General features: G+C 39.7%; 54 protein-coding genes (2 of these 54 only partly in view). 38 read left to right on the plus strand and 16 right to left on the minus strand.

What is annotated here, in order from left to right; translation table 11 throughout:
* Both ACX9YW_RS05225 and ACX9YW_RS05230 read left to right on the plus strand, forming a co-directional pair.
* On the plus strand, nucleotides 1-1043 hold the 3' portion of the coding sequence (locus ACX9YW_RS05225; RefSeq protein ID WP_460342852.1) for an MFS transporter. Its footprint begins 199 nt before the window's first position; only the last 1043 of its 1242 coding nucleotides appear in the window; its start codon lies off the left edge, out of view; its stop codon occupies nucleotides 1041-1043.
* Nucleotides 1044-1232: 189 nt separating this feature from the next.
* Nucleotides 1233-2441 carry an MFS transporter gene (locus ACX9YW_RS05230; RefSeq protein ID WP_460342855.1) on the plus strand — a complete coding sequence of 403 codons (1209 nt, stop codon included), beginning with the start codon at nucleotides 1233-1235 and terminating at the stop codon, nucleotides 2439-2441.
* 62 nt (nucleotides 2442-2503) lie between these two features.
* Here ACX9YW_RS05230 and ACX9YW_RS05235 read toward each other — a convergent pair whose 3' ends face one another.
* The 3 genes from ACX9YW_RS05235 to ACX9YW_RS05245 all read right to left on the minus strand — a co-directional run bounded on the left by ACX9YW_RS05235 (nucleotide 2504) and on the right by ACX9YW_RS05245 (nucleotide 5392).
* On the minus strand, nucleotides 2504-3742 hold the full coding sequence (locus ACX9YW_RS05235) for a histidine kinase dimerization/phospho-acceptor domain-containing protein (protein ID WP_460342858.1): 1239 nt from the start codon (nucleotides 3740-3742) through the stop codon (nucleotides 2504-2506).
* A gap of 241 nt (nucleotides 3743-3983) precedes the next feature.
* A complete protein-coding gene (locus ACX9YW_RS05240; protein WP_460342861.1) occupies nucleotides 3984-4703 on the minus strand; it encodes an ABC transporter ATP-binding protein in 720 nt (239 codons plus the stop codon).
* A complete protein-coding gene (locus ACX9YW_RS05245; RefSeq protein WP_460342864.1) occupies nucleotides 4700-5392 on the minus strand; it encodes an ABC transporter permease in 693 nt (230 codons plus the stop codon). The genes ACX9YW_RS05240 and ACX9YW_RS05245 overlap by 4 nt, the downstream gene beginning before the upstream one ends.
* A gap of 199 nt (nucleotides 5393-5591) precedes the next feature.
* Between ACX9YW_RS05245 and ACX9YW_RS05250 the strand changes: the two genes are divergently transcribed.
* From ACX9YW_RS05250 to ACX9YW_RS05345, 20 genes are all read left to right on the plus strand, one after another.
* On the plus strand, nucleotides 5592-6656 hold the full coding sequence (locus tag ACX9YW_RS05250) for a substrate-binding domain-containing protein (RefSeq protein ID WP_460342867.1): 1065 nt from the start codon (nucleotides 5592-5594) through the stop codon (nucleotides 6654-6656).
* 275 nt (nucleotides 6657-6931) lie between these two features.
* The gene (locus ACX9YW_RS05255; protein WP_460342870.1) at nucleotides 6932-8209 is read left to right on the plus strand and encodes a DUF5667 domain-containing protein; all 1278 of its coding nucleotides are present in this window, start codon (nucleotides 6932-6934) and stop codon (nucleotides 8207-8209) included.
* A gap of 136 nt (nucleotides 8210-8345) precedes the next feature.
* The gene (locus tag ACX9YW_RS05260; RefSeq protein WP_460342873.1) at nucleotides 8346-9053 is read left to right on the plus strand and encodes a glucosaminidase domain-containing protein; all 708 of its coding nucleotides are present in this window, start codon (nucleotides 8346-8348) and stop codon (nucleotides 9051-9053) included.
* A gap of 280 nt (nucleotides 9054-9333) precedes the next feature.
* Nucleotides 9334-10071: an NAD-dependent protein deacylase gene (locus tag ACX9YW_RS05265; RefSeq protein ID WP_460342876.1), complete on the plus strand. Its 738-nt coding sequence runs from the start codon at nucleotides 9334-9336 to the stop codon at nucleotides 10069-10071.
* Nucleotides 10061-10588: a DinB family protein gene (locus tag ACX9YW_RS05270; RefSeq protein WP_460342879.1), complete on the plus strand. Its 528-nt coding sequence runs from the start codon at nucleotides 10061-10063 to the stop codon at nucleotides 10586-10588. Before ACX9YW_RS05265 ends, ACX9YW_RS05270 begins: the two co-directional genes overlap by 11 nt.
* Nucleotides 10589-10949: 361 nt before the next feature.
* Entirely contained in the window at nucleotides 10950-12422 is a 1473-nt protein-coding gene (locus ACX9YW_RS05275) for a protein adenylyltransferase SelO (protein WP_460343234.1), read from the plus strand.
* 118 nt (nucleotides 12423-12540) lie between these two features.
* The gene (locus ACX9YW_RS05280; RefSeq protein ID WP_460342882.1) at nucleotides 12541-13389 is read left to right on the plus strand and encodes a D-alanyl-D-alanine carboxypeptidase family protein; all 849 of its coding nucleotides are present in this window, start codon (nucleotides 12541-12543) and stop codon (nucleotides 13387-13389) included.
* Nucleotides 13390-13526: 137 nt separating this feature from the next.
* On the plus strand, nucleotides 13527-14087 hold the full coding sequence (locus tag ACX9YW_RS05285) for a tyrosine-type recombinase/integrase (RefSeq protein WP_460342885.1): 561 nt from the start codon (nucleotides 13527-13529) through the stop codon (nucleotides 14085-14087).
* A gap of 84 nt (nucleotides 14088-14171) precedes the next feature.
* Nucleotides 14172-14669, plus strand: coding sequence for a cation:proton antiporter regulatory subunit (locus tag ACX9YW_RS05290; RefSeq protein ID WP_460342888.1), 498 nt, complete (start codon nucleotides 14172-14174; stop codon nucleotides 14667-14669).
* Between the two features lie 6 nt (nucleotides 14670-14675).
* Nucleotides 14676-15920 (plus strand): cation:proton antiporter, encoded by a 1245-nt coding sequence (locus ACX9YW_RS05295; RefSeq protein WP_460342892.1) that lies wholly within the window; start codon nucleotides 14676-14678, stop codon nucleotides 15918-15920.
* Between the two features lie 194 nt (nucleotides 15921-16114).
* Nucleotides 16115-16399, plus strand: a complete 285-nt coding sequence (locus ACX9YW_RS05300; protein ID WP_460342895.1) for a hypothetical protein — start codon at nucleotides 16115-16117, stop codon at nucleotides 16397-16399.
* A gap of 377 nt (nucleotides 16400-16776) precedes the next feature.
* Nucleotides 16777-17721 (plus strand): aldo/keto reductase family protein, encoded by a 945-nt coding sequence (locus ACX9YW_RS05305; RefSeq protein WP_460342898.1) that lies wholly within the window; start codon nucleotides 16777-16779, stop codon nucleotides 17719-17721.
* A 188-nt stretch (nucleotides 17722-17909) separates the two neighbouring features.
* On the plus strand, nucleotides 17910-18602 hold the full coding sequence (locus tag ACX9YW_RS05310; protein ID WP_460342901.1) for a response regulator transcription factor: 693 nt from the start codon (nucleotides 17910-17912) through the stop codon (nucleotides 18600-18602).
* Nucleotides 18603-18609: 7 nt separating this feature from the next.
* Nucleotides 18610-20778 (plus strand): histidine kinase dimerization/phospho-acceptor domain-containing protein, encoded by a 2169-nt coding sequence (locus ACX9YW_RS05315; RefSeq protein ID WP_460343237.1) that lies wholly within the window; start codon nucleotides 18610-18612, stop codon nucleotides 20776-20778.
* A 250-nt stretch (nucleotides 20779-21028) separates the two neighbouring features.
* Nucleotides 21029-22162: an MGDG synthase family glycosyltransferase gene (locus ACX9YW_RS05320; protein ID WP_460342904.1), complete on the plus strand. Its 1134-nt coding sequence runs from the start codon at nucleotides 21029-21031 to the stop codon at nucleotides 22160-22162.
* A 9-nt stretch (nucleotides 22163-22171) separates the two neighbouring features.
* On the plus strand, nucleotides 22172-22786 hold the full coding sequence (locus ACX9YW_RS05325) for a DedA family protein (RefSeq protein WP_460342907.1): 615 nt from the start codon (nucleotides 22172-22174) through the stop codon (nucleotides 22784-22786).
* Entirely contained in the window at nucleotides 22783-23586 is an 804-nt protein-coding gene (locus tag ACX9YW_RS05330; protein ID WP_460342910.1) for a patatin-like phospholipase family protein, read from the plus strand. The genes ACX9YW_RS05325 and ACX9YW_RS05330 overlap by 4 nt, the downstream gene beginning before the upstream one ends.
* A gap of 259 nt (nucleotides 23587-23845) precedes the next feature.
* Nucleotides 23846-25579, plus strand: a complete 1734-nt coding sequence (locus ACX9YW_RS05335; protein WP_460342913.1) for an S-layer homology domain-containing protein — start codon at nucleotides 23846-23848, stop codon at nucleotides 25577-25579.
* Complete coding sequence (locus tag ACX9YW_RS05340; protein WP_460342916.1) at nucleotides 25569-25835, plus strand: DUF3006 domain-containing protein; 267 nt, start codon at nucleotides 25569-25571, stop codon at nucleotides 25833-25835. The genes ACX9YW_RS05335 and ACX9YW_RS05340 overlap by 11 nt, the downstream gene beginning before the upstream one ends.
* Nucleotides 25836-25901: 66 nt before the next feature.
* The gene (locus tag ACX9YW_RS05345; RefSeq protein WP_460342919.1) at nucleotides 25902-26816 is read left to right on the plus strand and encodes a hypothetical protein; all 915 of its coding nucleotides are present in this window, start codon (nucleotides 25902-25904) and stop codon (nucleotides 26814-26816) included.
* A gap of 96 nt (nucleotides 26817-26912) precedes the next feature.
* Here ACX9YW_RS05345 and ACX9YW_RS05350 read toward each other — a convergent pair whose 3' ends face one another.
* On the minus strand, nucleotides 26913-27770 hold the full coding sequence (locus ACX9YW_RS05350) for an alpha/beta fold hydrolase (RefSeq protein WP_460342922.1): 858 nt from the start codon (nucleotides 27768-27770) through the stop codon (nucleotides 26913-26915).
* Between the two features lie 208 nt (nucleotides 27771-27978).
* Here ACX9YW_RS05350 and ACX9YW_RS05355 point away from each other — a divergent pair, with 208 nt between their 5' ends.
* A complete protein-coding gene (locus ACX9YW_RS05355; protein WP_460342925.1) occupies nucleotides 27979-28686 on the plus strand; it encodes a M48 family metallopeptidase in 708 nt (235 codons plus the stop codon).
* A gap of 197 nt (nucleotides 28687-28883) precedes the next feature.
* On the opposite strand, the gene ACX9YW_RS05360 is transcribed toward ACX9YW_RS05355, so the two are convergent.
* The gene (locus tag ACX9YW_RS05360; RefSeq protein WP_460342928.1) at nucleotides 28884-29780 is read right to left on the minus strand and encodes a PhzF family phenazine biosynthesis protein; all 897 of its coding nucleotides are present in this window, start codon (nucleotides 29778-29780) and stop codon (nucleotides 28884-28886) included.
* A 113-nt stretch (nucleotides 29781-29893) separates the two neighbouring features.
* On the opposite strand from ACX9YW_RS05360, the gene ACX9YW_RS05365 reads away from it, so the two are divergent.
* Nucleotides 29894-30808: an MBL fold metallo-hydrolase gene (locus ACX9YW_RS05365; RefSeq protein WP_460342931.1), complete on the plus strand. Its 915-nt coding sequence runs from the start codon at nucleotides 29894-29896 to the stop codon at nucleotides 30806-30808.
* A 45-nt stretch (nucleotides 30809-30853) separates the two neighbouring features.
* Here the strand turns inward: ACX9YW_RS05365 and ACX9YW_RS05370 are convergent, their stop codons facing one another.
* From ACX9YW_RS05370 to ACX9YW_RS05385, 4 genes are read right to left on the minus strand one after another with little or no spacing between them, the layout of a single operon-like run.
* A complete protein-coding gene (locus ACX9YW_RS05370) occupies nucleotides 30854-31927 on the minus strand; it encodes an ABC transporter substrate-binding protein (protein ID WP_460342934.1) in 1074 nt (357 codons plus the stop codon).
* A complete protein-coding gene (locus ACX9YW_RS05375; protein ID WP_460342937.1) occupies nucleotides 31924-32727 on the minus strand; it encodes an ABC transporter permease in 804 nt (267 codons plus the stop codon). The genes ACX9YW_RS05370 and ACX9YW_RS05375 overlap by 4 nt, the downstream gene beginning before the upstream one ends.
* Before the next feature lies 1 nt (nucleotide 32728).
* Complete coding sequence (locus tag ACX9YW_RS05380; RefSeq protein WP_460343240.1) at nucleotides 32729-33532, minus strand: ABC transporter permease; 804 nt, start codon at nucleotides 33530-33532, stop codon at nucleotides 32729-32731.
* Nucleotides 33522-34631, minus strand: coding sequence for an ABC transporter ATP-binding protein (locus ACX9YW_RS05385; protein ID WP_460342940.1), 1110 nt, complete (start codon nucleotides 34629-34631; stop codon nucleotides 33522-33524). The genes ACX9YW_RS05380 and ACX9YW_RS05385 overlap by 11 nt, the downstream gene beginning before the upstream one ends.
* Nucleotides 34632-34994: 363 nt before the next feature.
* Between ACX9YW_RS05385 and ACX9YW_RS05390 the strand changes: the two genes are divergently transcribed.
* From ACX9YW_RS05390 to ACX9YW_RS05415, 6 genes are all read left to right on the plus strand, one after another.
* Nucleotides 34995-35915, plus strand: a complete 921-nt coding sequence (locus ACX9YW_RS05390; RefSeq protein ID WP_460342943.1) for a c-type cytochrome — start codon at nucleotides 34995-34997, stop codon at nucleotides 35913-35915.
* A 123-nt stretch (nucleotides 35916-36038) separates the two neighbouring features.
* On the plus strand, nucleotides 36039-36743 hold the full coding sequence (locus tag ACX9YW_RS05395) for a response regulator transcription factor (protein WP_460342946.1): 705 nt from the start codon (nucleotides 36039-36041) through the stop codon (nucleotides 36741-36743).
* Between the two features lie 145 nt (nucleotides 36744-36888).
* On the plus strand, nucleotides 36889-37770 hold the full coding sequence (locus ACX9YW_RS05400) for a GNAT family N-acetyltransferase (RefSeq protein WP_460342949.1): 882 nt from the start codon (nucleotides 36889-36891) through the stop codon (nucleotides 37768-37770).
* Between the two features lie 43 nt (nucleotides 37771-37813).
* Complete coding sequence (locus ACX9YW_RS05405) at nucleotides 37814-38428, plus strand: TetR/AcrR family transcriptional regulator (RefSeq protein ID WP_460342952.1); 615 nt, start codon at nucleotides 37814-37816, stop codon at nucleotides 38426-38428.
* Nucleotides 38429-38442: 14 nt separating this feature from the next.
* A complete protein-coding gene (locus tag ACX9YW_RS05410; protein WP_460342955.1) occupies nucleotides 38443-39693 on the plus strand; it encodes a GNAT family N-acetyltransferase in 1251 nt (416 codons plus the stop codon).
* A gap of 297 nt (nucleotides 39694-39990) precedes the next feature.
* Nucleotides 39991-40698 (plus strand): Type 1 glutamine amidotransferase-like domain-containing protein, encoded by a 708-nt coding sequence (locus tag ACX9YW_RS05415; RefSeq protein ID WP_460342958.1) that lies wholly within the window; start codon nucleotides 39991-39993, stop codon nucleotides 40696-40698.
* Nucleotides 40699-40748: 50 nt separating this feature from the next.
* On the opposite strand, the gene ACX9YW_RS05420 is transcribed toward ACX9YW_RS05415, so the two are convergent.
* Entirely contained in the window at nucleotides 40749-41954 is a 1206-nt protein-coding gene (locus ACX9YW_RS05420) for a MalY/PatB family protein (RefSeq protein ID WP_460342961.1), read from the minus strand.
* A 227-nt stretch (nucleotides 41955-42181) separates the two neighbouring features.
* Here ACX9YW_RS05420 and ACX9YW_RS05425 point away from each other — a divergent pair, with 227 nt between their 5' ends.
* Nucleotides 42182-44209: a prolyl oligopeptidase family serine peptidase gene (locus tag ACX9YW_RS05425; protein WP_460342964.1), complete on the plus strand. Its 2028-nt coding sequence runs from the start codon at nucleotides 42182-42184 to the stop codon at nucleotides 44207-44209.
* Nucleotides 44210-44715: 506 nt separating this feature from the next.
* Complete coding sequence (gene abc-f / locus ACX9YW_RS05430; RefSeq protein ID WP_460342967.1) at nucleotides 44716-46638, plus strand: ribosomal protection-like ABC-F family protein; 1923 nt, start codon at nucleotides 44716-44718, stop codon at nucleotides 46636-46638.
* A gap of 47 nt (nucleotides 46639-46685) precedes the next feature.
* Here abc-f and ACX9YW_RS05435 read toward each other — a convergent pair whose 3' ends face one another.
* The 3 genes from ACX9YW_RS05435 to ACX9YW_RS05445 form a co-directional block, all read right to left on the minus strand.
* The gene (locus tag ACX9YW_RS05435) at nucleotides 46686-47636 is read right to left on the minus strand and encodes an acyltransferase family protein (protein ID WP_460342970.1); all 951 of its coding nucleotides are present in this window, start codon (nucleotides 47634-47636) and stop codon (nucleotides 46686-46688) included.
* A 178-nt stretch (nucleotides 47637-47814) separates the two neighbouring features.
* Nucleotides 47815-48159, minus strand: coding sequence for a lmo0954 family membrane protein (locus ACX9YW_RS05440; RefSeq protein WP_460342973.1), 345 nt, complete (start codon nucleotides 48157-48159; stop codon nucleotides 47815-47817).
* 132 nt (nucleotides 48160-48291) lie between these two features.
* The gene (locus ACX9YW_RS05445) at nucleotides 48292-48744 is read right to left on the minus strand and encodes an NUDIX hydrolase (RefSeq protein ID WP_460342976.1); all 453 of its coding nucleotides are present in this window, start codon (nucleotides 48742-48744) and stop codon (nucleotides 48292-48294) included.
* Nucleotides 48745-48882: 138 nt separating this feature from the next.
* On the opposite strand from ACX9YW_RS05445, the gene ACX9YW_RS05450 reads away from it, so the two are divergent.
* The gene (locus ACX9YW_RS05450; RefSeq protein ID WP_460342979.1) at nucleotides 48883-49329 is read left to right on the plus strand and encodes an SRPBCC family protein; all 447 of its coding nucleotides are present in this window, start codon (nucleotides 48883-48885) and stop codon (nucleotides 49327-49329) included.
* Nucleotides 49330-49581: 252 nt separating this feature from the next.
* Nucleotides 49582-50088 carry a hypothetical protein gene (locus ACX9YW_RS05455; RefSeq protein WP_460342982.1) on the plus strand — a complete coding sequence of 169 codons (507 nt, stop codon included), beginning with the start codon at nucleotides 49582-49584 and terminating at the stop codon, nucleotides 50086-50088.
* A gap of 192 nt (nucleotides 50089-50280) precedes the next feature.
* Here ACX9YW_RS05455 and ACX9YW_RS05460 read toward each other — a convergent pair whose 3' ends face one another.
* Nucleotides 50281-50964: a GGDEF domain-containing protein gene (locus ACX9YW_RS05460; RefSeq protein ID WP_460342985.1), complete on the minus strand. Its 684-nt coding sequence runs from the start codon at nucleotides 50962-50964 to the stop codon at nucleotides 50281-50283.
* A 20-nt stretch (nucleotides 50965-50984) separates the two neighbouring features.
* Nucleotides 50985-51959, minus strand: coding sequence for an HD-GYP domain-containing protein (locus ACX9YW_RS05465; RefSeq protein WP_460342988.1), 975 nt, complete (start codon nucleotides 51957-51959; stop codon nucleotides 50985-50987).
* A gap of 483 nt (nucleotides 51960-52442) precedes the next feature.
* Here ACX9YW_RS05465 and ACX9YW_RS05470 point away from each other — a divergent pair, with 483 nt between their 5' ends.
* The 3 genes from ACX9YW_RS05470 (at nucleotide 52443) to glsA (ending at nucleotide 55523) form a co-directional block, all read left to right on the plus strand.
* Nucleotides 52443-53201: a YiiX/YebB-like N1pC/P60 family cysteine hydrolase gene (locus ACX9YW_RS05470; RefSeq protein WP_460342991.1), complete on the plus strand. Its 759-nt coding sequence runs from the start codon at nucleotides 52443-52445 to the stop codon at nucleotides 53199-53201.
* Nucleotides 53202-53263: 62 nt separating this feature from the next.
* On the plus strand, nucleotides 53264-54460 hold the full coding sequence (locus ACX9YW_RS05475) for a YycP family beta-propeller protein (protein WP_460342994.1): 1197 nt from the start codon (nucleotides 53264-53266) through the stop codon (nucleotides 54458-54460).
* 133 nt (nucleotides 54461-54593) lie between these two features.
* Nucleotides 54594-55523, plus strand: coding sequence for a glutaminase A (glsA, locus tag ACX9YW_RS05480; protein ID WP_460342997.1), 930 nt, complete (start codon nucleotides 54594-54596; stop codon nucleotides 55521-55523).
* 126 nt (nucleotides 55524-55649) lie between these two features.
* Here the strand turns inward: glsA and ACX9YW_RS05485 are convergent, their stop codons facing one another.
* Entirely contained in the window at nucleotides 55650-56528 is an 879-nt protein-coding gene (locus ACX9YW_RS05485) for a LysR family transcriptional regulator (RefSeq protein ID WP_460343000.1), read from the minus strand.
* Between the two features lie 121 nt (nucleotides 56529-56649).
* Here ACX9YW_RS05485 and ACX9YW_RS05490 point away from each other — a divergent pair, with 121 nt between their 5' ends.
* Nucleotides 56650-57671, plus strand: partial view of a citrate synthase/methylcitrate synthase gene (locus ACX9YW_RS05490; protein WP_460343003.1) — the 5' portion only. 70 nt of this gene lie beyond the right edge of the window; 1022 of the gene's 1092 nt are visible here — the first part of the coding sequence; its start codon is at nucleotides 56650-56652; the stop codon falls past the right edge of the window.

Raw genomic sequence — 57671 nt, forward strand, 5'->3', positions numbered from 1 at the left:
ATAAAGTCAATAAGAAGAAGCTTGTCGTGGGAATGGACTTTTTAAGTGGAGTGCTGCTTGTGGCTGTTTATTTTCTTAGTCGGGAATATGGTCTATCGCTCTGGTTGATTTATTGTACGACATTTTTATTAACCTTATGTGCCACCTTTTTTGGAGTGGCGATGGAGTCCGCCAAACCTAATATTGTTTCAGCAAAACGGCTGATGAATTTGAATTCCATTAGTAAAATTATCGATTCCGTTTCATTGATTATGGGGCCAATGATTGGTGGCGTTGCCTTTGCGCTATTCGATATTCGGACCTTTATTGTTTGGAATGGTGTTGGGTTTATTTTATCAGGCTGCTCGCTGCTGTTTATTCAGATTAATCGCCTAGACCTACTAAAGGATGCGGCGAAAATTCATTTTTTCCAAGATATGAAGGAAGGGTTTCGCTATATTATGGAGCGTGACAGTCTGAAGAGTATATATTCAATCTTAATTTCACTTAATTTCTTTATTGGTTTTTCGGTGACAATCCCATTACCTTATATCGTTAATAATGTTTTGGAGTTAAGTACGAAGCAATACGGATTGATCCAAAGTTTTTTTCCGGCTGGCATGATTTTCGGGGCCTTAGTGGTTAAGAGAATGACGGAAAAGATGGCTTATTCAGTACTTTTGAAAAGAATTTCCTATATTTTGTCAATGTTGATGGTGGTATTCGGACTGCCTGTTTTGATAGGTGGATTTGAAAAAGCCTTTTATGTTGTTTTTTTCAGTGTCTTGATGCTGTGTTATGGCATCGTTATCGCGTTAATTGATATTCCCATCGCTTATTATTTGCAAAAGGAAATCCCCGAGGATTATCGTGGTCGTGTACTCAGCATTGGTATTAGTATCGGAAAAACGATGCTGCCGCTGGCAATGGTGTTTTCCGGCCTTTTGTTAAAATGGTTGCCAGCCTATATAATGCCGATTGCAGGAGGGGTGTTATTTTTTCTCATTCATATGTACTCCACTAAAAGGGCTAATATTGAAATTTCGGAAACAGCAGTCGTGTAGGTGCGGACTGAATCGGAGGAGTGGTTTTGAAACCACTCCTTTTTCCCATTTTGTTTTTCGGAAATCATTTATTTCATAAGTCGAATATTTCGGGAGTGAAAATATTTATTGTTTATGGTATGATGGCTTTATTAAATCATGAATATTTAAAAAATTAGTTAATTTCACTTGCTCAGGAGATGAATTCGTATGCCAAGATGGAAAATTAATTTGTGGGTGCTTTGGATTGGTGTGTTTTTCACGGCCGCAAGTTTTTCCATGGTGATTCCGTTTTTACCAATCTTTCTATTACAAATTGGTGTGCATGAACACACGGAAATGTGGTCAGGTTTGATTTTTAGTTCAGCGTTTTTTGCCGGGGCGATTGCGACACCGTTTTGGGGGAATCTTGCCGACAAATATGGTCGAAAGCCGATGATCGTCCGAGCTGGCTTTGCACTGTTTGTCATCTATACGTTAATGGCTTTCGTGACAAGTCCGGGACAAATCTTGGCGCTGCGGATTTTACAAGGCTTACTAAGTGGGTTTATTCCAGGGGCGATTGCTTTGATTGGGACGAATACGCCTAGCGAAAAAGTCGGCTATGCCCTTTCGTTGATCTCTTCGGCTTCCGCATCGGGTATGATTATTGGGCCACTAATCGGGGGAGCGATTGCTGAGTTAGCTGGAAACCGTTGGGCGTTTGGTACGGGAGGAATAATTGTAGGTTTAGCAACCTTCTTGATCATCTTCTGGGTAAAAGAGGAGAATTTTAAACCTAGTAAGGTTAAGGGCTCGATTATTAACGATTTTAAAGTGGCCATAAATAATCGCCCATTTATATTAGTTGTCGTTTTAACACTCGTAGCAAGTTGTGCAATAATGACAGTGGATCCACTGCTCCCATTGTATATAGCTGATTTAAGTAGTGGTTCAACTTATCAATCCATGTTAACGGGTGTCGTGATTTCACTTCCGGGGATTGCAAGTGTGATATTTGCACCAAGGTGGGGGAAATGGGCAGATAAGGTTGGATTTCAACGAGTATTATTTATTGGACTGCTTGGTGGAGGACTTGGAATGTTGGCGCAAATCCTCGTCTCACAAATTTGGGGATTCTCGTTGATCCGGTTCGTGTACGGAATCTTCTTTTGTGCGGTGTTCCCGGCGCTTAATGGTCTAGTAGTGAAGTCCACGCCTGAGGATTTCCGTGGTCGGGCGTTTAGCTTAAATCAAACGGCTAATCAAATTGGCGGAATGATTGGTCCAATAATTGGTGGATTCCTTGGTGGAATCTTCTCAATCCATGTCGTGTTTGCAGTAACGGGGGCCCTGTTGTTAGCTGCGATGACAACCGTTCGTTTGAATGCAAGGGAGTTTAAACATACATTGAAAAGGGAAGTGGCAACCGGAAAATAGAATATGACAGAAAAACGCCTCCCTGTTTGAGGGAGGCGTTTTTCTGTCATTTGGCATTAGGGTTATAGCGGAAAAAATATGATAATCTCAGTCTGGTTGCTTATATAGCGTATATCGATTTCACCTTTCATTCCTTCGATGATTCGATAGACAACCATTAATTCTAGCCCCGTGCCATCGGTGTTGTTAATAAAGAATGGTTCACCCATACCTAGTTGTTTTTCGTTATTCAGTTTAGTTCCTTCATTCATCAGATGAATTTGAATTTTATCCTTACCTATAAAGCTCGTAATAGAAATCATTCCACCTTCATTCATCGATTCGATACTGTTCCGTAGCATATTGACAAAGGCTTGAACTAACAGATTTTTGTCCCCCTGAAGAAAATGTTCCGGGATTTCATCTAATTGAATCAAAGTCTTTTTTTGATGGGCAAATGGACTAATGATGGAAACAGATTGATTGATGATATTGGCTAAATTAATTTTTTCAATTTTATTTGGATATGGTTTTGCAAAAGTAAGATAGTCCGTTATCACACTCTCAACTTTGTCTATTTCATTTAGAGCCAGTTGGTATAATTCCTGTTTATGCACATCTTGAGAATGGGAATCCTCTTTAAATAGTTGTACGAGTCCTCTTACAGTGGTGAGAGGATTTTTAATCTCGTGATTGACGGATGCTGCTAAGTGACTCATCACTTCGAGCTTGTCTGCATGGACAATTTTTTGGCGCAGCTGGTAATTCCTTCGAATCAGTTCAATAAAATAACTTACTAAAATCATTCCAAGTGCATTAATAACCGTATATTCAATCCAAGTTACGTGACGGAGATTGAGCCCTTTAATCTCCGAAAATGTGTATAGTACCATTAGGGAAAATAGAATATTGGTGCCCGTAGCTATAAATACCTTTATTAAGGTGGCTTGGCGAAAATAAAAGGATTTTATCGATAGAATAAATAGGAATAAAAAAACCAAGTTTAAACTTGAAGTAATGGCACCTTCCCCACCTTGCAGGAAACGTACCAAAATCGTAAACCCGGTTAAAATAAATCCAATCGATGTACTTCCATATATACAACCAAACCAGAACGGTATCCTTCTTAAATCAAAATGAATACCCCTTTGCTCATAAAAGGTAAAAGTCATACAAAAGAAAATAGCTATCGCTGAAGTAATCAATAGAGAGTATCTCTGTACAAAACGGTTTTGTGGCTTACTTTCAACCCAGAATTGATTCCCCATTAGAGAGATAAGAATAATTAATAGGTTTAGTAATAGGTTCGTGACAATCGTCATCTGAAAACGGCCCCTTCAATTCAAACCAACAAATAAGATAGTTATTTCTTCCTAGTAAATAATAATTCACCAAAAATCATAAAAATCCTTCAAACTACCTCGAACGCCGAAACAAAAAAATACTTTAGCACTTTAAAGCATGTGGGGACAGTCCCCGAGTTTTTTTAAAAACACTAAAGTACCAATTTGCTTTAGTGTTTTTAAAAAAATATACATGCTTTAAAGTGCTAAAGTGTATTTGTTAGGCCCATTCTAGGAAGTCTTGGAGTTGTTTGGTGGTTGGGTTGTTGATTAGTTCGGGTAATGGTCCGGATTCTGCTAGTTCTCCTTGTTGAATGAAGAGGCCATGTTGGCCGATTCGTTTGGCTTGGTTCATGTTGTGAGTGGCTAACATGAGCGTGGCGCCGTTTTGTTCACAGTAATGAATAATTGCCTTTTCTATCATTTGAACATTAAATGGGTCAAGGTTGGCGGTGGGTTCATCCAACAGCAACAAATCCGGCTCTAAAACAAGTCCTCTAGCTAGAGCTACGCGTTGGATCTCCCCACCTGATAAAGATTCAACATTTCTTTTTTCATAGTCTTCTAGACCTAGTAAGGCTAATATGCTGGATATTTTTGATTGCCGTTCTGCTTTTGGCATTTTGCGGAACTGTAATCCGAGGCCGACATTATATTCGACATCCCCTTGAAACAGCACCTCATGCTGAGCGACATAGACCATCCTTTTACGCAATGAGAGTAGATTTTTTTTCCTAATCTTCTCTTCGAATAATTTTACTTCGCCTGCACTAATTGCTTGAAGCGTGGCAATGGATTTTAACAACGTGCTTTTTCCTGCGCCACTTGGCCCAATTAGGACATATCGTTTACCTGATTCAATCGCCAATGAATCTAGCTTAAGTAGTGTTTTCGTTTTGGTTTTAACGAGCAAGTTGTCAATCACGACGGTATTTTTCATAGGGGTATAACCTCCTGGTTAGGAGTCTTCTTGAGCATAAATCGCCATAGAATAAAGAAGTTGATGATAAAACTGATCAATAATAAGACGAGCCCCAAGGCTAAAGCGATGTCGAAGTTGCCTTGTCTTGTTTCTAAAATAATCGCTGTTGTCATTACTCTAGTTTCTCCCTCAATATTACCGCCAACTAGCATGACCGCACCAACCTCAGAAATCGCCCGGCCGAACGCTGTCAAACAAGCTGTGATAATCCCGCGGCTAGATTGGCGCAACAGCACCTTCCATAATTGAAAGGAATTTGCTCCCAGTGTTAGTGCTGTAGTGGAAAATTTACTTACATTAGCGGAAATCGCCGAATAGGTTAACCCAATCACAATCGGTGTGACGAGAATAATTTGTGCCATAATCATCGCGGAAGGTGTAAATAACAGCTCAGCAAAGCCTAAAATTCCTTTTCTGGATAAAAGCATGTAAACGATGACTCCAATTAACACCGGAGGCACCCCCATTAATGTATAAACAACGGATAGAATCACATTTTTCCCTTTGAAGGAGTAAATCCCTAAGATTGTTCCGAACAAAATCCCGATGATTCCGCCGATAAGTAAAGCTGTAACAGAAACCTGTAGCGATAGGCCGATTATTTGGAGAATGACATCTTCCTTAAATAAAGAAATCCACTCTTTCATCCCATAGTCCTCCACATTCATAAACAGTACAGTAAAATAATCGTATAATTATTTATAGATTAACACAATAGAAATGATAAAAGGCCATAAAAACGACACAAAACAAACAAAACTTAACAAAACTTAACGAAACTAGATTTACAAAATATGTTTTATCCCTTACCTTTAAATTATCAAACTAAAAAAGCGAGGGATATCGGTGAAACTTAGAAAAATACTATTTACGATTCTAGCAGCTGTGCTTCTAATTTTTACATCGAGCATGTCATCTTTTACAGCTCAAGCTAGCGCAGCCACAAGCACCACATCTGTAAAGGTTATCAAAAAAGTCAACTCTACTATTAATTTAAATGTGCGAACAGGTCCAGGTTCTACCTATAAGGTAATGGGAGTTGCTAAAAAGGGCACGGAGTTATCGGTAGTAGGGACTAAAAATTCTTGGTTAAAAGTACAATGGGGTAGTAAATATGGTTATGTAAACCCAAAATACACGAAAAATGCACCTACTAAAACAGCAACAAAACCAAAACTAGAAAAATCGATTATTCTTGCAACAACGACAAGTACACAAGATTCCGGATTATTAGATACATTGATCCCCGTTTTTGAAGCCAAATACGATGTGGACGTTAAAGTTATTGCCGTTGGAACTGGCCAAGCCATTAAAATGGGTGAGCAAGGCGACGCTGATGTCATTCTTGTCCATGACCGTAAGAGTGAAGATAAGTTCGTCGAGGATAAATACGGAGATTTAGCACACAGTGTGATGTACAACCAATTTTTACTAGTTGGTCCAAAAGATGACCCAGCAGGCATCAAAAATGCCAAAACAGTTGAGGAAGCGCTTAAAAAGATTATTACTAAGGAAGCCACCTTCATCTCTCGTGGCGATGATTCCGGCACACATAAAAAAGAACTTAGCTTATGGAAAAATGCTAACCTTACTCCAGAAGGGAAATGGTATAAAAAAGCTGGACTTGGTATGGGTGACACGTTAAGAATGGCGGACGAACTAGGCGGCTATACCCTTACGGACGAAGCAACATTCTTAACAAATAAGACAGGATTAGTGAACCTAGTTTCCGGTCAAAAGGATTTATTAAATCCTTATGGTGTCATTCGCGTGAAGAGCACTAAAAAGCCAAATGCAAGTAAAGCATTTGTTGAATTCTTAGTAAGTAATGAAGGTCAAAAAATCATCGGTAAATTCGGTAAGCTAAAATACAGCAAGCCACTATTTGTGCCGAGCGCTGAGAAACGCTAATTAATTTTCTGTCTACCGAAAGAGATTGTAAGATATAGGATTACCCTGAGGGGCTGTTCAAAAAGTCATGTAACTGACTTTTGGCAGTCCCTTATTTTTATTTTGTTATGTGGAATAGTTGCTTTTCAATTCAGGCAATTTCTGAGTTGAAAAATATTCCCTTAGAGAAATTATCAAGCTACACCCTCAAAAAAAGCGGTATGGTACACGAACCTATTACTGAAAGCAGCGGCCGCTTAAATAATATTAATATACTATTCTAGAGGTGAATGGAATTGAAAAAATTTCTTAGTCAAAAAGAAATCAATAAAGTTACCAAAACAGTATTAGCGATGGTTCTAGCCGGAACATTTACCTTATCATCCACTCAAGCGTTTGCAAGTGAATCAAATGTAGAGAATAATGTTCAAACGATTGAATCGACAACAAATAATACTACAACAGTGGTTGTAGCACCAACTAACGACGTTGAAACGACAACAAGCAGTGAATCAAAGGACGAAGTCAAGGCACCGTCATTAGTACCTGGCGATTTCTTCTATTTTGCGAAAATCATGATCGAGAAAATTAAACTTTTCTTAACTGTTAATGATGTAAAAGAGGCAGAACTACTAGCGAAATTTGCTTCTGAGCGTTTAGCTGAAGCAGAAAGCTTGTTTGCTGAAGGAAAACAGGATCTAGCGATTGAAACAATTGGTAAAGCACTTGAGGGTATGAAGGCAGCTGATCAAGTCGTAGCTGATAAATCAGAAACAACAGAAGGACAAACTCCTGCCCAAGGTGACACAGCAACACCGACTGATACGACTGTTGGTACTGAGGTAAATGCAGGTGTACAAAATACTACTACAGTAGAAGGGACAACTGCTCAAGATACGACTACTACTAGTCAAGAAACGCCAACTCAAAGCGAAGTTCCTGTCGCACAAGCCCCTACTAATGGAGAAAATCAAAAAGATAAAGAAGCAATCGAGGAAGTTAAAGTAGTATTATCTCAAAATATTATTGCCTTAACGGCAGCGATGGAAAAGGTGAAAAATCCAGTTGCGAAAGCAGCTTTACAAAAAAATATCGAAAAAAGCTATGCGAAGCTTGAAAAGAAAATAGCGAAAATCGAAGCTAAAATGGCTAAAAAGGAAGCTTCTGAAAAAGTGGAAGAGGAACCAACAAAGGTTACAACTGAAACTAAGGTAGAGACTAATACAGAAGTAAAAGTAGAAGAAACGAAAACAACCGATTCAGTTAAAAAAACACAAACTGTGGAAGCTCCAGCTGTCGAAGAAGTGAACGGTCATAAAGCTGTCAAAGAAGAAATGAAGAAGCAAAAGCATGAAGCTAAAAAAGAACGTAAAGAAAGACATGAGCAAGCTAAACAAGAACGCAAAGAAAAGCATGAACAAGCAAAACAAGAACGCAAACAAAAGCATGAACAAGCAAAACAAGAGCGCAAAGAAAAGCATGAGCATGCTAAAAAAGAAATGAAAGAAGCTAAAAAAGCTTTTAAAGAAAACAAAGGTAAATCCGAGAACCATCAATCTGATGAAAATAATTAATTTGAAAAGGTCTAATCCGCAGGGATTGGACCTTTTTTAGTGTTTAGTTAATGAATCCGTAGTTGCATAATATTTAGATTGAACATAATTTACCTGTAGGAGATAAACTTTTGAAACAAGGAGGTCTTTAATAATTGTGATACCTAAAAATCCAATAATGGGTACAAATCAAGTAAGTTCCCAACAAATGATTCAATTTGTTAAACGGGTAAATCCCGAGTTTAATGCCGCGATTGCAGAGCAATTTTTAACCATTAGTCAAAGGTATGGTGTTCGTGGTGATGTAGCCTTTTGCCAATCCATCTTGGAGACCAATTGGTTCCGCTTCGGAGGTGATGTCCGCAGCGAGCAGAACAACTATGCAGGAATCGGCGCTTCAGGTGGTGGCAGACAAGGAGCTTTCTTTTCTACCATTGCTGAAGGAATAACCGCTCATATTCAACATTTGTATGCCTACGCTACAAAAGCGCCGCTACCTAGCGGAGAAAAAGTGGTCGACCCACGCTTTCATTTAGTTGTAAGGGGAAGTGCACCAAACTGGGAGGATTTGGCCGGAAAGTGGGCTTATCCTGGGTATAATACGAGTAAATATCAAAGTTTAGAAGAAGCTTTTCAGGTGAATGACACTTATGGTCAGAGAATTATCACGATGTATAATCAGTTAAAGGGGGCTACAGTCGAGCCTGTTGACCCTAATGCTTGGAAAATGGAAGGGATTAACTGGTTGTTTGAACAAGGGTTTCTAACAAATGAGCGTTGGAAAAATCAAATCAACGAACCGTTGCCACTGTGGGCTGAAGGGTTAGTCTTAATGAGGATGTTTAATAAACTGAATGGCAGGTAGTTGCGAACAGGACTTGGTGCTGTTCGCTTTTTTTTTTGGGAGGAGATAATGAGTGTTAATTTGGTGTTTCTGGAGTTTGACTTGATTAATTGATGAACTCGGTTGATAACTGAGAGAACCATTTCCAATTTTCCCAATCAATTTTTGAAGTTTGCACAAAGATTTGCAATACTAGGGGAAATTCGGCATTTAGCCTATGGGCTAGTTTTACACTAAAAAGTACTAATATAGGGCCGGGGTCCATTATAATGGAAAGGAATGGATAGGAGGAGATGACCTTTTGGAAAACAGCATTCAAACGCTAAAAAAGTGGTTGGCTGAATCTCAATATACGGTTATTTTTACGGGGGCAGGCATGTCGACTGAAAGTGGAATTCCAGATTTTCGCTCTGCTACAACTGGAATATGGAAGCATAAGGATCCAATGAAACTAGCTAGTACCAACGCGATGAAAAATCATCGTGAGGATTTTATTGAATTTTACAGGCATCGAATTGATAACCTCGGAAATCTTGAACCTAATACTGGGCATCATATTCTTGCTAAATGGGAGCAGGAGGGGAAGATTAAAGCCATCATAACCCAAAATGTAGACGGATTTCATCAAAAGGCTGGAAGTGAAAATGTTTCTGAACTGCATGGGACTCTTCGATCCTGCCATTGTGATGAGTGCGGTGAAGTTTACTCAATCTCCAGGTTTATGGAGGAGGATTTAACCTGCGCATGTGGTGGATTTATTCGCCCAGGTGTCGTTTTGTTTGGTGAATCACTGCCGGCTAATAGTTTCCATGAGGCTGGTGTTGAGACAAATCGGGCTGATCTATTTATCGTGCTTGGGTCATCGTTAAGTGTCGCGCCAGCCAATTACTTCCCGGTCGATGCGAAAAGAAATGGTGCGAAGCTAGTTATTATTAATATGGAACCGACGGATTTGGATAGTCTAGCTGATATTGTCATTAATGACCGGAAAATTGGTGGAGTTTTGCAAGAATTGGGGGGCGAGAGGGATGAATTTTGAGCTAATGGAAGCCATTGAAATCCTGGAGCGAACACCTTCTGTAGTTGAAAAATTATTGTCCGGACTATCAGAAGGCTGGACCACTTGTAATGAAGGTGACGGAACGTGGAATGCCATTGAAGTGGTCGGGCATTTGATTGAGGGGGAGAAGAACGACTGGATTCCTCGGCTAGAAATTATTTTAACAAAAGGAGAGGGTGAAACTTTTCCGCCGTTTGAGCGATTGGGGCATTTGAAAAACATTGCAGGTAAGACATTGGAACAGCTTATTGGTGAGTTTGCTGAGCTGAGAGCGGCAAATCTAGAGAAACTTAAAGGGCTTGTTGCCAGTAATCCTGACTTGGAACAAACTGGAGTTCACCCACATTTTGGTGTAGTTCGGTTGCGAGAATTGCTTGCTACTTGGGTCGTGCATGATTTTACCCATTTGGCTCAGGTGACTAGGGTGATGGCGGAGAGATATCGTACGGATGTTGGACCATGGGTGGAATATTTGGGTGTTTTGAAGAATGGTTGATAATCCCAGCATACAGAAAGAAAATCAGCCTGGTAGGTTCTTAAATTGCAGTATAATGGTAAAAGTCCTCTCTTTATTCCAGGAGATGGGTTTTTTTCTGAAAGGAGACACCTATGATTTTTACCGAAAATCTTAAATGGTGAACTCAATTTGGAGCATAAATTTACATATGAAAATGGAAATGTGATTCGGTATGAGGCAACTATTTTACAAGGATCTTCAAGAAATATGCAGGGCTTGGGAATGAAGTGATGGAGTCATGATCAATGAAATCACACAGGGTAATATGCTTTAAAGGGTTAAAGTGTTTTTTTGGTTTTTATTGTGTAGACTATTAGGAGGTTATGAAGTGAATGGAGGGATGGAGATGAAGAGGGATTTTGGTTGGAGTTTTGATAATAGTTATGCTAGTTTACCTGCAAAGTTTTTTACCTTGCAAAAACCAACTCCTGTTCGTTTGCCGAAGTTAGTTATTATTAATGAAACATTGGCTGCAGACCTAGGGTTAGATGTTCAGGCACTTAAAAGTGAAGAGGGGATAGCTGTTTTTGCGGGAAATCAAGTTCCGGATGGTGCCACTCCTCTTGCCCAAGCCTATGCTGGCCACCAATTTGGCCATTTTACGATGCTTGGCGACGGGCGTGCCATTCTGCTTGGTGAACAAATCACACCAAAGGACGAGCGCTTTGATATTCAGTTAAAGGGACCGGGAAGAACGCCATACTCTCGTGGCGGCGATGGCCGGGCAGCTTTGGGACCGATGCTCCGTGAATACATTATCAGTGAAGCGATGCATGCTTTAAATATCCCAACGACTCGCAGTTTAGCAGTGGTAAAGACCGGTGAAATTACCTACCGGGAAACAGAGCTACCGGGAGCCATCCTTACTCGAGTAGCTGCTAGTCATATTCGTGTAGGAACCTTTCAATATGCGGCAAGATCGGGCAATGACGAGGACCTGAGAGCCCTTGCCGATTATACTATTAATCGTCACTATCCTAAGTTAAAAACAGCTCAAAACGAAGAACGTTACCTAGCCTTTCTAAACGAAGTCATCAAGCGTCAAGCCCAGCTCATTGCCAAATGGCAGCTGGTTGGTTTTATCCACGGCGTCATGAACACTGACAATATGACCATTAGTGGGGAGACCATTGATTACGGCCCGTGCGCCTTTATGGATACGTACGATCCGGCAACTGTCTTCAGTTCGATTGATAGAGAAGGACGTTATGCCTATGGGAATCAGCCGTACATTGGGTTGTGGAATCTGACTCGATTTGCTGAGACTCTATTACCATTACTAAACGAAAATCAAGATGATGCGATTAAATTAGCTGAAGAGGCACTCGGAAATTTCGGTAAAATTTATCAAGCAAGCTGGACTAAGGGAATGCGCGCCAAACTAGGAATCTTTAGTGAAGAGGAAGAAGATAAATCACTAATTGAGAACCTTTTAAACTTAATGCAAGAGCATCAAGCGGATTACACCAACACGTTTCGTGCCTTAACTCTGGAACAATATGATGATATTGCGATGTATAATACACCGCAGTTTAAGGAATGGCTAAAACAGTGGCAGGATAGATTGACACGGCAATCAGAATCCAAAGATTCAGCGCAAACATTGATGAGAAAAAGCAACCCTGCGGTCATACCAAGAAATCATCGAGTTGAAGAGGCTCTGGAATCGGCTGTTAAGAACGGGGATTATCAAGTAATGGAACAACTCCTAGTGGCTCTATCCAATCCGTATGACTACACTATTGAACAAAATGAATACACGAAACTACCAGTGCCATCATCCCGTCCTTACAGAACTTTTTGTGGAACGTGAATAAATTGCCTAATTCTATCATCTTGATAGGGTTGGGCAATTTTTTATCCCTAAAAGGAAATATAATGGAAAAGTTGAATATGTATAACATGGAATAGTACATGCAAGGAGGTTCTCCATGTTTACTAGAAAGCTAGTTTGCTTCTTCATTATTCTCCTTCTATTAGTCGGTCATGTCCCTATAAGCGAAGCAGCTACACAGAAACTGCCGCAAGTTTATGGGAAATTTGCAACGGTGATTGATGCGAAAACAGGAAAAGTCGTCTATTCAAAGCAGGCCCGGGGTAAATGGTATCCAGCAAGTATGACAAAACTAGTCACTGCGATGCTGTTATTAGACTCAGTTGAAAAAGGGGCGGTCCTCACTGCTAGTCCACAAGCGGTTAAGCAGGATGTCAGCAATTCTATTTTTCTTTTAAAAGTGGGAGAAAGAATGAGTCGCGATGAAGCGCTGAAAGCATTGCTTGTGATGAGTAGCAATGATGTGGCAACGATGATTGCCGAGCATATTGCTGGAACTGAGGTTAAATTTAGTACCCTTATGAATAAGAAAGCAAAGGAGATTGGTGTAAGGGATACTAATTTTGTGACCGCCAGCGGTTTGCATCACCCTAAGCATTACACAACAACCTATGATATGGCCCTAATCGCAAGAGAAGTCCTCCACCATTATCCAGAAATCATTAAAGTAATGGGGTTAAAAAGCACGACTGTTAAAACTTCCACCAGAACCGTCCAACTTACAAATCGGGCGCAGTTCCATAAGAAACCGAATGTGATAGCCGGAAAAACTGGTTATACCGATGCTGCACGGAATTCTTTAGTTGAGATCGTCGAGAAGGATGGGGTCACCTTGATTGGGGTTGTCATGAAATCCTCTCGGGAAGAGCAGTATAAGGATCTCGCCGCGATGACAAATTACTCCTTTCATTTGTTAGAAAATAAAACAGTCGTTAGGGCCAGGTAAATTTCCTGGCTCATTTTTTTATGCAATCATTTAGCCGAAATTCTCAGGAAGCTTAGGTTTTTTTATTTTAAGTTTGAATGTTACATAATACTATGTAATAATATAATTATGTAACATCGATTAAGGAGCGTTTTGAAATGGAATACGTGGAGGCTCTTAGGGACATTAAGCAAATTAATGCGATCAAGAAGTATTTGAAAAAGCATTCGGAGCGGGATTTTATGCTGTTTGTTTTCGGCATTAACACTGGTTTAAAAATTACCGAAATGCTGGAAATCAAGGTTGGGGATGTCTTTGAAAAGGAAGGCTGTGTCAAAAGTTTTTTCCAGTACCCACATCATGAAGTGATGAAGGAGGTCTATTTGAACCATAAGGTCAAGCAGGCAATCCAACATTTTGTGGAAAATGAGCAGCTAACGAATGAGGAATATTTATTTAAATCCAGGAAGACCGAAAAACCGATTACTCGTCAGCAAGCTTACCGGATTATACATCAGGCAGCAGAAGCCGTAGGGATTGAAGGGAAAATTGGCACGAATTCATTGCGAAAGACATTTGGTTATCATGCCTACAAACGTGGAATAGCCATCTCGCTACTCCAAAAGCATTTTAACCACTCAACCCCTTCAGAAACGCTAAAGTACATAGGGGTCTCTAAAGAAGAAAAAATACGAACCGAAATCGATGTAAACCTATAAACACTTTAATGCTTTAAAGGATGTGGGGACAGTCCCCACACACTTTAAAGTGTTAAAGCGATATGAAGAGGAGGAGTTTGAACAATGATTATTCGCGAAATTGAACTACCGGGTATCGGGAAGAAATTTGAGGCTATTACGAAGAATAAGGAGAAATTCGTAGTTATCATCCATGATGATGGCAGAAGGGATCTTTATCATTTTGAGCAAGGGAATTACGAAGAAGCCATCTCAAGCGTGACACTTGATGATACCGAAGCAAGGCAAATGGCAGCCATTATTGGCGGGATGGCATATGCACCGAAAGCATTGGAAACGATTGAAATGGCGTTTGATGATTTAGTGATTGAATGGTTTAAGGTGGAGGAAGGTGCCACAGCTGCTAATCAATCGATTGGCCAATTAAATATCCGCAGATCTTATGAAGTAAACATTGTGGCAATTATTAAGAAGAACCTTAAAAAAATTCATACACCTGGTCCAGAAACATTATTAGAATCCGGTGACACAGTCATCGTATCTGGACAACGCAATCAAGTAAAATTGATTGTCAAAGAAATCTTTTCAAGAAAGGATGGGTGATGAAAATTGGGGAATCATTTAGTTTTTGAAGTTGGAACAGCGTTGGTCCTTATTGCCATTATTGCCCTGTTAGCAGATAAACTGAAATTTTCGATTATCCCGTTTCTTATTGTATTAGGAATGGTCCTTGGTCCACATGCCCCGAAAATTGGATTTATTGATCTAACTTTTATCCAAAGCTCAGAGATAATTGAGTTTTTTGGCCGAATTGGTGTGTTATTTTTATTATTTTACTTAGGGCTTGAATTTTCGGTCGGAAAACTCATTCGATCGGGACGATCGATTGTTATTGGTGGGACGATTTATGTTGCTCTAAATTTTATATTGGGTCTTGTTTACGGATTTTCAGTCGGATTTCCAGTGATGGAAACACTCATTATTGCGGGGCTTTTAAGCGTTTCTTCGACGGCTATTGTTGCCAAGGTTGTCGTTGATCTAAAAAGAACAGCCAACCCGGAAACAGAATTGATTTTAGGAATCATCCTTTTTGATGATATCTTTTTAGCGTTATTCCTCTCAGTCATGTCAGGTCTATTATTAGGTGGATCGACGACCATTTTAGGGACAATTATCTCCGTGCTCATTTCATTAGGTTATATGATTCTATTTTTCGTTATTGCTCGAAAGGGAGCCCCTATCCTCAATAAACTATTAAACATAAAGTCTAATGAAATATTCATTATTGTCATCTTTGCCTCGTTATTTTTAGTATCAGGCTTTTCTGAAAAGCTCCATGTAGCCGAACCAATTGGCGCTTTGTTATTAGGCTTAGTTTTCTCTGAGACGGAGCATCGGGCTCGGATTGAGCAATTAGTTATTCCGTTTAGAGATTTCTTCGGAGCCGTATTTTTCTTTAGCTTCGGATTAAGTATTGATCCATTTAGCCTTGGTGGAGCAGTTTGGCTTGCATTAGGGGCTGTCATTATCACGATTATTAGTAACTTTATAGCTGGAATGATTTCCGGGAGGCAGGCAGGTTTGTCACATAAAGCCTCTTCCAATATCGGATTAACGATCGTTTCAAGGGGAGAATTTTCGATTATTGTTGCTAATTTAGGCCTGATGGGTGGCCTAATGCCGATATTAAAACCATTTACTGCTGTGTATGTTTTAATATTAGCGATTATCGGTCCGTTACTAACAAGGGAATCCAAAAAAATCTATTTCTTATTTAATAAAATCTTCAAATGGGAAACACAAACAAAACGCAAACCTATATCAGTACCCATAAATGATAAATTAGAAGAATAATAACAGAACCAGTCTACGAAACTTTAGCGCTTTAACGCTTTAATTCATGTGGCATACATTTAAAGGAGCTTCGCCCTTTAAATTATGTAGGACTGTCCCCGACTTTTTTACAGCACTAAAGCGCTAAAGTGCTTTAGTGTTGTAAAGAGTACACATGCTTTAGAGCGGTAGAGAGAAGGGGGGATTGTTATAGGATGGGCATTGGTGTAGCAATTGGATTGTTAACTTATGTCATGGTTTTGGTGATGACTTATGTTGTGATTGTTTATCTTAAGCGCGGTGAAAATATTATTAATCGTGCCTATCGACATGCTTATGCGATTCTTTGTTTTGGCATGCTTATTGTGATTATCCTCATTAAATTACCACATGTTACCTTAGACCGGCATGTTACCGGCTATCTTCTTTTGTCCAGCAAATTCATATCAGTTTTAACACTTGGGATAAGCCTTTTTTTACTAAATAGAAAAAAGTGTTAGAATGATTTCTTCCGACTGCTAAAGTGTATATTTTTTCATAAAATGGTTAATACATCTAAGAAAGACCTCAATCAGAATGGAGAGGACCATTTTTATGAAAATTATCACCAGACTCAAAGGGCTTTGGTTTTTTAGCTTAGTGGTGTTTGGCATTGGCGTTCTTTTGGAAATATCGAACGGCGAATTGCATGGCTCTACGGTTATTGTTTTCTTCATTTATTGCAGCCTCTATTATATTGCTTCATGGAATAGCGACAGAAAATCGGATAAAAGCATGTAGATTTTGGGGCGGTTGAGCGGAATCATCCGCCCTATTTCCACCATTCCCATTTTATAGTATATTTAGGGTATCGAAATGAAAGGAGATGGTGAGAAGAATGCAATATCGTCGTTTAGGTAATACCGGATTAAAGGTAAGTGAAATTAGTCTTGGCAGTTGGCTTACATATGGAGGCTATGTTGAGGAACAGAACGCTGTGTCATCCATCGATTTAGCGTATGAGTTGGGGATTAATTTTTTCGATACAGCAAACGTATACATACGCGGGGAAGCCGAAAAGGTTGTTGGGAAGGCATTAAGTAAGTACCCAAGAAACTCTTATGTTTTAGCGACTAAAGTGTTTGGTAAAATGGGCGATGGCCCGAATGACCAGGGTTTATCACGAAAACATATCATCGAGCAATGTGACGCGAGCCTTAAAAGACTTGGCATGGATTATATCGATGTCTACTATTGCCATCGCTACCATCAGGAAACACCGTTAGAAGAAACGTTGCGCGCATTAGATGACCTAGTCCGCCAAGGCAAAGTCCTTTATTTGGGTGTCAGCGAATGGACTGCCGAACAAATGACAGAGGCCGTTCATTTAGCTGATAAAAAATTACTCGACCGCATTGTTGTCAATCAGCCAAACTACAGTATGCTACATCGCAATATTGAAAAAGAAATCATCCCTGTCTCCGAAAAACACGGCATCGGCCAAGTGGTCTTTTCACCATTGGCACAAGGCGTGTTAACAGGAAAATATAAAAAGGGCGAAGCTGCACCAGAAGATAGCCGCGCTGCGCAAAAGCATCTACAAATCTCGCAATTAACCGATCAAAACCTTGATAAAGTGGAGCAGTTAAAGGTAGTAGCAGCGGAGGAGAGCCTGACTTTAGGTCAGCTCGCATTAGCATGGATTTTAAGACAATCTAATGTTTCTAGCGCTATCGTAGGAGCTAGTCGACCTGAACAGTTAGCGGAAAATGTGAAGGCATCAGGAGTAAAACTTTCTAGTAGCACTCTTGAAAGAATTGACGGAATCTTGAATTTATATTAAACAGTGAAATTCTAATACTATTGAAAAAGGCGTCATGTCTCCCTCGAGTAACGAGAGGAGGCTGGCGCTTTTTTGGTGCCCGTCACCAATTAAAAATCTTAAGAAATTCTTCAGATTTTCCCTCCCTTTTAATTAAGAAGTTTTGTTTATCCTAAATTATGTTAAACTTCGAGAAGGAGGGTTGTTCGATGAATGATTACGTAGTATTAGTGGTGGATGACGATAAAGAGATTCGCGATGGAATTGAGATTTATTTGAAAAATGAAGGGATTAAGGTTTTAAAAGCGCAAGATGGTGTGGAGGCGCTCGAACTATTGACGGAAAATAATGTTCACTTGATTCTATTGGACGTTATGATGCCGAAAATGGACGGAATTACCGCTACCTTTAAAATCCGCGAACAAAAGAATATTCCGATTATCATATTGAGTGCAAAAAGTGAAGATACAGATAAGATACTGGGCTTGCAGGTCGGCGCCGATGATTATATCACCAAGCCATTTAATCCGTTAGAACTAATTGCCAGGGTAAAATCGCAGCTTAGAAGATTTTTGAAATTGGGGCAGTTTGAAGGGACTAACAAAGTCATCGATTTAAACGGACTAACCCTCGACCAGGCTGCAAAAGAGGTTGCAGTAAATGGTGAGCCTGTGAAGCTTACGCCAATCGAATATAAAATTGTTGAATTGTTAATGGTAAATGCCGGCAGAGTATTTTCCATTGCAGATATTTACGAACGTGTATGGAATGAGCCTTACTACAACGCGGAGAACATCGTCGCGGTTCATATTCGAAAAATCCGCGAGAAAATTGAAATCAATCCTAAAAATCCAAGGTATTTAAAGGTGGTGTGGGGAATTGGATACAAAATGGATAAATAGAATCAAGATGATTGCATGGCTTGTCTTGTTTGCCTATGGTTTAAGTGGTGTTTTATCTGTCCTTATAAATGATAAGGATTATACGGAAGCAAATTATTTTAAAACAAATCAATTTGAATATACACTCAGAACTTTTACCAATTATCTTTATACCTACGAAGTACAATCAAAAGAAGAAATGAAAAATGCCATTACCGTTTCCAAAGAGGAAATTGATGAGCATCGCTATCGATACGGTGGTTTAACCGAACAAATCGAGAATATAGAACAACAATATAATTCGAAAATTGATGAAGCGAAAACAAATGGACATGAGAACCTCGAGGATATTTATATCAAGGAGCGGGATACGAAAATTGAAGATATAACCAAGAACTTCGAGAGCGATGAATATGTGGAGCAAAAAGTCAGAAAAGAAAAAGAAGCTAGTATTGAAAATTATTTGAAGGAATTAGAAGTTAATCGCGGGGAATATCAAAGATATCGTGAAGCGTTTGTGTATTATCTAAAAAACACCAGTACAGGAGATGTATTCACCAATCTACCAACCAAAGACAGTGAAACTGTGGATCAGTATATAAATGATCAAACATCGTACTTTATCCAAAGTTATCCAACGAAAAATAACGGCTATCTGAAACTGGGCGAGGATATGTTCATTCCGGGAATAATTGACTATTTCCGAAATCATGCTAATGATTTGTTTGAAGGTAGTATTGCGGTGACGAAGGATGCTCCAAAAACCAATATCATAATGTTGGAATACCAATCGTTTGCAAAAGAAAGAATCATCTTTTGGATTTATTCTGCAGGAGCTCTTTTGGCTTTAATAGCTAGCATTTGGATTGGAAGGAAAATAGGAATTATTTCGCGGTTAGCACCGGAAAAATGGCAGGGGCCCTATAGTAATCTTCCATTTGATTTGTCAGTACTAGTTTTGGCGATTTCGGTAATCATCTCCTTTTCCTTAACCGTTAATCTGACGAATATCTATTATAACTTTCATTTGGATGATGTCTTGATACATCTTTTCTTTATAACTGTCATGTTTGGAATAACCTTTATTCAGTCGATATATTTTTATAGGAGGGTAAGAAATAGAGATTCTGAAAAAGAAATTTGGCAAAATATGATTAGTGTAAGAGCGAAAGAGATGGTTCATAACGCGTTTGTGAATCGCAGGGTTGGAACGCAAATCTTCTTGATATTGGCGGTCGTTTTTTTATTAGGAATCTTTTTGGGCCTTGGTGCCAATGAGACAGGATTCTTCGTTATCTTTTTCTTTGGCTGTATCATAGTAGGTTTACCGCTTTTTATCTTGATTTTAAAAAGAATCGGGTATTTTAATAAAATCTTACTCAATACACGGGCTTTGGCAAAGGGCGAATTCGAGCCCGATATTAAAATTGTTGGCAAGTCTTTTTTAGCAAAGCTAGCAGAAGATATTAATCTGTTAAAATACGGCGTGAAAAATTCTCAGAACGCTCAAGCGAAAAGTGAACGATTAAAGACGGAGTTGATTACGAATGTAAGTCATGATTTACGGACACCGTTAACGTCAATCATTACCTATACGGAGCTTCTCAAAAAAACTGAGATATCTGAGGATGAACGTAAATCGTATGTGGAAATTATTGATCGCAAGTCGCAACGTTTAAAAGTCTTAATTGATGATTTGTTTGAGGCATCGAAAATGGCTAGCGGCAATATTGAACTAACGAAAGCGAAGGTTGATATCGTTCAACTACTTCAACAATCGTTGGCGGAATACCATGAATCGATGCAGGATTCAAAGATTCAATTTCGAATATCCAATCCGGACCATCCGGTCTATGCCTTCGTTGATGGCCAAAAACTCTGGCGGGTATTTGAAAATTTGCTTGGCAATATATATAAATATGCCTTAGAGAATACGAGAGCCTATATAAATGTAAAAACAGAAAATAATCAAGTGATTATCACATTTAAAAATGTTTCAAAATACGAGCTCAATGATGATACGGATGAACTATTTGAACGATTCAAACGTGGAGATCAGTCACGTCATACCGATGGTTCAGGTCTCGGTCTGGCCATTGCCAAGTCGATTATTGATTTACATGAGGGAACGCTAGATTTAGATGTGGACGGCGATTTATTTAAGGTGATCGTAAAACTAGACTTATACAACCAATAGATTTCAAGAAAGACTCCTATTTCGGTAGGAGTTTTTTGTTTTTGTTAATATTTTCAATGGAAATATTAAGAAACTCTTAAGATTTACACTAGTAGTTTCTTTAAAATTGGTCTTTATACTAAAGGCATTAAGAGCAAATTACATAATGCAAAATACGGCGCAGGTCTTAGCGGATGATTAGACTGCAGGGCGTTTTGAAGAAACGGTTATTTTTGTAAAGTGAACATAACAAAGTGAGAGGATGAGTGCGGTGAAAAAGATTTTGTTTTTCCCATTGTTAAGAATGCCTTCGGGACACCATCAGGTCGCTGATTCGCTTGCGGCTATTTTACAAAAAAGAGATGAGAACATCATCTGTAAAAAAATTGATCTCTTAAGTGAATGGAGTTCCACGTTGGAAAATTTGGTGACCAAAACGTATTTGGAGTGGATTCATTTATTCCCGAAAAATTACGCATGGGTGTACAAGAAAATGGCTTACCAATCAAAGGGTGGGCGCTCCTATAAATATTATGAGTTTTTATTCATGAAAAAGGTAAAACAAATCATTGAACAAGAAAAGCCGGATTTAATCGTCTGTACCCATGGGTTTCCTTCATATTTTATGAGTCGGTTAAAAAGTAAAATGCAGTGCAATGTTCCAGTCATTAATGTCTATACCGATTTCTTTATTAATGATGTTTGGGGTCGGGAAGGGATTGATTACCACTTTGTTCCTAGCGGTGCGGTGAAAAACAAACTCATCAAGGAAAATGGAATTCCGGAACACCGAATCATTGTAACCGGAATCCCTACCAATGAACAGTTTGAGCCGAAAATCACCTCGGAGGTGGGAAATTCCTTTGGCCGACGCCGCGTGCTTGTTTCGGGTGGCAGTGTGGGTCTAGGAAACATCATAGAAATGATCGAAGAAATGAACGGAAGCGATATTGAATACTACGTTTTATGTGGAAGCAACCAAAAGCTTTTGCAAAAAATTAGCCAATTACAAAAGCCTAACATTCATCCACTGCCTTATATTTCATCAAGAGAAGAAATGGATCAGTTATACAGTCAAGTGGATGCCATCATCACCAAACCTGGTGGCGTAACCATCAGCGAAGCCTTAAAGAAGGGGCTACCGATTTTTATTCACTCAGCGCTTCCTGGCCAAGAGGAGATCAATTTAAAGCTATTGACGGAATTAAAGCTTGTACGCATCTTAAATCAACATAGCTCAATAAACGAGCAAATGGATCAATTTTTCAAAAACCCGATGCAGATGGAGCAGTTTCATTTAGCCCAGAAGGCATATTTAAAGGAAATTGAGAACGGCCATCCTAGTAAAATCGCCCAATTCATTAGCTGTTTAATTGATTCCAGTGCAGCTAAGCAGATCTTATAGGAGAGAACTATGGTGCAGCAATTTTTGGAATGGGTCCATGCAATTGGCATACCTGGTTTATTTGTCGTAATGGCTTTGGAAGGGTCTTCTCTCCCATTCCCTGGTATCGTGATGGTCCTGTCATTTGGATATCTTTTTTCACCTAGTTATGTGGATACGGCGCTGATTGCTTTCGGGATGAGTCTTAGCTATAGTTTAGCGAGTTTGATTCCTTATTTCTTAGGGATGAAGATGGAACGGTTGATTTCGAAACGCTTAAGGAAGGGCCTTAGTAAAGGTCAGCAATTTTTTAATAAGTATGGGATTTGGAGTATCGCTTTGTCGAGACCGTTTGGGATTGGTAATTATATTTCTTATATCGCGGGAATGAGTAAAGTTCAATTGCTGAAATATTCCCTGTTGACCTTTATTGGAATTTATCCATGGTCGTTTGTGATGATTTTACTTGGCGATTATTTCAACGGGAATTATGAGGCCTTTAAGGAGTTTTTTGCGACCTACAGCCTATATTTTTACGGGGTCATCATGGTTGTAATAGTAGGGATCGTCCTTTTTTATTATAAAAAATTTAAGCGAGAAAAGCTGTTGTTAATGAAAACAAAGGAAGGAGGGCATGACGCTTGAAACGAACTGGACTATCTCTAGGTGGGGGGTCTCTTCGAGGTGTTGCCCATATCGGTGTGTTACAAGAATTGATCAGTCAGCAGATTGAAATCACTCATATTGCCGGTACAAGCGCTGGGTCTGTGGTAGGCGGTCTTTATGCGTGCGGTATGAACCCTGACAAAATGAGTAGCGAGCTCCAAAGCTTATCGATCCGCCGCCATCTTGATTTTGGATTCAACCGTAAAGGTTGGATTAAAGGCGACCGAATCTATCAAACTATATTAAAACTAACCGAAGGGAAACATTTCGAGGATTTAGAGATTCCCTTTGCCGTGATTTGTGTGGATTTGATTTCAGGTAAGATGGTGGTTATTGATACTGGTGAAGTGGCATTAGCCATTCGTGCCAGCATCGCCATCCCGGGCGTGTTTTCGCCAATCGAAATCGGCGATAAAATACTAGTAGATGGCTATATTTTAAATAATAATCCAGCCGACATTGTTAGAAAAATGGGGGCTGAAAATGTCACTTCTGTAAGAGTTAGCGGTTCAAACGCCCAGCAGCCAAGCAATTTGATTTCCTATATCAATCGGTATATCGATATTGCTAGTGATATGAATACGGAACGTTGCCTGAAGGCTGCTGATTTGCTAATTGACATAGATTTGCACGATATCGGACGGTTTGAAACAAAGGATCTATCAAGAGTTGTAGAACTCGGGCAATTAGAGGCTCAGAGAGTTTTATTTTATAAAAAAATGCAAGAACGAGGCAGCAAAGTCGTTTATTTGGACCAGTGGCTACGGAAAGTTCATTAAGAGGGGGGAACAGGTTAAAAATCCTGTTTCCCCTTTTACATAGGGCTCTTTTCGTAACCTTTGTTGCTAACGTGCACTATATCGTTCATTTGCAGTGTTTCCAGGCGATTTTCGCATACTATTTAACGAAAAGATGCCCACGAAACAAGATATTATCCGGTTGAAGAACTTATACGTAAAGCAACATTGTATGCGAAATAGCCTTACATAAATATCCCCTTTATTAACCATGATAACTTTAGAAAGGGGATCTGTTTTGATGAAAATAAAAGTTTCATTTATTATTATGGCAATTATACTAAGTTTTTTGGCGCCTGCTCCATCGACGGAGGCAAAAACATTCACTGATGTGAGTCAATACAAAAGTGAAATTGGGTTTTTAACTACCAGGGGAATCATCAAGGGTTATGATAACGAGTTCCGCCCGAATACTCCTCTCAAAAGACTTCAAGCGGTACAAATGATTTTAAGGGAAAAGCAGGTTTCACCTACAGGAGCCCCCAATCCCGGTCTAACCGACTTGAAACCCGGGGACTACGGCTATGAAGAAGTCGCTAAAGCGATTGAGATGGGTTTCATAGGTGGAAAAACCGATCCGAATACAGGGCGGAAATATTTTGATCCAAATGGCACCTTAACGCGGGCTCAAATGGCTAAAGTTTTAGCGATAGCATACGGATTATCAGGGGTTTACCCAGGCGATTTTAAAGATGTTCCAAAGGGTGATTTGGCCCATGAGTATGTAGAGGCGCTTGCGAAAAACAACATTACCACTGGGTATCCCGGAAATGTTTTTAAACCTAACCAAGCATTAACCCGCCAGCATTTCGCCTTATTTATGGCACGCTTGCTGAATGATGAATTCAAACCGCAGCCTGATTTTCAGGTGCATTTCTTAGACGTCGGCCAAGGCGATAGCATCCTCGTGTTTTTCCCGGATGGAAAAACCATGCTCGTTGACGGTGGAAAAAGGGAAATGGGCAAGACCGTTGTCCAATATTTGAAGGACCAAGGTGTGAGTACATTGGATCTTGTCGTTTCAACCCATCCAGATGCCGACCATCTCGGAGGGCTACTAGAGGTTCTTGATAAAATAAAAGTCAAAGCCATTCTTGATAATGGTGTACCGCATACGACGGTAACGTATAGTGACTATCTACGTCTCATTCGTGAAAAAAATATTCCCGTTTCCATTGCAAAAGATGGGCAATTACTTGATTTGGATAAGCGGGTTAAGGTAGAAGTGTTAAATAGTGGTGGAGCGAATGAGGAAAGCAATGAGGCATCGATTGTTTTAAAATTAAGCATGGGTACGATTGATGTTTTGCTAACAGCTGATGCTGCGGCAAAGGAAGAAGCGCAAATGGTCCAAACTTATAATGTGGAGGCTGAAATTTTAAAAGCGGGTCATCATGGCTCCGCAACCTCGACAAGTACAGTTTTTCTAGATGAAGTAAAGCCAAAGGTAGCGATACTTTCCTATGGTGAGGGTAATTCCTATGGTCATCCACATAAGGAAGTATTAGACCGCCTGCTTCAATGGGGGGCGAGTATTTTCTCTACTGCTCAGTCGGGAACGATTGTAGTGAAGACAAATGGCAGTACCTATGATGTGTTGGCACATCCGTGGAAATATGCGGAGGAAAAAAATAACACTGGGAAGCCAAACAGTGGAAATCCACCAGGGGAAACTGGAAAACTGACCATCACGGGACTAGATTTAAGTAAAGAAACAGTCTCGATCAAAAATAATGGCACAAACGATGTGACAATGACAGGTTGGAAGTTAGTGAGTATTAATGGTAATCAGACCTATAATTTCCCAAGCGGTTACGTTTTAAAGGCGGGGCAAACGGTAACGATTACTTCCGGGCCAAAAGCGGTTGAAAAACGGCCAAGCTATTTATTCTGGACGACAAGTAATATTTGGAATAACTCAGGTGACAGCGCAAAACTCTATGACCCGACAGGAAAGCTAATCCATGCAAAATAGTTATCGAAGTGGAAAATACACAATTGATCGCTTCGAAGGGGAGTTGGCTGTTTTACTATATCGGCTGGACGAAACGGTAGAACTTCTTGTCAAACGGGAGGAGCTTCCTGAAGGGATAGAGAAGGGCAGCATTCTTGAACTGGAAATGGCTGCTGGTGTTATTCAATCAATCAGGTTATTGGAGGAAGAAACAAACTCCATTCGGAAAGAAAATGAAGAAATTCTACAGAAATTGGTGAGTAGAAACTTATTTTAATAAAACTGTATCAATCTTTTTACGGATTCGTCTATATCTATAAAGGGTATAACAGGAGGAATAGTCATGAAGTTTCGAATGGTTGGTATTGCCCTGGCATTATGGTTAAGCGCTAGTCTAGTCGGTTGTGATGGAGCGATATCAGTGTCACAAGTGGCGAAGGAAGGGAAAGGGCAGGAGAGTGAGAATCCTGAGAATGTCATTAAGAGATTAGTACTAGATTTTGGCCAAACACTCCAAAACGTCTCTCTACTCTCTCCTAAAGATATAGTAAGAAAAAGTATGCAAGAGAACTATGGAAAATTTGTCTCTCAAACGCTTCTGGAAAAATGGCAGAATGATCCAGAAAATGCGCCAGGAAGGCTAGTTTCAAGCCCATGGCCAGATCGCATTGAAATTGAATCCATCCATAAGCGTTCGGAAACAAATTATGAAATAAAAGGATCCATTATAGAAAGTACAAATGATAACAATAACGTAGCAAAACGGTCGATCACATTGGACGTAAATAAGGTTAACCAAAAATGGTTAATTGAAGGGGTAACACTCGGGGATTACGCACAAGCAGAAAATGTTATCTATAAAAATACCCAATATGGCTTTGATTTTTCTTTGCCAGGCACATGGAAAGATTATTCGATTGTGAAGGATAAATGGGAAGGGCTAGGATGGAAGGGAACTGAAGGTGAAAAAGTAGTAGCAACTGGTCCAATGCTGATCATTAGGCATCCCAAATGGACAACTAAAGTGCCGAGGCAGGATATTCCAATTATGATCTTCACCCTAGAGCAATGGAACTCTCTACAGAAGGAAGATTTCCATATTGGAGCAGCGCCAATTGGTCCAAAAGAGCTGGGACGTAATAGCAAATATGTATTTGCCCTACCGGCACGCTATAACTTTGCCTTCCTGGAAGGATACCAAGAAGTTGAAAACATTCTAAACAATCAACCACTACAACCAACAGAAAACATCCATTAACACATATAAGCGCAAGAATAAATATAAAACGCTAAAGCACATTAACGCTTTAGCGTTTTAAAGCATGTGGGGACTGTCCCCGATTTCTTTAAAGCACTAAAGTGTTGAAGTGCTTTGGATGAATTCTCGGATTTCGTGGCAGACTTCGTCAAGCTGGTTTAGAATCATTAAATGCTGTGAACCGGGGATGATTTTAGTCCAAGTCTCTGTATATTTGTTTGCCTCTTCGATGTAAGATAACTTTGTATGTAAATGATCTTCTTTTTCCGCAGGTAAGAAGAGAATCGGACATTCTATACCTTGATACAGCGCTTTGTACTTTAATTCACAGACCATCGACATAATTTGTACATTGATGTGAACGGGGATTTGGTAAGAAAATCTCCCGTCTTGGAGTTCATAAATCGAAACAAATTTAAACCACTCCTCGAAATAGGAATCCCAAATTTCTGTCGGAAATACACTCTCGACATACTGAAGCATTTCTTTCTTCGAAGCAAAGCTCTTAATCTCTCGATTCCGGAACTCTGCTAAAACTTCTTCCTTAGTCAATGGTCTTTCCCCATCCACACCAATGTAATCAATCATGCCAGAATCGATATTCGTTAACGAAAGCACTATTTCCGGGTGCATCGCTGCAAAAGCGGTGGCGATATCGCCACCCAATGAATTACCGACAAAATGGGCTTTCGCGACACCAACGGCTTCAAGTACAGTAAGAATATCTTGACACTGTGTTTCAATATCATAGCCACTTATCGCTCGTTCCGACTCGCCTTGCCCACGTAAATCGATTAGAATCACATGATAGCGGTCAAAATAGGAATCAACGCCTCGCCATATTTTAGAAGAACTGCCTTGCGGGTGTAAAAAAACAATTGCCTCACCTGTATGATTTCCATTCTCATAAACTTGAATTTTCGTACCATTGTTGTCAATTACTCTTATTAACATCTTTCCTTCGCTCCTATTAAAAAAATTTCCTTATTATAACATTTATTATAGTAAAAACATGAGTGGTAATAGATAGTTTAGAAAAAAGTAACTTTTTCGTAATAATTTCGTCTACTGATTATTCATTTACCTAAAGTAAATAGATGGGTTATAGACGTAAGGCCAAGTGTTTGTTACTCTAAGCTCAAAAGAAATTTCAGGTGATAAAATGATCCATAGCTATTTAAACGAAACCATTCATTTTGATATTTTTTATAAAAATCGGAAGTCACTAGGCTTACGGATTGATTTTTACGGGAACGTTGAGGTCGATGCTCCTAAGGGGACTCACGAGGAAACCGTGCGCCAATTTTTAGAGGAAAAGTGGGATTGGATTCTTGCGAAAAAAGGGGAAATGCAGGATCGAATTTCAGGTAACAAGCAGAAGGTTTATGAACCGGACGAGGAGTTTCTTTATCTTGGCAATGCCTATCCGATTCAAATTTCTCATGACGTCAATCATAATCAGGACCACGTAATATTCAAGGAGAATCAACTTCATATATTGGTAAAACATCCCGAAGAGGAACGAATCAAACAAGCTTTGAAGCGATTTTATTATCAACAGTGCAAGACTTTAGTGGAAAAAAGCATTCGTGCCCATGGAGTCCACTTCAAAACAAAGCCGCGCTCGATTCGAATAACCGATAGTAAGGCGAACTGGGGTACCTGTGATGCCCAGCATCAGCTGACCTTTAATTGGAGATTGGCAATGGCTCCACAAGAAGTGATCGACTATGTAGTTGTTCATGAGATGTGCCACATGGTCCATTTAAATCATGACCGTTCGTTTTGGCGTCTTGTTGGAAAAATTATTCCTGATTATGAATCTCGGGAAAACTGGTTAGCCTTGTCGAATTGGAAGATGAATCTATAGAGGATAAAGGGAAATTGCAAGGAAAACCAGTGGATAAGTTAAGCTCCCGTTTATTTTGTATAAAGTTTTTTCACAATTTATCAACAGTATTTTTAAGTAATCAACATAAACCTGCGGATAACTTAAACTATCCACAAGAAAATCAGGCACTTCCATGGATAAATCTTGACTTGTCCACAGGGGTGCCTGATGTTTTTCTAAAAACTCATGTTCCCAGACATCATCTTTACAGCACGGCCGCCGACACAAATGACTGGTTCTGAACCATTGAATGTAATTTCAATTTCCAAGTATCCAGGTCTACCTGCCGCATGTCCTTGGGCAATTTTATAAGAAGTCGTTCTTGCTGGGTCGATTATTCCTTCAAGCAAAAAATAACCTGCTAACGCTCCGTTAGCGGAGCCAGTTACCGGGTCTTCTGGTATACCGACAGCTGGAGCGAAATCACGGGTATAAACTAACGCATCATCTACGGTATCGAAGGTAAATAGATGGGTCGTACTAATACCCAGCTCCTTGTTCATTGTAGCTAATTCATCCAACAATGGTCGGGCAGCATCGATGGCCTTTCTGGTCTTAAGAGGCAAAAGAAGATGCCAATTGCCGGTATAGGCTAATTTAATGGGAAATCGATCATCGAGGTCGTCAATGTTGATGCCCGCAAGACGGCAAAGTTCTTTTTTATCATGATTGATTTCTTTCAACTTCGGGGGCACCTGGGTCATCGTCACATAAAGTAATTGGCCATCCTCGACCGTCCAGCTTACCGGAACGATTCCAATGTTTGTTTCTAATTTAATCTCATCCTTCTTTTTCAACCAGCCGAATTCTGTTGCTAGAATCCACGAAAGAGCAATCGTCGCATGACCGCAAAAATCAATTTCATTTGTCGGGGTAAAATAACGCACCCGTACATCACCATGATCATTTGTGGACGTGGTTACAAAAGCTGTTTCCGAAAGATTTAGTTCCCGCGCGATTCTTTGCATTTCTCCCTCTGTTAAAAGCTCAGCATTTGGGACAACACCCGCCGGATTGCCGCCAAAAGGCTGGTCGGTAAACGCATCAACATGAAAAATCTGAGCATCCTTCACCTTTCATCTCTCCCCATAAAATCTGCTATACTCATAATGATAGAAATTTCATTGGAAATCAAGATGACTCGGTATAAACCCCAAAAAATAGCAGATAGAATAAAGGTGAGCGTATGAAGAAATATGCAAATTTAGATCATGTGGCAAACAATAAATCATTTCAGGACATGCGCAAATGGCAGAAGGAACGAAGAAGTAAGAAAAAGGATTTAACAGTGAATATCGAACAGAGTACGGAGAAAAGGGTGGACTTTTTACAAGCAAATAGAACCCATACCTCATATACTTGGATTGGTCATTCTACCTTTTTGATTCAATTAAATGGTCTAAATATATTAACAGACCCCGTTTGGGCGAAACGAATGGGTTTTGGAAAACGGCTTACGGAGCCAGGGATTGGGATTACGGACATGCCCGAAATCGATGTGGTCGTCATTTCACACGGGCACTATGACCATTTGGATTTTCCAACCTTGAAAAAAATAAAAGGCAATCCACATTATTTTGTACCGGTGGGACTCAAATCGCTATTTACTAAAAAAGGCTATCAGCAGGTGACGGAATTAAGTTGGTGGGAACGGGTAGAACTTAGAGGAATCGAGTTCCATTTCGTTCCAGCCCAGCACTGGACGCGCCGAACACTGCGTGACATGAATACTTCCCACTGGGGTGGGTGGATTTTTCAAACCAAACAGGAGACGATGTATTTTGTCGGTGATACCGGATATTTTCGTGGGTTTGAGGAAATTGGGGAACGGTTTGCGATTGATACGGTGTTCATGCCAATTGGTGCCTATGAACCGGAATGGTTTATGAAGGATTCACATATTAACCCGGAGGATAGTGTGAAAGCTTTTCTGGAATTAAAAGCAAAATACTTCGTGCCCATGCACTATGGTGCCTATCGGCTAGCCGACGATACTGGACCAGAAGCATTGGAAAGATTGCTGCAAGAATGGGACAAGCGAGGACTAGCTAAAGAGCAATTAAAGGTATTATTGCTGGGGGAAACAACCGTAGTCGATTAAATAACAAAGGACAAGAAGCCTAAGCATCTTGTCCTTCACTACTATTTACTTCCGATGCATCTTAAACTCTAAAAACAATTCATTGTATAGGGCTAGATTCTTTTTGCCAAGGTTTTCATAAACCTCTAGTTTCTCGGTTAAATCAGGTGGCGGGTAAAACCGCACGTCACCCGTCATTTCTTCCGGCATGTATTTCAACGCTTCTTTGTTTGGAGTTGAATAAGAAACATACTCGGTATTTTGGGCAGCTACTTCCGCGTCTAGTATAAAATTGATAAACTGATGTGCTGCTTCGACATTTTTGGCTGTTTTCGGAATGACCATATTGTCGAACCACAGATTAGAGCCTTCTATCGGTACAACATATTCAAGATCCTCATTTTCATACATAATCTCAGATGCGACACCTGACCAAACTAAGCCGATAGCCGCCTCATTATTTTCTAAAAGAACCCTCGCCTCGTCACCAACAATCGCCTTTACATTAGGTGTGAGCGCATTGAGCCTTTCTTTCGCTTCTTGGAGGTGGTCAGGATCTGTGTCGTTCAAGGAGTACCCTAGACTATTTAATCCCATTCCAATGACTTCACGTGCTCCATCGATTAAAAAAATCTCATTTTTTAAATCAGGATCCCATAAATCATTCCAGCTTGTGATGGTCTTCCCGCCAATTAATTTTGAATTATAAACGACACCAACTGTTCCCCAGAAATAAGGGACGGAATAGCGATTTTCAGGATCAAACGGAAGATCCATAAAACGTTCGTCGATATTCTTTAAGTTTGGCAGCTTGGCATGATCGAGCGGGACCAACAGGTTCTCCTGGCGCATTTTATCAATCATATACTCGGATGGAACGGCAATGTCGTAGGTCGTTCCCCCTTGCTCGATTTTTGTCATCATCGCTTCATTGGAATCAAAGGTTTCATAGATAACTTTGACTCCGGTTTCCTTTTCGAAACGTTTGACAAGATCCATATCGATATAATCGCCCCAGTTAAATATCGTAAGGGTATTACCACTAGAATAACCTTCAGCAGAGTTCATTTTCGCAATTGTAAGTAACAGCAAACCAGAAATGAGAACAATGGCCACGCCCAACTGGACTAATTTTTTCATCGCCGTACCCCCATTCCTTTATCCTTGTAACGTTGGGTAATGATATAATAAACTCCAACTAACAGTAAGGTAACTAAGAATAAAAGTGCTGATAAAGCATTAATGTTAAGAGCAATTCCGCGGCGCGCCAAGGAATAAATCTCAACAGAAAGCGTGCTAAAACCGTTACCTGTCACGAAAAAGGTAACAACAAAATCATCCAAAGAGTACGTTAATGCCATAAAAAAGCCTGCGAATATTCCTGGGGTAATATACGGTAAAATCACTCGCGTCAACACCTCTAATCGGCTCGCTCCGAGGTCTAAGGCCGCATCGATTAAGGTTGAACTCATTTCCTTTAATTTTGGCAAAACCATTAGAACGACAATTGGAATACAAAAGGCGATATGCGACAATAACACCGAATAAAAACCAAGCTTAATTCCGGCCATCGTGAACAAAATTAAAAAGGAGGCACCAATGACTACGTCTGGGCTTACAATCAATACATGATTAAGCGACAGGAATGTATTTTGTGTCTTTTGTTTTCTTATCGAATCAATCCATATCGCTCCAAGTACACCAAAAATCGTTGAAAATAAAGCAGATAAAAGCGCAACGACTAATGTATTTAGCACGATAATTAACAATCGTGTATCCTGAAAAAGCTCTTTATACCAGTCTAGGGTGAAACCGTCAAAACCGGACATGTTTCCGCCACTGTTAAACGAGTAAAAGACGAGAAAGAAGATCGGTGCATAAAGAATGAGAAAAACGATGATAAGAAATAATTTTGGTAAAGCTGTTATCTTTTTCTCCAACTTACACACCCCGCTTTCGGATTCCCGTTACGTTCATAATCAGGAACATAAAGATAATTAAAAACACCGCGATTGTTGAACCCATTCCCCAGTCCTGGATGACAAGAAAATGCTGTTCAATTGCGGTTCCAAGCGTAATGACTCGGTTTCCGGCAATCAAACGTGTTAGCATGAACAAGCTCAAGGCTGGAATGAACGTAATCTGAATGCCAGCTTTTACGCCGTTCATCGTTAGCGGTAGAATAACACGGCGGAACGTCGTCCATTGTGAAGCCCCTAAATCATTTGCTGCAGCGATTAAATTCGGATTTAACTCATTTAATGAGTTGAAAATCGGTAATATCATAAATGGAATGAAGATATAAACCGATACGAACAAAAAGCTGAAATCGGTAAACAAAAGCTGCTGAGTGCCGATACCGATGACTTCAAAAAAGCTGTTCACGACACCATATGTCCCGAAAATCCCTAAGAAAGCGTATGTCTTCAATAGGATATTGATCCACGATGGCACAATAATCAGCAGTAACCAAAGTTGCTTGTGCTTCGTTTTTGTTAAAAGATAAGCAGTCGGGTAAGCAACGAGTAACGAAAACAATGTAATTAAAAACGCATACCAAAAGGAACTTAATGTCATCTTTAAATAAACGGGTGTAAAGAACTTTTGATAATTATCAAAGGAAAAATTTCCTTCAATATTAAAGAACGAATTATAGACGACGAGAACAATCGGTGTAATAACGAATAAACCAATCCAAAGCAAATAAGGAACTGTATAAAGATGGCGCGTCCAGCTATTTTTCATGGCTGTTCCCATCCGTATAAGCCTCTAAACGCTTGTCAAAATCCTCTTCAGATTCACCAATCCGCATAACATGAATCGCTTCTGGATCGAAGTATAAACCAATTTCCTCACCAACAGTTGCTTTTTTCGTTGAATGGACAAGCCATTCATTCCCATCTTTATCATAACAGCTGATTTCATAATGAACGCCACGGAACAGCTGGGAATCCACGCGAACCTGGAGTTTTCCGCGCTGTGTGGACGTTATCTCCAAGTCCTCAGGACGAATGACGATTTCAACTGGTTCATTTTCGTTAAAACCTTTATCGACACAATCGAACCGTTTACCAACAAATTCAACTAGTTCGTCGTGAATCATATGGCCATTAACAATATTCGATTCCCCGATAAAATCAGCAACAAAGTTGTTAATAGGCTCATCGTAGATGTCTGTTGGCGTACCACTTTGCTGAATGATTCCTTTGTTGAGGACAAAAATCTCATCGGAAAGGGCAAGCGCTTCTTCTTGATCGTGAGTGACGAAAATAAAGGTAATGCCTAAACGCCGCTGCAGTTCGCGTAGCTCGTACTGCATTTCTGTACGTAGCTTTAAATCTAGTGCTGAAAGTGGCTCGTCGAGGAGAATAACCTCAGGCTCATTGACGATTGCCCGTGCGATGGCCACGCGCTGGCGCTGACCGCCGGACATTTCACGGATCTCCCGCGTTTCGTAGCCTTTAAGATTGACGAAGCTCAAGGCTTCCTTGACCTTTTTTTCAATTTCACTATTTTTCATTTTTTTGATTCGCAAGCCGAATGCGACATTTTCAAACACATTTAAATGAGGGAACAGCGCGTAGTCCTGGAACACGGTGTTCACCTGACGTTTATTGGCAGGGACATGATTAATCTTTTTTCCGTTGAAAAAGATTTCACCTTTAGACGGTTCGGTAAAACCAGCAATGAGCCGCAGAATCGTCGTTTTACCACACCCGGATGGACCTAGCAATGTGTAAAATTTGCCGCGCTCAATTTCAAAACTAACATCATCAAGCACAGGCGGGTCATCGTCAAACTGTTTTGATACATTTTTAAATTCAATGATCAGCGAACTGTTCATTTTCCACTCTCCTTTTTTGAAAAATTATAGCAAGGGGTCTGTTCCTTTGCTTCCAAACCCGAAATATGTCGAATTTGCAATCATTATACAACAAATTTCCTGTTGTGGGTGCATTTCCTTCCCTATATTTTTAATAAGGTTACCCTTCATTATCCACTTTAGTTTGTTTAGAGGGGAATCGCAATAAAAGTGGGTTTCATTGCCCGATTTGGTCCAAATCCGAGGGAGTCGGTCAATAGAAGTATTTCATCCCCATATCTGTCAAGAAACGTTCAATATAAATTAACCGAAACTTAACATTCATTTTGGATAATTTGTTTGTAAAAATAACAAACAAATTGAAAATGGGAAGGGAGTAGGAAAATGAAAAAATTTGTTTTATCTTCCATACTAGCCATTGTAGCAACCATCGTTATTGGTTTTAGCGTTTTTTCTCTTTTCATATTAGATCCGAACAAAGGCCCTACGGTTAGTTCAAGTTCGGAAATTCCACAAGGTCAGGATGCAAAATCAGACCACCCTTATTTACCACCAAGCATGGACGAAGTTCCTCAAGGTGAAGAAGGGGAGTTGATTAGGCTTGGACAAAAAGCGCATAATGAGACAAGCTCGGTTCTGGATGGTTATGTTGGAAACAAGTTGAGTTGCGCGAGCTGTCACGCGAACGGCGGAGTAGATGCGGCGCTTGACCTTGTCGGAATCTCTAAAACCTATCCGCAATACAATCCACGGGCGGGTAGAGAAGTCACATTAGAGGATCGAATTAATGGCTGTTTTAAAAGAAGTATGAATGGTAAACCACTACCGAAGGATTCAAAGGAAATGAAGGCAATGGTCGCCTATTATACCTTTATTTCTAAAAACGTACCCGACGGCACGAAGGAACGTCCTTGGGCAAAACTGAAAAGGGCGGAAGGAGATCTCACAAAAGTAAACATTGACGCCGGAAGAGAGCTATATAAACAAGCGTGCATGTCCTGTCATGGTGAAGATGGTGGCGGTGGTGCAACTGGTCTGGCTCTTTGGGGAGAAGAGTCCTATAATATCGGGGCTGGAATGGCACGAATTAGAACAGCAGGAGGCTTTATCAGAGAATACATGCCAAAAGTTCCAACTGGTGGGTACGAACCGGGTTCCTTTACGGATGAAGAAGCAATGAATATTGCTGCCTATATCAACTCGATGCAACGGACAGATTTTCCTGATAAAATTCATGACTGGCCAAATGGTGATGCCCCGGATGACGCAGCATATGAAACACTTGCTGGTAAAAAAGGAAAGTAAAACAATGTATTCAAAATAAGGGCCGCCTACCAGGCGTGCCCTTTTTCAAACGGTCAAAATTCATGAAAGCTTCACGGACAGTAGTAAGTTTTATCGTTTATGATAGATAGAGGGGGGTGTTTGATGTTGGAGGATAGAAGACTTAGAGGAAAAACAATCTTGATTATCGATAGTGATACAAAAAACCGTGCTGTCCTGAGGTTCCATTTGTCTAGACAAGGGTTTGAGATACTCGAGGCAGCAGATGGACAAACGGGTCGGAATGCGTACGCTAAACATGATCCGTGCTTTGTTCTCCTAGAAACATCACTTCCAGATATAGATGGACTTGAAATTTGTCAATGGCTTCGTTATGAATTAGATCAAAACGTGCCCATTATTATTCTATCATCACAAAATTCCGATGATGATAGGATTGAAGGGTTAAGAAGGGGTGCAGATGATTATCTCGGCAAACCTTATAACCTTGAGGAGCTGATTGTTCGCATCGAAACGGTGCTACGAAGGACGGCCAATCGTTGTAGTAAACTGAGTTACCGAGGCCTAACCATTAAACCTTTAAAGGGTATCGTTAAATATCAGGATGAAGTATTGGATTTAACCCATTTTGAATATCGATTACTCTATTTATTTATGACTCACCCGGAACAAATTTTTACTAGAGAGCAAATCATTAACACCATTTATAAAAATAGTGAAAAAGTCATTAACGAACGGACAGTCGACGTCCATATTAAACATTTACGAGAAAAAATTGCTCAATATACCGATTATTCCTTTATCGTGACATTAAGGGGCATTGGTTACAAATTCAGTACTGAAAATTGATAGAGAAACGGACCTGTTAGTGGAAGAGAAACACCACGGGCAGGTTCGTATTTTTTTTGTCAAAAAACTTTTCAATCAAGGAGAATTGCGTATATAATAAAAAGACCGTGTAGTCTTGTTTTATTTTTACCAAGGAGGGTTTGTAATGATACAGATTAAAAGATTAGCAGAATGCACCTTAGAGGAAGGCGTTAAGGCTTGGAATGTCGGGTTTGAAGGATATTTTTTTGATGCCACGACAACGGTTGAGAATTTTTTGAATCGACTGGTTTTGGAAGGGCTTTCACCACGGCTATCAATTGTCGCGTTTATGGATGGTGAGCCGGTAGGGATTATTAAAAATGGTATCCGAACTTTCCAAGGGCAAAAAATCGCTTGGAACGGTGGAACAGGAGTCGCTACGGCCTACCGAAAGCATGGTGTAGGGAAGGCACTGATGGATGCGACACTAGAAATCTATCAGGAAGAGGGAGTCCAAATCGCAACATTAGAGGCGATTAGTGAGAATTCACGGGCGATTTCTTTGTATGAAAAAATGGGGTTTGAGATGATCGATGATTTGGAGTATTTACAACTGAAAGGTAGCTTGGACAAATCACCAATTGCCACGGTTAAAAATGAATATACCCTAGAAAAATCAATACCACAGCTTGTAGGTGAATTAGATTTTTACAAGGGATTAAACCCATGGCAAACCCAGTGGCAAAGTGCTAAAGAGAGTGAAGCGATCATCATAAAGGACCAGGAAGGTATCGCTATTGGATATGCCTACTATAGAAAAGTGTTCAACGGGAATGGCATACATGATCGAACGATTTTATACCAATGTGAAGCAGACCCTGCACGTGAAGATGGCAAAGAGATAGTTCTTTTGATGCTTGGCCATATTTTTGGTGATTTTGGTGATTCGGTTACAAGAATTATCCCTAATTTACCAATGACTCGCTCCCAGTTGACGGCATCGATTTTAAAAGAGATCGGCTTTGAAACGACGGTGAAGCAAGTTTATATGACGAAAAATATGTAATACTAGGTAAAAAGTGGGTCATGAAAAAAGGAGTATCATTGTTATGCCAAAGGTATCAGAGGAATATAAAGCAAAACGCCGCGAGATGATTTATGAATATGCATTAGAATGCTTTGCGGAAAAGGGCTTTCAACTAACAACGATGGATGATATTGTCAAAAAGTCCAATACGAGTAAGGGCTTTGTGTATAGTTATTTTAAAAGCAAAGAGGAATTATATGTTTCCCTAATGGAAGAAAAGACCGCTAACATGTTCGTTAAAATAGAGGACCGATTTAGGAAATTAGCGACGGCAAAAGAGAAGATTGCTGAACTATTTCATATTTATCGAAAAAATGGTGGAATGGAGAAATACAAAGTGATAACAAGGGCGCAGATTGAATACACGTTGTATTCCTCAAGGGTAGAGGAATTACAAAAGAATATGCGCGATCGCTTCGAAAAACAGCATCTTCCATTTATAAAGAGGATTATTTCAGAAGGGATCGCCAATGGGGAATTTAACCCAAATGCCAATCCCGAAATGCTGGCCTCGATGTTTTGGGCGAATATTGACGGAACTGCTTTACACAATGCCATTTTAGACAGCCATTACAAATATCAGGAAGTGTTAGCGGAAACGGAAAAAATGTTTCTTAAGTACTTAGAGATTGATTAGAAAAGGGGAAAACGATGAACAGTATCAAAAAGATTTCCAATGAGCAAATCGAAGAAATGGTTGGGTTAGTGGCAAATGCCTATACGGAATTCGAGTATCATATGCCGCAAAAACGTCAGTTGTTAACAGAACGCCTCCAGAAAATAAATGACGAGGATGAGACGGTCCATTTCTGGGGCTGTTTTCAAGAGGAAAAGATGGTTGGCTGTATGCGATTCCATGACTATACGATCAATCTTCATAAGAAAAAATTAATGGCCGGGGGAGTTGGCCTTGTTGCCGTTGACCTATTGCATAAAAAAGAGAAAGTCGCCAAAGAAATGCTGACGTACTTTTTGGAGCATTACCGCGATAAAGGGGCAAGTGTCGCGATGCTCTATCCTTTTCGACCAGACTTTTACAAAAGGATGGGCTTTGGGTTCGGGACGAATATGAATTTGTATAAAATTAAGCCAGAATATTTTCCGAAAGGACCATCAAAGCAACATATTCATTTTTTGACATCTGGGGATAGCGATAAATTGGTAGATTGCTATAATCAGTATGCGCTTTTGACAAATGGTTTGTTGGAAAAAACAAAGTTTGAGGTCGAGTCACTGTTTCGAATTCCTGAAAATCGGATCATTGGTTGTACCATAAACGGCGAACTACAAGGGTATTGCGTTTTCACGTTTAAAAGTGCGAAAAAGGACAATTTTTTACTGAATGACCTGATGGTAAAAGAACTTGTCTATCTCAATCAGGAAGCATTAAGCGAAATATTTACATTCTTCCATAGTCAGGCAGATCAAGTGAACCGTATTGTGATTAACACGCAGGAAGAAGACTTTTATTTTCAATTTTCCGACCCAAGAAATGGATCGGATAATGTCATTCCGTTCCTTTACCATGAAACGCATACCTCTGGAGTAGGAGTCATGTATCGGATTTTAGATGTGGATCGATTCCTAGGGGAGCTTGTCGGGGTTCAGTTTGATAGAGAATCTGTGACGATAAAATGGAATGTTGAGGATAACTTCTTGAGCAATAACCATAAGTCTTTTTATACGAAATTCACCGGAGGAGTGCTAGTGGCGACTGAAGCTTCTGAATGTGACGTGGAAGTGTCGATGGGGATTGCCGAGTTCTCCTCGCTAATGGTCGGTGCGGCAAACTTTCATTCTTTGGTTAAGTATGGGTTGGCAAAAGTGTCAACGGATCAGTTTGATAATAAGATTAATCGTTTATTTGCTGGCAAGAAACCGATTTGTTTTTCGGGATTCTAATCTAATGGTTTCGAGCAATTCGGACAGAGGTTTTTCTTGTAGTCCCGAGACACTTTCGTATTGCAATAAAGGCAACTTTTGATAAGGACTGGATTGTTGTCAAGGTCGTTGGAAAATCCAAAGCCAATAGAAAAGAACTTCAGCCCTTTACCGACTAGAAATCCTAAGACAGTGCCGGTAACAATGATCGTAAATAACATGGCCATTTTTCATCGCAACCCTTTAGGAAAAATTTTAGCTAAATAATACCATATTGGTTGGAAAATAGGTATTATGGAGACAAAATAGTTTGAGAGGGTGAGTGAGCTGGGAAGAATTATTGCGATTGGCGGCGGAGAAATTTCAGAATGGGAAACATTGCAGATCGATCAATATATTGTGGATCAAGCTGGAGTTGAATGTCCACGGGCCTTATTTATTCCGACGGCTAGCAGTGAGCCGGAGGGCTATATCGAAACCTTTCATCAGGTTTATGGTGAAAAACTAGGCTGCCAAACGGATGTACTTTTGTTACTAAATGGAAATTTAACGGATGAAGAAATTCGCGGTAAAATTCTGTCTGCAGACATCATTTATGTGGGTGGTGGTGACACTGGAATGATGTTGTCGGTTTGGAAGAACCACAGAGTAGATGAATATTTGTGGGAAGCCTATGCTGGTGGTAAAATTCTCACCGGCTTAAGCGCTGGATCAATTTGTTGGTTTAAATATGGTCATAGTGAAATTAGTGAAAACCCAATTGAATTTATTCGTTTGGAAGCGTTGGGATTGATTGAGGCGATCCATTGCCCACATTATAACGAGGTGGAGCGTCGTGTGGATTTTGACGAAATGATGCGTGGGTCCGAACTGGTCGGATTTGCGATTGAAGATCAGTGTGCGATTGATTTTTACGGTGATGGTAAGATTCGTGTGATAAAGGCAGCCAATCAAGCAAAGGCGTATAAAATCACAGCGGCAAACGGTGAAATTCACAAAGAGGAATTACTGGCTGAAAGCGTGTAAGGGACAAGACGAGGTGGTCTTGCCCCTTTTTATTGTTTCCCAAGGGATTATTACGCTTTCGAACCGGAATCCAAATCATTAAATTGCTTCACAATCCGTTCGAGAGCTTCTTTAATAATGGACCTAGGGGAAGGTATACAGATTCGTTGAAAATGCTGGCCTTCTTCGCCGAACATTTTACCATCTTCTAAAATGACATTGGCCTGATTATAAATGCGGTCGTGGACTTCTTCAGGGGTTATACCATACCCACTAAAATCTAGCCACATGACGTAGGTTCCTTCTGGAATGCGTACCTTTACCTTTGGTAGATTTTTAGCTAAGAAGTCTTTTACAAAATACATCGTTCCATCCAGATATTCCTTCAGTTGTTCCAGCCAATCCTCGCCTTCATTGTATGCTGCAATAAGTGCGGCAATCGTAAAGGGAGAGGCGAGTTGAAAGCCCATTGTTTCGATAAACTTACTCCTTAGGTATGGATTTGAAATGATTAAATTCGTGCAATGGAGTCCTGCAACATTAAACGTTTTATTAATAGCGGTGCAGGTGATTAGATTGCTATGATGATTGGTCACCTTTGCAATAGGTATAAAAGTCTGGTCTCGGCGAATGAGATCACCATGAATTTCATCAGCAATAATAATAACGTCGTGTTTTTCGCAAATTTCGGCTAGTTTCTGCAAATCTTCTTTTTGAAAAATTCTTCCCGTTGGATTATGAGGGTTACATAGAAGAAACATTTTAGTTGTCGGTTCCTTGGCTTTCTCCTCAAAATCAGCAAAATCAATGGAATAATATCCATCGTCATCCAAGAGCAGGGCATTATTGCGAACAACGCGTCCATTTCCCTCTATTGCTGCTGTAAACGGTGGATAAACTGGACGTTGAATGATAACCCCGTCACCAGGTTCAGTAAAGGCGCGAATCGCAATATTAATCGCATTGACTGTGCCGGGGCAATAAACGATCTCCTCTATTTTGATGTCCCATTCATGACGTTTCTTAAACCAGTGCTGGATAGCAAAATAATATTCTTCCGGAAAAATGGAATACCCATATATCCGGTGGTCGACTGTTCGTTTTAAAGCCTCCACCATTGGTTGGGGAACCGGCAAATCCATGTCCGCTATAAACAAAGGAATCGTATTTTCATCAAAACGGTCCGTTAACCCCATTTCCTTCAGAACAGCCGCGCCATCCCACTTCACCGAAAACGTATCCCGACGCTCAACAACTTCATCAAAATTATACTTCATCGCTGTAGCAACCCCCTTCATCATCAACATTAACATACAAAACCTAACTAAAATAATACGGCAAAACACCTCCAAACTCCTGCCACACTTTAGCACTTTAAAGTATGTGGGGACTGTCCCCACATGCTTTAAAGTGCTAAAGTGTGTGAATTTTTTCTTTTTTCTGGCAGGTTTTTTTGTTTCGTTTGCCGAAAAGAGTAGTGGTAAAAAGAGGGAGGGAATGGAGCATGGAAATAAAATATAGAGATGAAGTGATTGAAAATTTTCATGGGACGGAAGTGGCTGATCCTTATCGTTGGTTGGAGGATCCACAGTCGCCTGAAGCACTTGAATGGGTAAAGGGAATGCAAAAAGAGTATGAAACGTATTTCGCGGATACCGAACAGACCAAGCAGCAGGATAGAGAAAGATTAACGGAGCTTTGGAACTTTCCTAAGTTCTTTGTACCAAAAAAGGTTGCGAATCGATTGTTTTACCAGAAAAACGATGGACTGCAAAATCAAGCCGTTTTATATGTAAAAGAGTTAAATAGCGACGGGGAGAAAGTTCTAATTGACCCAAATCTTCTGAGCGAGGATGGGACCGTGGCCCTCACTAATCATGCTATTAGTAGCAACGCAGAATATATCGCCTACGCAACATCGCAAAGTGGTAGCGATTGGCAAATTATTCGTGTAAGAAAGGTAGAGACCGGTGAAGAGTTAGCTGACCATATTCAATGGGTGAAGTTTACATCCATTGCGTGGTCCCCAGACCATAGCGGATTTTATTATAATCGCTTTCCACAGCCAGGTACCGTTGGGGCTGATGAGGAAGGTTGTTACAGTAAGGTCTATTTCCATAAAATCGGTACGAGTCAGGATGATGATATTTTAATTCATGAACAGCCAGAGGACAAGGAGTTAATGTTTGCTCCGTTTATCTCAACCGATGAGAAATATGTTGGTTTGAATGTATTCTTCGGTACAGCTGCAGAAAATCGAGTCTATGTTAAGCCGATTGATTCAGAAGGACCTTTCATCCGTCTATTGGATAAACAAGATGCCGAATATCGTTTTATTGCCAATAGCGGCACAACCTTTTATTTTAAAACGACGCTTTATGCCCCAAAATCTCGGATTATTGCGATTGATATCGAGCAACCGGACTCAGAAAGATGGAAGGAGATTGTCCCTGAACAACAGGATGTGATGGACTTTGTACACTACTTTAACGGGCAATTTGTTGTTTCATTTTTACATAATGCTCATCACCAGATTCACATTTACCGATTAACGGGGGAAAAACAAGGGCAATTAGAACTTCCTGTCATTGGTTCACTAACTGGGCTAACAGGCAGTTCTGTTGATTCAGAGTTCTATTTTGGGCTTACATCATTTTTATACCCTACGATTGTTTACCGTTATGACTTGGAAAAGAACAACTTATCGGTATTTGCCCAATCCCAACTTCCGTTTGAGACCGATCAATATGAAACAAACCAAATTTTCTATACTTCCAAAGACGGTACAAAGGTGCCCATGTTTTTGACCCATCGAAAAGGGATCGCCTTGGACGGCCAAAACCCCGTCATTTTATACGGCTATGGTGGTTTTAATATCAGCCTTACGCCGAGCTTCATGCCAGCCATTTTGAGATGGATTGAAAAAGGTGGCATTTATGCAGTGGCTAATTTAAGAGGTGGTGCCGAATACGGGGAAGAATGGCATCAAGCGGGTATGCTTGAAAACAAGCAAAATGTTTTTGATGATTTCATTGCAGCAGGAGAATGGTTAATTGCTGAAAATTACACATCCAAAGAAAAGCTTTCGATTATGGGAGGATCCAATGGTGGCCTGTTGGTAGCGGCATGTATGGTTCAACGACCTGACCTGTATGGAGCGGTGATCTGTCGAGTACCGGTCATTGATATGCTTCGCTATCATAAATTTACGATTGGTCGCTTTTGGATTCCAGAGTATGGGACGGCTGAAAATCCGGAGCATTTTCCATTCCTATATGCTTATTCACCATTGCATAATATTAGAGAAGGGGAAACCTATCCACCTGTGTTGATTGCTACTGCGGAAAGTGATGACAGGGTAGTACCAGCCCACGCCAAAAAATTCGCAGCAACGTTACGGGAAAAAGCCAATCAGGACACAACCATCGTCCTACGCCTAGAAGCAAAAGCCGGCCACGGACTTGGCAAACCAACCAGCAAACTCATCGACGAATGGGTAGACTTCTACGCATTCCTACACAAAACACTATAACACTTTAATGCTTTAAAGCGTGTGGGGACTGTCCCCACTTGCTTTAAAGTGCTAAAGTGAAATTTAGTTGTTTACAATTTTTAGTAGTTGTGAGATAATAAGGGAAATTTTAAAGGGGGAAAGTAAGTTTATGGAACCAACTAATTGCTAATATTAATTTATTTTTAAATTAATAACGATTTTGTAATGAGTGTTAATTTGGCCTACTAGAATAGGTTTATTTGTTATGCTCTTTATGAATCAGGCAATTATGAAGGTAACTTACTTTACTAAAATCGGATTACTATTGAAGGTATTGGAATGATCGAAGGCAAACTATGTTCTTTTAGGTGTGCCCTCTATTTTCGAATGCTCTCAATAATATTATTCAGCGATTATTGTAGACTGTAAGAAGAAAATCTTCTTACGGTCTTTTTTATTACAAACAATTAAATAGTATCGAAGTTCTTCTTTGCCCTGTCCATAAAAGCGTGACGTCACAATATGGATGAAAGAAGGAATTATTTATGTTCGAATTAAAGTTAAATGGTATTAAAAAATATATGGAAGCAACATTAGTGTTAAAAAATATCACCTTTGAAGTTTTCCAAGGTGAAAAAGTTGGAATTGTTGGGGTAAACGGAAGTGGAAAGAGCACAATTTTAAAATTGATCGCTGGAATCGAGCCGATGAATTATTATCCAGGTTACCCGCAGACTTCAAGCTATGGCTATGATGAAGGGCTAATTAACATGTCTAGAGGAGCCACTTGCGCTTATCTCGAGCAATCACCTGTATATTCAGAAGGACTAAAGGTTATCGATGTCCTCAACCTAGCCTTTGAGGAAGTCGACTCCATCGAACAACAGATGCGCCAGTTAGAGGAACAAATGCAGACACTCGAAGGTGACGCGCTAGAAAAGGTGTTAAAAAAATATAGTGACCTCGTGCAACTATTTGAAGTAAAAGGTGGATACGAAAAGGAAGAAAAACTAGGCAAGGTGTGCACTGGACTTAAATTTACGGACTCCTTTTTAAACAAGAATTTCGACCTGCTGAGTGGCGGGGAAAAAACGACGGTTGTATTAGGAAAACTCCTCATACACAACCCAGATATCCTGTTACTCGACGAGCCAACCAATCATCTCGATATGGATTCCGTTGAATGGCTCGAGGGCTATTTGAAAAGTTACAAAGGGATGGTCATCATAGTTTCCCATGACCGTTACTTCCTAGACAATGTTGTCACAAAAATCGTTGAAGTGGAAGATATGGAATCAATCACTTACAAGGGTAATTACTCTGCTTATGTAACTCAAAAGGAAGAAAATCTACGGATTCAATACGAGCATTATCGTGAGCAGCAAAAAAAGATCAATAACATGGAAAAAACCGTCCTAAGCCTAAGAGACTGGGCAATGCGTGCGGACAATAACAAGTTTTTCCGCCGAGCGGCAAGCATCCAGAAAAAACTTGATAAAGTGGATCGCATAGATAAACCAGTATTTGAAAGAAAAAACATGAAACTAGATTTTAAAGCAACCGAGCGCTCTGGAAACGAAACAATCAAAGCAATCGCTGTTGCTAAAAGCTATCAAGACAAAGTCATTTTCAAAAAAGCTGAGCTACTTGTAAAGTATGGCGAAAGAGTCGGCCTGATTGGTCCAAATGGCAGTGGCAAAACGTCATTTCTCAAAATGCTCTTAGGCGAAGAACAGCCTGATTATGGTGTTGTCGAACTAGGTGCCAACGTGATGGCAGCGTATTTACCGCAGAAAATCAGTTTCAACAATGAAGAGCTAACGGTTTTGGAAACCTTTAGAGAAGACATTTCCATTCTTGAGGGGAAAGCCCGCGAATACTTGTCTAAGTTTATGTTTTACAAAAAAACGCCATTTAAAAAAGTCAAGCACTTGTCAGGTGGAGAAAGAATCCGCTTAAAGTTGGCGATGCTGCTTTATCAGGATATAAATCTATTAATCCTTGATGAGCCTACCAACCATCTTGATATTGATTCGATTGAAACACTGGAAGAGGCTCTTGAGGAATTTAAAGGAACGATATTCTTTATCTCCCATGACCGTTATTTTATCAATAAAATGGCCGAGCGGGTTATTGCGGTTGAAAATTACGGTTTTAAAAGCTATCTTGGCAATTATGACGAATATAAAAGTGTTCAAGAGCAGCTGTACAAACAACAGGAGCACACGGCACCGGTTGTAAAAGTCGAAAAGGAAAAGAAGTCTATCCCCCAACCTGTGCTAGGTAAAATTGATGAGTCGAAAACGTTAGCTAAAATCGAAAGTCTCGAAAAGGAGATCGAAGAAATGGATTTAGCGATGGCTTCTATTGCTATTGACGATTACGAAGAGCTCAATAAACTGTATAACCGAAAACAGGACTTAAGCAAACAATTAGATGAAGTGATGGGATTATGGATAGATATTTAGTCGATAAAACACAGAACATGGGACGATATAGCATCGTCCCATGTTCCTTAAAATATTGGTCGTAGCATCTTTTTTACCGGTTTGCTCGATAATAACACGACTAAGATGATGGAGATAATAAGTAAAACGACGATTTGCTCAGCATTATCCAGATACTCTGTCCATTTGCTATGGCGAAAAGTTTTTACAAAGAAACCATGTAAAAGGTAGACATAAAAGGAGCTGGCACCCCATTTAGTAAAGAAATATCTTCCTTTTGGGACCATTGCTAAAAAACAAATGGTCGCAACGATTGATAAACTATAAATGGCAAACCGAATGATCCCCCCAAATTCGTTCGTATCGATAAGGTCTCCGTAAGGCTTGGAGCCGAATAGCCATTTATAATTAAAGTCGGGTAGAAAATAGACGGCAATAAAAATCGATAGTAACACAAATAAGGACGGAATCTTAGCAGATCTGATTTTTTCGAAATGTTCTTTTTTTAAGAAGTAGCCAACTAAAAAAAATGGAAAAAACACAATTGTCCGGGATAGACTCATGTAGCTGTTAATTTCGTTCACATAGCCAATAATGATTCCAAGGACTACAGAACAACTAAGAGCATACCATGGTTTCCATTTACTAAATAGAAACAGCATAAGATTCCAGCAAAATAAACTTAGTAAAAACCAAAGGGACCAATGTGGTTGGAATGGATCCAATTCCGCTTTCTGTCCAGAATAAACAAAGTAAAAAATCGTATAGATTCCTTGAAAAATAATATAAGGAATGAGAAGTTTTTTAGTGATTTTCATTAAATAGCCTTTTTGCTGAAATCCTTTTGCAAAATAGCCAGAGATTAAAATAAACGCAGGCATGTGGAATGTATATATTGTCGTGTAAATGGTATAAATCAATTGATTTTCATGGACATAGGTTTGGATGAAGTGACCAAACACAACCAAGAAAATTAAAAACAATTTCACATTGTCATAGTAAGAATCACGGGTTTTCATGATGACCTCCCTAAGCTAATCTTATAGACTTTGTTATTCGCCTATAATTTTCGGGAGAGTAACTTCTGTTTCTGACCGTTTTAAAAGCATTGTAATACAATTGTCTTAAACTTACATTTTTGTTACAAATGTTTTACTAATATAAAAAATCCCCATGAACTCCAAGGGGATTTTTATATTATTTTACGATTTCGTTCCATTGCTTTTCAAAGTTGGCAAACGGGTCACCTGATTCTTTTGCGATGCTTACCTTGTTTGCATTCCACTTTTTATAAACGACATATAAAACATATGCAGCAGCAACACCGAGTAAAGCCGGGGCGTGTGAAATCACTGCTGAAAGAACCATTAAACCAAGAATACCGTAACCTATTTTACCGCCAGTGGATTTGGTCTTTAAAAATTGCTTTACAATCAAATAAAACAACAATAAACTAATCGCTAAACCGATAATCGGACCAATCGTGTGAAATAAAACAATCGCAGCAATGCCACCGACTAATAATAAACCAAATTTATTCATGATTTTTTCCTCCTTAGTTATCTTGATTACATCTTACCCCTTTTAAGCATTTCCAACATTGAGCCTTAGCTTTATTTTTATATCGGACTTAAGGCTTAGTCCATCTCAGTGAAAATATGGTAGTGACCATAGCTACACTACGCTATAAAAACGATCTGTTTTAATCCGTTCCTCAGCAGCCTTCAAAATCTGAATCCGCTCCTCTCGTCCTTCTACCTTCGCAACAATTAGTCTTGCGGTTTCGAAATTCATAATCACATAGCCACTTTTCTCGAAATAAAACGAATGGTGAACGAATTCCTTTACCTTTACTAGGAAGTAGACGGTATAGGAGTCGGTGGATGGCCAATACCAAGAGGCAAATGGAATCCTTGTGGAATCTAGTGTAATGCCCACCTCTTCCATAGCCTCACGGTCAAGTGCCTCATGAATCGTTTCATTTTCTTCTAGTCTACCGCCGATGGTCGTTAGAACCTGCTCGTCTTTATCCCAGGCCATTATCATCATCCCCTGTTCGGTGATTGGGATGCAGTGGACACCGGCAATTCTTTTATCTGTTGGTAATACATGAATTACTTTTATCATAGTTTTAACCTCCCTATAATAAGGCTCATCATTTTATTTCGATATTCCTTACCAAATTCCTTTAGAAAAGAGGAATATGCCAAGATAAGACTAGGTATCTTCTAATAATTGGATGGATAATGAAAGGGGGAAATAATAATGAAATTTGAGTTTTCGATTAATATCGATGCACCGAGAGAATTTGTTTGGCGGATAGCCCAAGACCCTGAACTTCGACCAAAATGGGACATCCGGATTGCGAAATATGTAGTTCATGGGGAGCAAAAAGAGGGGGCTGATGTGACTATTACATTTAAACTCGGATTCCTAAAACCTATTGGAAGGGCCAAATTTCTTAAGTTTCAAACACCAGAGCAATCCATTTTAAAAATCAGCCAAGTTTTGCCACAGCTACTACCAACAGGGGGTGGTACCTGGATACTAGAAGAAACTTCTACTGGCACAAAATTGACAACACGTTTTCTATTAGATACAGAGGGAATTCGCTCACCTGATTGGTTAACAAAGTTTATTGTAGCTCGGGATACAAAAGAGTCATTTCAAAATTTGAAGAAACTTGTGGAGGAGTTGTATGTGGTGAAATAAAGGATGGATAAGTTTGCTGAAGTATTATTTGAACCAGTTAAAGACATCTTCCTAGTAAAAAGGATTCGAAAGGCTCTTCATGAAGTCGTTGAAAGACAAATTGCAGGATAATAAGGAAGAAATGTCCTTCATGCGGAGGAGCTACAAATTTTTGCGGATAAGAACCAATAATCTGCGCGATATCAAACCTCCTTTTATTTTAAGCTGAATGTAGAGATAATCAGCTAAAAATGAATAGAAAGGTAGATGTTAATGAGTATTTTTTTATTACAGTGGGGTCTGTTTTCTTTTATGCTTGGAATCATTTTATCGCTGCCTCTTGCGGCTGTTCATTATCAGAAAAATCGCGTTGTTGCTAAAATAATAGTTAATTATAAGAAATTAAAATCTGCCCATACCGATTTTTTCATGCAAGCTTTTGCGGCTGGATTTGTTTATTTACTGGAATTTGCGCTAAAAATGGAGTTTCCTTTATGGGTAACCGCACCTCTTATTTTCGGAATCGTCATGAATCCGAAAATCTTATTATTAGAAGCCACACCATTCATTCGGGCAGGTTGGTTTAAGACAGTTTATAAAATCCTAAGGGGGATCAGTCCGACTTCGCTACTGCTTGCTTGGGGTGCAATTGCTTACTTATGTCTGCCAATCTATTTAACAATTGGATTGGTGGCAGTGAGTATAATTTGTGTAATTGTATTTTTCTATTTCAAAAATAAACAAGAGATACCAATAAGAAATAGTTATATCTCTAAATAGGTTTTGGAAGAGGTAGACTATACCTCTTTCTTTTTTTACCCTTATGGTTTATATGATAAAATTGGTAGATATTAGTTCTACCAAACTGAAGGGTATATATTCAAAAGAGGGGTCAGGTATGATTTCGGAATTAAACAAAGCGATTCCAATATTATTAAGAAAAGCAAGGGGCATACGCATCTTGCTTTGACTTTAAAAGGAGGCATAGGAACTAGTGCCGGCCCCGTCCTCCTTCTTATCACGAAATTTAATGTTATACATTTTTTTATCTGCAAGGTGAAGTAGGTCAGCAAAGGCGGTGGCATCTTTTGGGTAAAAGGAAGTCCCAATGGAGAGGCCAATGTCGATTACGGAAGTTGATAAATTTTTTAGCTCCTTTTGGATTTTGCTGACGGTTTCGTGAACCGAATTGATATTTTGTAAATTTGGTAGCACGATTAGAAATTCATCGCCGCCCCATCTTGCAACAATATCGTTCTTTCTTACGCTATTTGTTAACACGTTTGCAATCAGTTTTAAATATTTATCTCCCTCATTATGTCCATAAGAATCATTGATGAGCTTGAAATCATTGATATCAAGGAGAATAAAAGCAAGCTGCTGGCCTTTCTGGTCCGTTTTGGCAATTAATTTTGGGAGCTTAGCCTCGACAAATCGTCTGTTATAGATTTCTGTAAGGGCATCCTTTTCAGAAAAAAACTTGGCTTGATCATATTTTTTACCGAACACCCAGGCGAAACTAAGCAGAACCGGGAAACCGATGATTTCCAACCCCATAATGTAACCTTCACGGAAATAGTGAAATCCAGTATAAACGAAATGGATAAACAAAACTGCTAAGCTTGTGTATATTCTTCCTTTATAACCCAATTTCACTCACCATCCTTTACTATTTATTAACTAATGATAGATTTGAATTCAGCAACGCCGGTGTTTTCGTGAAATTTCAAATTCATGACAAACGCGTTTTTTTCCTGTTGATTGTCAAATAAACTGAGAAAGGCATCCGCAATCTCTGGGTCGAATTGGCTGCCTTTGTTTTTATTAATTTCTAATAGAGCGCTTTCAATATCCATCTCCTCGGAATAGACACGTTTGGAAGTCATGGCATCAAAGGTGTCAGCAACCGCGATAATCCGTGCAGCCAGTGGGATTTGTTGCCCGCGTAAACGATAAGGATATCCAGTTCCATCGTACCGTTCATGATGGGATATGACGATGTCCAGCACCCCGTTATCCTTAAATTCTGAGATATGCTTGATAATATTATAACCAATCAATGGATGTCTTTTGATGATTTGATACTCTTCATCGGTCAATTTGCTAGGTTTTAAAAGCATGGCCTCCGGTATGCCAATTTTTCCGATATCATGAAGGATCCCACCAATATAAATCGCTTCGCATTCCTTTTTCGATAGTTTCATCTTTTTCGCGATTTCCAACGCGTAGCGCGCCACATTTTGCGAGTGATTAGAAGTGTAGGTATCCCTTGAATCCAAGGTTTTAGAAAGGGCAAAAATTAGGGCAAGCTTATCCTCTCTTCCCTTTTGTATATGCTCCATTAATCCCATAGATATGTAGAGGATTAATAGATAAGTAAATTCTATGATTAGAAAGGAAATCAGAGGGGCTTGGCCAGGAATGGCAAGGTACCGGCTAAAAGCTCCTATAGTTGTTAAGCCATATAAAATCCATTTGGACTTGTTATAAAAGCCAATCCCTAAAAAAATCGTAGCAATGATATAGAAAACATAAACATTTTCAAGACCAATTTTAAGATAGTTTGAAAAAATGTTGTATAACACACAAAGGAAGAAACCATAGCGATAATAATGAGGGTTTTTTAACCATTTGTGGAAATGACTTTTCATCGTAACTCCTCCTTTTGTCATGACATTGTTCATCTTAGTTGCTATTAGCTAGGAGTAAATATAGGAGTATTTTACTATATAAATCTTGAAAATTGATTTTGTTCACGGAATCGTTGAAAAATAGACAAAATTTAAGTGAGGTATTTAACGGCAAAATCTTAGAGTATATGAATTTTCCCAACTTAAAACAATATTAGAATAGGATAAAATGAATAAAGCAAGGTTTATAATAGGCTGAAAAAGGTGATAATAAAGTAAGGTTTCTATATTGCCAAATTCCTTTTGTTCCAATGGGTGAATACGTATTCATTTTGGCTTGAAAATAAAAAATAATAGGTTTTATTCTATTAGAAGTCATATTTCACCACTTTGTTACATATAGCCTGTTTACTAGTATCTGAAGTTTTCCCAATCCTATTTTTTCTTCTACCCCCATAAAGTTTAACTGTGGAATACCACTACAAAACTTTTAAGGAGTGAAGGATGTTGAAAAAGCAAGTTTTAACAGGAGTGCTAGCTTTAGGACTAATGGTGGCGGCAGCGCCGAATGCGTTTGCGAAGGGGGATGTAGAGTTTCGATATAAGCCGATCCCTCAGCTGCCGTATTTAAGTGAAGTACTAGAAATGCAACCGGATGTAACGGAAGAGGAATTAATGGTAGATGTTAGAGCGCTTGCAGAGAATATGGGCGAAACGGAAGAGGCAGTTTTAGAAATGATTTACAACGAAATGAACGCCAATCATGAAGCTGGTGTTATGGAAGAGGAATCGGTTAAAGCTCTCGGTAGCTCAGGTGGAACCGTATCGGTAGGAACTAGTTCAAAAGGGAACTTCTTCTATACGGCATCCTATACTGCTTATTTAAATCATGGACATGTTGGAATGTACTATAGCAGTGGGACAATAGTAGAGTCTGTTCCTTCTACAGGGGTGCGGACGATTTCTACGACGAATCGTTTAGTAGATAAGGGGGCTGCTGTTGTAAAGTCAGTTACAACAACATCAACGAATAAAACAAACGCAGCTAACTGGGCATATAGCCGTGTAGGGATAGATGCGTACTCTTACAATTTCGCTAATAATCGTAACACTTCCCACTATGGCGATAAAAACTGCTCCAAGTTAATTTGGTCTGCTTACAAGTTGAACGGCGGATTAGATTTAGATGTAGATGGCGGTTTTGGTGTTTACCCAAGAGATGTGCGTGATGCGAAACAAACAGCAGTAGTTCGTAACATTTAAAATTCAAAAGAGGTAATAAGTTCGGTGACTTATTGCCTCTTTTTTAAAAAAAGGAGCTAATAATGAAAAAACTATTAATTATTGTACTAATTGGACTAGTGATTGGAATAGGCGTATTTATTTGGAAAGGTAAATCCAGTAGCATCGCGGATAAGGGCTTGCTGCTTACTGAAGACCAGTTAAAGAATCCGGAGTTTTTGACCGATAAACAAGCAGTCCTCTATTACTCTACTACGGCCGATCAAGACTTCGATAATAAAGGAGTAAGTCTAGCTATTTTCATTGATGATGAGGGCAAGGCGACTGCTTATCAGATGAAAGGGTTGGAGCTGGGTTCAGTAGCACAGGGAGAAAATAAACTGTTATTGACCGATAAAAACAAAATTACTTTATTAGGTGATCACTACAAGTCTTTCCCGCAAGAGAAACCTCAGTATACCGGCGAGCGCACTGGTTATTTAAAACAAGATGATGTTTTTTTTAGTATTTACAATACGGGTGTCAATTCGCAAACCGGGTCCTATGATTCAAATGTGTTATTTGGGAATGAATCGGGATTCCAATTTGATAATATACCGCATTATATCCTTACTTCGGGTGTTACGAATTCATTAGTTCCGATTTTAACGTACGATGTTGAAAAGAATCTTTATGACTTACGTGAAGTTGCTTTCAGTGGAAAAAAACTGTCGATTACAGACGTTGTTCGTTTACAAAACAAAGAAAATTACGAGTACGCAAACTTATCCCCGATTGTCACCGATGAGGAGTTTTATTATTTTGTTCTAAGTGAGTTTACAGGTGAAAATAGTGGGAATGTCGTCCTCTTTAAAATAAATAAAGAAACAAAAGAGCAGGTGAAGATCCAAATAGCTCAATATGTGGATAGTGAAAAAACGTTCACTTCGATTCCGTTTAACGTCAAGAGTTCAGCCTATGTATTGGATGGGGATTTTTACTATATAGACGGATTAGGAGATGTTTATAGGTTGAAGAAGGGTTCGGCTGAGGTGGAAAGAAAATTTACAATCGATAATCCCCCAAAAGACGGTGTACGGCACGGAGAGGGAACTTTCTTTCACGATGGCCAATTACACATTCTGCGAAACGAAATAAAATCAAACAAAGGTTTTCATATTGAAACATACTCGCTAACGAATGGCAATAAGGAGGCAGAAACACTAATCGAAAACATTAACGAAATCCTCTCCCAAATCAAAGACAAATCCCTCCACACCTACGACTTCAAAACCCTTTAACCCTTTAAAGCATGTCGGGACAGTCCCCACATGCTTTAAAGCGCTAAAGTGGTTTTCCGGTTTATGTGGAAGTGCTGGGAAAAGTTTGTAGTGAATTAGGCCTCTTTAGTCTATACTATCATTGGTGATGTAGATGATAAGAAGAATGGATGATGAATTAAAATCGCTAGTCATAGAGGCTAAGAGCGTTACAAAGGACGGTAAGGTTGCTAATTATATCCCAGCCCTTGGAAAGGCTAATCGGGATGACTTGGCAATTGCGATATACTGTCCGGAGGGAGCATGCGCCTCAGCAGGTGATATTGAAAAAAGGTTTACCCTTCAAAGTATTTCAAAAGTGCTTACTTTAGCGCTTGTTTTGATGGACCAAGGTGTGGAGTATGTTTTTGAAAGGGTTGGGATGGAGCCCACGGGGGACCCATTCAACTCTATTGCGAAACTAGAAACCATGGCGCCATCGAAACCATTGAACCCTATGATTAATGCGGGGGCACTTGTTGTGACCCATATGTTAAAGGGAAGTTCAGTAGAAGAAAGAATACAGCGCCTTTTAGCCTTTACTCAAACTCTAGCAGGTAATAGTGGGGTTGGATGCAATCAGGAAATCGCCATATCTGAATTTGAGACGTCTTTTCTTAATCGGTCCTTATGCTATTTTTTAAAGCAACATCGCATTATTAATGAAGATGTTGAACAGTTGATGGATTTATACACGAGGCAATGTGCCATCGAAATGAACTGTTTGGACCTGGCTAGGATTGGCCTTGTATTTGCAAAGGACGGTGAGGATCCGCTAAACGGGAAATCAATTATCCCTCCCGAAGTTGCTCGCATTTGTAAAACCTTTATGGTCACCTGCGGAATGTATAATGCATCTGGAGAATTTGCTATTAAAGTTGGAGTTCCAGCGAAAAGTGGAGTTTCCGGTGGGATTATGGGGGCAGTCCCTGGTCAATACGGCATTGGTGTATTCGGTCCATCACTAGACGATAAAGGAAACAGCATCGCCGGAATCAAACTACTTCATACCCTCTCGCAAAAATACAATCTAAGTATGTTCTAAGAAAAGGTAGCCACTTTAGCGCTTTAAAGCAAGTGGGGACTGTCCCCGAGTTTTTTAAAGCACTAAAGCACTAAAGTGCTTTAGTGTTTTAAAAAATATACTTACTTTAAAGCGCTAAAGTTTTTTTTATATCCGGTAGCGGGATAGGTGGGTGAGAAATTGGTGTTGTTTGGTGTGTTTGTATTTCATGATGGCGTAGGTGTACGCTTGTGGTAGTTCGAAGGTGTGAACGGGAACTTGTAAAAGGCTCCCTTCAAGTAGTTCCCTTCTCACTGTTGAAATGGGTAAAAACGACACTCCTAATCCTTCGCTAATGAATCTTTTGGAAATGTGGACTTGTGAAACCTTCATCATTCTTGCTTTTGGATAGTTATATTTAATATTTCTACAAAGGTCCTCCCAATAATCCGGGTGATTGTGAGTAAGAATCATGTTTGTTGTAAGGAAATCCTCCTCATCAAGTGGCGGTGCACTTTCTGCATCCTTGCCATCATGAGGAACCACTAGAATGATTTTATCTTGATAAAGTAATTCCGAAGTCAAATCAGGATGGATACTTCCTAAACAGGATATTCCGAGATCCACTTCATCATTTATGACCGCATTTTCGATTTCCTTTGACTCGATTATTTGAACCGAAATCTCCACAGTTGGATTTTGCTGTAAATACGATTTCAGAATAAAAGGAAATATCGTATCGGCAATCAGTGGGGAAACGGCCAAAGAGAGTTTGGTGGAATAACCTTGACTAAAGGATTGTAGGTCCTCAAGCCCTTGCTGGTAAAACTCGATTAACTGTTTCGCATGCTGCAAATAGCGTAACCCTTCCTCCGTTAGTTTCACTTTTTTTCCATCTCGATTAAATAATTTAACACCCAAATCCTTTTCCAATTGTTTAATATGAACCGTTACAGACGGCTGGGAAATGTATAATAACTCAGCGGTTTTGCTAAAATTACCGCAGTTGGCAGCTGTTATGAAGGTTTGAATCCAACTCAATTCCATAATGTAGAACCCTCCTCTATGATTAAAATAATTAATTAAATCTATTAAAAATCATTAGTATTCTTAATAATATCCATATTATACAATATTAGTAAGTTGAGAAAGGGGGAAATGCAAATTGATGAACCAAGGATTGAAAGGGATTGTTGCTGCTGAAACGTGCATTAGCGATATCGATGGAGTAAAAGGGAAGCTGATTTACAGAGGCTATGACATTATTGAAATTGCAAAATCCTACTCTTTTGAAGAGACGGCCTATTTATTATGGTACGGAAAGTGGTCGAATGAGGCTGAACTTTTACAATTAAAAGAGGAATTGGTGCGAAATCGAGAGCTCCCATCACATATTGGCCAATTAATAAAGAGCCTTCCTGCCGAGATGGATATGATGAGCGTGATAAGAACATGTATATCTGCGGAAGGATTATCTGGATACAATTGGAAACCAACGGTATTGCAAGCAATTAGGCTAACTGCCTTGATTCCGACGATTATTGCATTCAGAAAGAGAATATTAGAAGGAAAACCGGTTATGCACCATCGGTCGGATTTGGATCATGCTGCCAATTATTTGTATATGCTAAGCGGAGAATTGCCATTGCAAGCCCATGTAGAAGCGCTCGAAACGTATATGATTTTAACGATGGAACATGGGATGAATGCCTCGACATTTTCTGCTCGAGTGACTGCTTCAACAGAATCTGATTTAGTCTCAGCTGTTACCTCTGCGATAGGTACGATGAAAGGACCGCTTCACGGTGGAGCCCCCACGGAGGTAATTGATTTATTAGTTGAAATGGCAAACCGAAATAGGGAAATTGAAATGGTTCTTCGTGAAAAATTAGCCAGGGGAGAACGGTTAATGGGATTTGGACACCGAGTCTACAAGACTAGGGATCCAAGGGCAATGGCGTTAAAATTAAAGCTTTCTGAGTTGGTTGGAAATGACCCATGGTTTGACCTAGCAGTAAAAGTCGAGGAAATTGGCGTCAAGCTACTCGAGGAATATAAACCTGGTCGCTTGCTCTATACAAACGTTGAATTCTATACAGCCGCCATCATGAAAGCCATCCGAATGGAGCCAGAACTCTTCACGCCAACCTTCACGGCGAGTAGAATAGTTGGTTGGAGCGCACATGTACT

Source organism: Pseudoneobacillus rhizolycopersici (genome assembly GCF_054786815.1).

Bases quoted from the DNA above. Each gene is read 5' to 3' on its own strand.
- ACX9YW_RS05470 (WP_460342991.1), top strand. From the start codon at position 52,443: ATGTTGAAAAAGCAAGTTTTAACAGGAGTGCTAGCTTTAGGACTAATG.
- ACX9YW_RS05450 (WP_460342979.1), top strand. From the start codon at position 48,883: ATGAAATTTGAGTTTTCGATTAATATCGATGCACCGAGAGAATTTGTT.
- ACX9YW_RS05270 (WP_460342879.1), top strand. From the start codon at position 10,061: ATGAATTTTGAGCTAATGGAAGCCATTGAAATCCTGGAGCGAACACCT.
- ACX9YW_RS05390 (WP_460342943.1), top strand. From the start codon at position 34,995: ATGAAAAAATTTGTTTTATCTTCCATACTAGCCATTGTAGCAACCATC.
- ACX9YW_RS05365 (WP_460342931.1), top strand. From the start codon at position 29,894: ATGAAGAAATATGCAAATTTAGATCATGTGGCAAACAATAAATCATTT.
- ACX9YW_RS05420 (WP_460342961.1), bottom strand. From the start codon at position 41,954: ATGAAGTATAATTTTGATGAAGTTGTTGAGCGTCGGGATACGTTTTCG.
- ACX9YW_RS05315 (WP_460343237.1), top strand. From the start codon at position 18,610: ATGATTGCATGGCTTGTCTTGTTTGCCTATGGTTTAAGTGGTGTTTTA.
- ACX9YW_RS05465 (WP_460342988.1), bottom strand. From the start codon at position 51,959: ATGAAAAGTCATTTCCACAAATGGTTAAAAAACCCTCATTATTATCGC.
- ACX9YW_RS05435 (WP_460342970.1), bottom strand. From the start codon at position 47,636: ATGAAAACCCGTGATTCTTACTATGACAATGTGAAATTGTTTTTAATT.
- ACX9YW_RS05235 (WP_460342858.1), bottom strand. From the start codon at position 3,742: ATGACGATTGTCACGAACCTATTACTAAACCTATTAATTATTCTTATC.
- ACX9YW_RS05445 (WP_460342976.1), bottom strand. From the start codon at position 48,744: ATGATAAAAGTAATTCATGTATTACCAACAGATAAAAGAATTGCCGGT.
- ACX9YW_RS05475 (WP_460342994.1), top strand. From the start codon at position 53,264: ATGAAAAAACTATTAATTATTGTACTAATTGGACTAGTGATTGGAATA.
- ACX9YW_RS05440 (WP_460342973.1), bottom strand. From the start codon at position 48,159: ATGAATAAATTTGGTTTATTATTAGTCGGTGGCATTGCTGCGATTGTT.
- ACX9YW_RS05275 (WP_460343234.1), top strand. From the start codon at position 10,950: ATGGAGATGAAGAGGGATTTTGGTTGGAGTTTTGATAATAGTTATGCT.
- ACX9YW_RS05380 (WP_460343240.1), bottom strand. From the start codon at position 33,532: ATGAAAAATAGCTGGACGCGCCATCTTTATACAGTTCCTTATTTGCTT.
- ACX9YW_RS05245 (WP_460342864.1), bottom strand. From the start codon at position 5,392: ATGAAAGAGTGGATTTCTTTATTTAAGGAAGATGTCATTCTCCAAATA.
- ACX9YW_RS05280 (WP_460342882.1), top strand. From the start codon at position 12,541: ATGTTTACTAGAAAGCTAGTTTGCTTCTTCATTATTCTCCTTCTATTA.
- ACX9YW_RS05325 (WP_460342907.1), top strand. From the start codon at position 22,172: ATGGTGCAGCAATTTTTGGAATGGGTCCATGCAATTGGCATACCTGGT.
- ACX9YW_RS05345 (WP_460342919.1), top strand. From the start codon at position 25,902: ATGAAGTTTCGAATGGTTGGTATTGCCCTGGCATTATGGTTAAGCGCT.
- ACX9YW_RS05350 (WP_460342922.1), bottom strand. From the start codon at position 27,770: ATGTTAATAAGAGTAATTGACAACAATGGTACGAAAATTCAAGTTTAT.
- ACX9YW_RS05355 (WP_460342925.1), top strand. From the start codon at position 27,979: ATGATCCATAGCTATTTAAACGAAACCATTCATTTTGATATTTTTTAT.
- ACX9YW_RS05335 (WP_460342913.1), top strand. From the start codon at position 23,846: ATGAAAATAAAAGTTTCATTTATTATTATGGCAATTATACTAAGTTTT.
- ACX9YW_RS05305 (WP_460342898.1), top strand. From the start codon at position 16,777: ATGCAATATCGTCGTTTAGGTAATACCGGATTAAAGGTAAGTGAAATT.
- ACX9YW_RS05425 (WP_460342964.1), top strand. From the start codon at position 42,182: ATGGAAATAAAATATAGAGATGAAGTGATTGAAAATTTTCATGGGACG.
- ACX9YW_RS05300 (WP_460342895.1), top strand. From the start codon at position 16,115: ATGGGCATTGGTGTAGCAATTGGATTGTTAACTTATGTCATGGTTTTG.
- abc-f (WP_460342967.1), top strand. From the start codon at position 44,716: ATGTTCGAATTAAAGTTAAATGGTATTAAAAAATATATGGAAGCAACA.
- ACX9YW_RS05395 (WP_460342946.1), top strand. From the start codon at position 36,039: ATGTTGGAGGATAGAAGACTTAGAGGAAAAACAATCTTGATTATCGAT.
- ACX9YW_RS05340 (WP_460342916.1), top strand. From the start codon at position 25,569: ATGCAAAATAGTTATCGAAGTGGAAAATACACAATTGATCGCTTCGAA.
- ACX9YW_RS05410 (WP_460342955.1), top strand. From the start codon at position 38,443: ATGAACAGTATCAAAAAGATTTCCAATGAGCAAATCGAAGAAATGGTT.
- glsA (WP_460342997.1), top strand. From the start codon at position 54,594: ATGATAAGAAGAATGGATGATGAATTAAAATCGCTAGTCATAGAGGCT.
- ACX9YW_RS05485 (WP_460343000.1), bottom strand. From the start codon at position 56,528: ATGGAATTGAGTTGGATTCAAACCTTCATAACAGCTGCCAACTGCGGT.
- ACX9YW_RS05405 (WP_460342952.1), top strand. From the start codon at position 37,814: ATGCCAAAGGTATCAGAGGAATATAAAGCAAAACGCCGCGAGATGATT.
- ACX9YW_RS05370 (WP_460342934.1), bottom strand. From the start codon at position 31,927: ATGAAAAAATTAGTCCAGTTGGGCGTGGCCATTGTTCTCATTTCTGGT.
- ACX9YW_RS05400 (WP_460342949.1), top strand. From the start codon at position 36,889: ATGATACAGATTAAAAGATTAGCAGAATGCACCTTAGAGGAAGGCGTT.
- ACX9YW_RS05385 (WP_460342940.1), bottom strand. From the start codon at position 34,631: ATGAACAGTTCGCTGATCATTGAATTTAAAAATGTATCAAAACAGTTT.
- ACX9YW_RS05455 (WP_460342982.1), top strand. From the start codon at position 49,582: ATGAGTATTTTTTTATTACAGTGGGGTCTGTTTTCTTTTATGCTTGGA.
- ACX9YW_RS05230 (WP_460342855.1), top strand. From the start codon at position 1,233: ATGCCAAGATGGAAAATTAATTTGTGGGTGCTTTGGATTGGTGTGTTT.
- ACX9YW_RS05285 (WP_460342885.1), top strand. From the start codon at position 13,527: ATGGAATACGTGGAGGCTCTTAGGGACATTAAGCAAATTAATGCGATC.
- ACX9YW_RS05310 (WP_460342901.1), top strand. From the start codon at position 17,910: ATGAATGATTACGTAGTATTAGTGGTGGATGACGATAAAGAGATTCGC.
- ACX9YW_RS05290 (WP_460342888.1), top strand. From the start codon at position 14,172: ATGATTATTCGCGAAATTGAACTACCGGGTATCGGGAAGAAATTTGAG.
- ACX9YW_RS05240 (WP_460342861.1), bottom strand. From the start codon at position 4,703: ATGAAAAATACCGTCGTGATTGACAACTTGCTCGTTAAAACCAAAACG.